Origin of the sequence: Mesorhizobium sp. B2-4-1 (genome assembly GCF_006442185.1) — a bacterium.
Taxonomy (GTDB): domain Bacteria; phylum Pseudomonadota; class Alphaproteobacteria; order Rhizobiales; family Rhizobiaceae; genus Mesorhizobium.
The window spans coordinates 173,015-228,809 of sequence record NZ_VFVN01000010.1 but is presented as its reverse complement, the minus strand read 5'-3'; the positions used below and the strand labels follow the sequence as shown (position 1 = coordinate 228,809).

Sequence of the window (55,795 nt, the reverse complement as noted above, 5' to 3'; positions counted from 1 at the left end):
GCCGCCAGCGTCGATGCACTCGTCAAAAGACATGCGAGCGTCAATGCCCTTGTGGATCGCATCAGTATTCTCCTTTTCGATCTTGGCGCGCAGCTCGTCGGCGCCCCAATGTTTGATGAGTGCGCAGCCGCCGAGTGCCCCGCCTGAGACTGCGACGGCTATGGCGGCCCATGTGATGAGCCCGGCCAGAGGGCGGGGAACGCCGATGAGGCCGGCAACCAGGGAGATCAGCCAGGTCATGCCGGCGCGGTCCCGAGTGCTTCAGCCAGGCGCTTGGCCTTCCGATTGACGTACCAGCGATAGGCAAGGCCGCCGATGACCAGCAGCGCACTCGCGAACGCCAGGGCGACGACGACTTTTCCAATGAGCTCGCTCGAATAAGAGAGCGGCGATATCTGGTTCTGCAGCTCGGTCAACGTGCCAGCGAGCCCGCCGCCGGCGACGCCACCACCGGTTGCCAGGTCGGCCGGCGCGGTCGATGGCGCTGCCTTGGCATCCTCGACCAGGGCCTTTGCCTGACCACCGGTGATGAAGTTGGCGGCCTGCGGCTTCTCGCCGGTCGCCCATGCCTTGCCGATCGCGCGCACTTCGGCGACACGCGCCGTCCAGCCTTTGCCGAAAGTCGGAACGTGCCGAGATGGCGAAGGAAGTTCATGCGTGCATCGCAAATGCAGTCGATCAGCGCGTCGTTATTGTTGACCGCCTTGAGCGCCGCCAGGGTGCCCACGCCCACGACGCCGTCGATCGGCCCGGTGTAGGCCGGGCGAAGCGCCTGTTGGAGCCACATGATCGAGCGGCCGGGCCCGGAGTTCACGCCGCCATCGAACACGACGTAGTCGACGCCATCGGGCAGAAGGTCGCCCTTCACCGCGTCCCAGTACTGCTTGTCGTAGATGTCGTTGAGCTCGGCGGTCGTGATGTTCTTCACCGACCGGGTGGAAAGCCCCTTCCCTCGGCGATAGCCATCATAAACGCGCTGGGTGACGCCCTTCATCGTTGGGCCGCCCGGGTCCGCTTTGTTGTTCGAATAGCCGCCTTCGTGTGCGAGCACTTTGGCAAGCGATTCCTTTTCACGGGAAGCAGCCATGATTTTTCCTTTCGGTGACGTTTGGGATAGTGTCTGCGCCGGAGGAACGAGACGCATGCAGGGGTTCATCGTCGAGTTGATACGCGACGGCAAAGCGGTGGAACGGGCCGAGATTCAGGCCGAGAACGATGTCGAGGCCGCAAAGACCCGTGGACCAATAACGATACCGTATGGTGAGGAACCCCAGACCGGCGAATGGATCAGGGTGACGCATCCTGACGGCATCACCACGACTTGGTTTGAGCCAGATCGTTAGGAGGTCGAAGGATCAAGGTTCCTTGTCAGGGAAAGAGCCATGACAGTTCCTTTCGATGTCGGATGGGACTAGAGATCAGCGCGGGGTGATCGGGCTGATGGGAAGTTTCAAAGTTGAGGCGATGAATGGCACGAAGGCGATCAGCACGACTTCAGTGGAAGCCCACAGCCACGTTCATGCCGTTGTGAAGGCGATCCAGCGACCACTAAAGCCGGGGCGAACACCTGGCAGACCGTGGGTGCGCGTCACCGATCTGGGCACGCGTAAGATCAGCGAGTTCGAATTTGCTAGTTACCGGAACCTCAAGTCGCCAGAATAATTTCCAGCTCTAGAGGCGTACCATTTGGATCCAGCAGCCGCGGGAGGGTACGGCTGAATGCCCTGGGCGGCCTTCAGGAGGCATCCATGGCCGAGTATGTCGTGGAGGAGTTGAACGGCAACGCCGTATTCAGGCGCAACAAGATAGAGGCGCCAAGCGCCATTCAGGCGGCGTCCTCATGGACGGGTCGTGCTGTGACAGCCGGACGCGAGCCCGGAATGATGTGGATACGGGTCACAGACGAACAGGGCCGCGTCAGCGAGTTTCACTGATGACCGAATACGATAAACAGCATGGCAACCGGGGCGGCCAATGGCTGTTCTGGATTGTCTTTGTGTTGCTGGTGATCGCTGGCGCGATCTGGTGGTTGAGATAACGGTAGGATCGACTCTCTCCAGCCGTGGTGCTTTGATGCCGGCCGGTTTCAACGGGGAGTAAGCAATGAAATCTGAGGAAAATCGCGAGCTAACGGAGATTGCCTTCGTCTATCCCGGTGTGCGCCGGATCGCCTTGAGGATGCGGGCTTGGTCGTGCCCGTGATACGACCAAGGTAAGGTTGGTCGTTGGCCTGCTGAGAGCAACATACAGTTTGGCTCTGGCGGCTGAGATCGTGCTGCCTCAAGGCCTCGATTGCGACGAAGCAACGATCCAGATGGTCAGGGAGAGGACGCGGCACGCGGACGGGGTCGTGGCTGTCGGATCCGGCGTCCTCAACGACAGCTGCAAGCATGCAACCTTCCTTGACAACCGGCCTTATGCAGTCTTCGGCACGGCAGCCTCGATGAATGGCTATGGTGCTTCGACAGCGTCTGTGACCTTGGCTTCAGGGCTCAAGATCTCGCTGCCGTCGCACGCCCCGCGCGGCATTTTCCTGGACCTTGGCATTTCGGCCGCAGCGCCGACCTGGCTCAGCGCCGCCGGGCTCGGCGACAGCCTCTGCCGTTCCACTGCCCAGATCGATTGGTGGGCCTCCCATAGGCTGTTCGGCACCTACTACACTGACGTGCCCTATTTGCTGCAGGCGGCCGATGAGGAGCTCATGCTGGCCCATGCCTCTGGCCTTGCCAGGCATGACATCACCGCAGTTGGGCACCTCCAGCGCGTCTTGACGCTATGCTCGATGGGGGTCTGCTTCGCCGGCGTTTCCCATCCGGGCTCCATGGGAGAGCACCAGATCTCCCATTGGATCGACATCTTCGCGCGGGAGCGTCATCCTGGTACCACGCATGGTCAGCAGGTTGGGGTTGCCTCGCTGGTGATGGCGCGTCTGCAAGCCAGGCTGATGGACCTGGAAGAGCCGCCGCGGGCAAGGCCGACCGTTGTCGACGAAGCCGCGATGCTGGCCCGATATGGCGCCCAGCTTGGGCCGCTTTGTCTTACCGAGATGAAGAACACAGCACTCGAGCCCAGTCAGACGGAAGCCTTCAATCGTAAACTTGGCGAAATCTGGCCGGCTCTGCGCCGGGAGCTTCGGCCAATGGCAATGCCGGTTGCGCGCATGGAGGCGGTGCTCAAGGCTGTCGGGGGGCCGGTCACCGGCTCGGAATTGGGCCTGCCGCGAGAGCTTTGGCACGATGCCATTCGCTATTCGCGAGAAATCCGTGGCCGCTGGTCCTTTGTCAATCTGGCCGCCGATGCGGGGCTGCTGGAAGAGTTCCTGGAGAGTGAATGGTGAATCGCATTTGATCGCCGCCGAGGTCTCGCGCGGTGAAGTGGTAGCTAATAGGCAAGGACAATCGAAGGGAAAGCAATTTATGGCGTCTGTAACCGTCGACAACGTGAGGAAGGAGTATGGCGCCGTCGAAGTTATCCATGCACTCGATCTTTCGATCGAAGACGGCCAGTTTGTCGTTTTGTTAGGGCCGTCCGGGTGCGGCAAGTCCACTCTGTTGCGCATGATAGCCGGTCTTGAGCCAATAACGTCGGGTGGAATCTCCATAGGCGATAAGGTCGTCAACACCCTTCACCCCAAGGACCGCAACATCGCGATGGTGTTCCAGAATTACGCGCTTTACGCGCACATGACGGTCTTCGACAATATGGCCTTTTCCATGCAGTTGAAGAAACGCTCGAAGGAAGAAATCAAACAGAAGGTGGGATGGGCGGCGTCGATCCTCAATCTGACCCCCTACCTGGAACGGTACCCTCGCCAGCTTTCGGGCGGCCAGCGGCAGCGCGTTGCCATGGGCCGCGCCATCGTGCGCGATCCAACCGTATTCCTGTTTGACGAGCCGTTGTCCAACCTCGACGCCAAACTGAGAGTGCAGATGCGGACTGAAATTAAGGAACTCCACCAGCGGCTGAAGACCACCACCGTCTATGTCACGCACGACCAGATCGAGGCTATGACCATGGCCGATATCATCGTCATCATGCGTGATGGCCGTATCGAGCAGATTGGGCGCCCGCTCGAGGTCTACGATAACCCGGCAAACCTCTTTGTCGTCGCGTTTATTGGCTCGCCTGCAATGAATATGTTTCATGGCGAGGTGGCACCCGAGAGAGACGCCTGGGTGGTACGGACCGGCGAACTGTCCCTCCCGCTTCCGCCGAAGGCTTCGGTCCGGCCCGGCCAAAAGGCGATCTACGGCATTCGGCCCGAACATCTTCGACCGGTTGCCAACGGAAGCGGCATCCGCGCGACCGTCAAGGTTGTCGAGCCGACTGGCCCCGAAATACATGTTTTTGCAAACATGGGCGAGATGACGATCTGCTCGGTCCTGCATGACCGCATGGAACTCTCTCCCGGAGCTGTGATCAATCTGGAGCCGACGCCTGGCCGAATCCACCTGTTCGATGAAAGCAGCGGCGAACGGCTGGACAAGGAGAGAACTTGAATGGCGCAGATCGTTGTCCTCGGCGCGGGCGTCATGGGCTCTGCCATGACCTTTCCGGCCGCTCACGCAGGTAACCGCATCGCTCTGGTTGGCACCCATCTCGACGAGGAGATCATTGGCTCCGTGGCGAGCACAGGTCATCACCCGCGCCTCAACATCACGCTACCCAGAGCGGTAAATGCCTGTTCCTGGAAAATTCGGGCAAGCGATGAATGACAGACCAGAGTTGCTTATACTCGGGGTCTCGTCGGCCGGCGTTCCTTGGGCGATCGACCGAATTGCGGAAAGCATCAAGTCGCCTGTGCCAATATTGATGATTAAAAAGGGCTCGCCGCGAGCGACCAAGGCATCGAAATCCTGCCACGTCTGCTTGCTCGCGAGATTGAACGGCGCACCGGCTTGATGCTCCCGGTGATGGCTGTCGGCGGGCCGTGCATTGCCGGCGAGCTGGCGGCACAGCGCGATACCTCTGTGATCGTGGCCGGGCACGATCCCATTCAGCTTGCCGCGGCACTCCGCATCCTGCGAGCTCCATTCTATCACGTCCGATCATCATCCGATCTCGCTGGAGTCGAGATCTGCGCCGCGTTCAAGAATTTCTACACGCTGGCCGTAGGCGCCCCCATGGGACTGCTGGAGCGCGCTAACAAGGCGCCAAACGATGCTCTCATGCACAATCTGGCGTCGTCACTTTTCTCGCAGTCGCTGGCGGAAATGGCGATTTTGGTCGAAGCCATGGGCGGAAGAACAGAAACGGTGTGGGGACTGGCCGGCTCCGGGGATCTTTATGTGACCTGCCAAGCGGGCCGCAACGGTCGCATGGGACGCTGGCTCGGCCGTGGCTTGCCCTATTCCGTGGCGAAGCGTGAACATATGAGCTCAGACACGGTCGAAGGGGCGCAACTGGCGCTGGATCTTGGCCAAGCATTGGAGAAGATGATGGCGCAGGACGTACTTCCCGGCCATCGCCTGCCGCTGACGACCGCTATCATCGACGCGATTTGCCATGATGTGCGCTTGGATTTGTCCTTCGACCGCTATCACCGATGCTAAAGGTCGGCGCCCCAGAAATCGATGGATGCCTCGTTCGGTGCGGACACGGCCCCACCGAGCCGCCCGTAGGGCGGAGAGTGGATAGGATAGTTTGATGGACAAACCACCGCGAAAGAAGCGGGACGGCCGCCTCGCCGTAACCAACGCCGTCTCGGCTGATCGCGAGGAAGGGCTCCTCGTGCGTGCTGCTTGGCTTCCTTATGTGGGAGACCTCACGCAGGCGCAAATTGCCAAGTCTCTTGGCCTAACCCGCCTTCGCGTCAACCGAATGCTCGCGCACGCCCGCGAGCGAGGAATAGTTCAGATACGCATCAATTCGAAAGTGGCGAACTGCATCGAGCTGGAGAACCGGTTGCGGGACGCCTACGGCGTCTCGGATCCAGTTGTGGTCCCGACACCGCCCGATCCTGCTCTGGTACCACAAGTCATCGCAGCCGCGGCCGGCGAAGCCCTGTCGCTTAGAATACGTGATGGGTCTCGGTGGGGGTGGGATGGGGGCGGACGCTCCAGCTAAGTCTCCGTTCGGTGACGGTGCGTCCGGTCAAAGCGATGTCCGTCGTTTCCCTGCTAGGCGGGCTCACACGCGGGTCGGCGATCAGTATCTATGAGATAGCTTCCCGGCTCGCGGCGCTTTTCGATGCGGGATGTTTCTACATCGCGGCACCGGTGTTCACGGACACCGAGGCTACGCGCGATCTGCTGATGCGCCAGTCTATCTTGGAGGACGCCTTCACCCATGCCCGCGACGTCGACGCCGCGTTCGTTTCCGTCGGTGCGGTGCACAAGGACGCCACCATCTTTCGGATCGGATTGGTAGGCGATGACGATCTCACATCGCTGCACGAGGCCGGCGCCGTCGGCGACATTTGCGGCCACTGGATCGATGCCGATGGACAACTCGTCGATCACCCTCTCAACCATCGTGTTATAGGCCTCGCTCCAGAAAACCTACGCGATATTGAAACCGTGATCCTGCCTTCGAGTGGCCTCGAGAAGGTCCCGGTGCTGCGCGCCGTGCTGCGTCTCGGTATCGTCGACGTTTTGATCACCGACGAAAAAACTGCCGAGGCGATCCTTGCGGAAAGGCGATAGGGCAGTTCTATCTAAGACTAGGGAAGGCCAGAGATTGTCGATCTCCTCGATCGAACTCTCGCCGGCGATCCCACCATCGTAACGACCTTAGCTGCGCCGTCATCAAGGCCCTCAGTAGTCGGAAAGCTTGTTGTTGTTGACGACCACCAGCAGATCGAAGTCACTGCGGTAGCCCTTCATTGTCAGTGGTTCGTCGACCCAGTTGCCGCGGGCATAGGAGCCGAACAGGATGATTTTCAGGATGCGGCCGCTCTTCTTCCAGTCGGCGCTGCTCTCGGCCAGTGCGTCCTCGAATTCGGCATGCAGGATCTCGACTTCGCGGGCCAACTCTTCCTGCTTGTGCTCAGGCAAGTGATCGATGCTGGTCTTCATTCTGCTTGGTTCAAGTTTGATGCATGGGCGTGTCGAAGCACTGGTTATAGCAGGCTCGGACACATGCGAAAGGCTGCCGCCGCCGGCAGGAGAAATCGGTTCGGATGTGGAATGGTCAACAGATGGCATGCTGCCGTCGCCAGCGCGAGCCGCCGCAAGGTTTCCCTCATTTCCAGCGCAGGAATCGCGATCGACAAAGTTTGTCCCGACAATGTAGGTGGATTTGGAACGAGTCCCCAACATACGGGCGGCGATCGTTACGGCGAACGCGTGAGCCCGCTCGTCGGCTTACGCTCGCAATGCTTTTCCGTGAGGCCCCGGCTCAGGGGTACTATGCCAACGACCTCTCGGCGTTTCGTTCATGACAGCCTTTCCGGCTCTGCTTGCCTAGGTTGGCACGCGTAGGAGTAGTATTTTCGGCATGTTTTGGGAAAACATGTGGCTTGTAGAGAAAAATGAACTATTTGTCTCGCTGGCGGTATGGCAAATCAAAGCCCGATCAATTCGTCCGATACGGTAAGAGGAAACTATATGACCACTGCTCTCGAACAAGACGGCCAACTGGATACTGTGTCGATAGCGGCCGACATCGTCGCCGCGTATGTCTCGAACAATCCGCTGCCGGTCGGCGAGTTGCCGAAGCTGATTGGCGATATTCATGCCGCTCTGAAAGGCATCGGCACGCCGGCGATAGAGCCTGTGGTTAAGCAGGAACCGGCAATATCGATCAGGAAGTCGGTGACGCCAGACTTTATTATCTGCCTTGAGGATGGGAAGAAGTTCAAGTCGCTCAAGCGTCATATTCGAGTTCACTACGATCTGACCCCTAATGAGTATCGCCTGAAGTGGAACCTTCCAGCTGACTATCCGATGGTGGCGCCGAACTATACGGCAACTCGCTCGGCATTGGCGAAATCAGCAGGCCTTGGACGAAAGGCGATGGCGCCCGCACCAGCCGCGAACGAGAAAACAAAAAAACCAGCGCGCTTTGCAGCCGCAAGAACACCTGCGGCGTCAATCAAGTCACCGCTGAAGAAGACGCGCAAGGCATCCGTCAAAGCCTGAGGGACTGCCCTGGCAAGGTGCCAGGCTGTAGCGGCCTGACCTTGATGAAGCCCCGCCGCGTGGCGGGGCTCAGTTGCATGTCGGTTCAGTCTGCGGCACAGCTGAACCGGATGAGGGAAGAACTGCCCCGACCAAGAAGGTAAAGAAGAGAACTAAGGACCTGGGTCTTGGATCACCGAGGTCGCTGGCACAGAGCCGGGGTGTCGTAGGGAGGCGCAGTTATGTTTCGGATTATCGCCGCATTGGCGATCGGCGGCGTTTTCATGCCGGTGGATCCTGCGTCGGTCGTGCGGCGCCCACAGGCGCCGGTGCCCTGGTCGACGGTTCATGTCGAGGGATGTTGCAAGACTTGTTCGGCCGGTCAGGCATGTGGCGATAGCTGCATCTCGCGAGAGAAGCGATGCCACAAAGCGCCCGGCTGCGCGTGCGATGGCTGAGATGCGGCGATTTCCCGCCCTTGGTGTCTGCCGCTTGTCGGCCGCCTTGCTCTGCCTCACCTTGCCTTCCGTGGCCGAACCACTGGTGGGCATTCCATCAGTCGTGGACGGCGACACGATCGAAATTCATGGACAGCGGATTCGCCTCAATGGCATGGACGCGCCGGAGAGTGCTCAGATCTGCGCCATCGCCTCTGGCAAGAAGTACCGTTGCGGCCAGCAGGCGTCTCTGGTGTTGGCGGATTTCCTCGATGCGCATCGCCCAACATCGTGCATTGGAGTCGACCGCGATCGCTACAGGCGCATGGTCGCTGTCTGCACCGCCGCAGGCGTCGATATCGGCGAATGGATGGTCAGGCAGGGCTATGCGCTTGATTGGCCGAAATACAGTGCCGGCTTCTACGTTGGAGCCGAGCAGGAAGCCAGGACCGCAAAGCGCGGCCTGTGGGCCGGCTCATTCGACAAGCCCTGGAATTGGCGCAGGCAACACTAGGACCTTCGCCGTTCCCTCAGGAGCCGGTTCAATTCCGCGGCAGCTTGTGAATCTCCAGTCTCACCGGACCGCCTCGATCGCAGCTCGTGCAGACAAGCGCCCTCTCAACGGAGCTGAACAGCGCGTCCTTGCCGTATCGCCGAATAAGTGCGGCTGGCTTCACCTCGGCATAGTGCGAGCAGCGTTTGCACCAAGCTCGCAACGTGTGCCATTCGCGCAGATCGCCAAGTGAAACGTCCAACCCGGCATGAATGCTGCCGTTGATGACAGTCTGCGGTGGAACCTTCACCTCGCCCGGAGTGATAATCTTCTCCATGACATGGCGGCTGTTGTAGTGAATCAGCAGCATTCCGGGCCGACGCCGAATGGCCGCCTGCCAAGCTGCCTGGCTGACCACCGCGTCCGGAGATCGGCATATGGTTTCGAGATGGGTTTTCTCCTCTCGATCCCAGACTTCGATCCGGAAATTGTCTTCCGCCGTCTCGGTCATTGAACCCGCGCCTTATGCCAGCCGCGAGAATAGCCGTTCGAGACTGCGGCCCGCGACAAGCCCAGTTCCCGTTCAAGGTCGTTGTTCCTGGCAAGGACATTCAGCAACGCGACCAAGACATCGCCGCCGGCTGCGGCTATGGCCTGCTCAGCCACCTCTTCCAGTTCGGACATAGCTTCGCCGGCCGGCGCGTTCTGGCGCGTTCCCATGCCTCTTTCCTGCTCAGATGTCATTCAGGAATAAGGAACATATTCCTTCCTCGTCAAGAGCAGTCTTGACTCAATGTTCTCTTTTCGTTCACTGTAGCTAAAATAGTTACCGGAGACAGACATGGACCTGGTTTTGACCGTCCCAGGCGCATCGCCTGAGGAGATTTCGCGCGGCATCGCGGCCGCCGAGACGGCTTTGGAGCGCGCCGGTTTCACAGCCGAGGAAGCGGCACAAGGCGCCTTTGCACTCGAAGGCTGGGATATAAACGGCTTTCCGGAAGATGGATTGGACGGTCGAGCCGGCGCCTGCGCACAAGCCTGGGGCCAAGCCCATACCGCCGCCCTGGAGGCGTGCTGTGCCGGCTGGCCTGAAGAACGCAAGCCTCTAAGCGTGGATCTGGAGCTACTGATCGATCCGGAAACCCAACTCGTCGACCGCGTCACCGCGTTGGCGATGCTTCGTGCAGATGTTGAGCGAGGCGGCAAAGACACGCTTAGCGGAAGGGATTCCATCTTGGCCTGGCGCATTGCGGCCGATGTCGAAGATCGGTTCAAAATGCGAGACCTCATCGGCGACCTAACCGTCGTCTTCACCACTCTTTCGCTTTCTCATTTCCACCCTGACGAGCCGGTCGAACCCAAGCGCCAAGCCGTCTGTGATGCAATAAACGCGCTTGAAGCGGCGACGGAAAAGCAGGCCTCGCGCTGATGCGAAGGAGAGATGATGTCCGACCATGTCCTGCCTGGCCAGAAGAAGCCAAAGCTGATCGTCGTCATTGCCTTTGATCGCGGCAACGAGGGCGATCTGTTTGCCGCCTACGGCCCGGCGGATCAGCAAAGCGAGGAAAGGGCAGTTCGCATAACCAAGGCGCTGGCTACCAGCATGTCGGCGTCATCGCATGGAGCCGCGATGCCGATCCAGCGCTTGGGGACTACGGCCCGCCTACAACGCTTTTCGTCAGCGGTGACGTACCCGACATGGAATGATCGTCAGGATCGGCCTCGTGTTACGCGCTTTGCGGGCGCACCGTTTCCACTCTAAGCGACCCCGCCGGAAGCGGCCGCAAGAGTTCAGATTCGGGCTTCGTCAGGTTGATCCAGGCAGCCCAATTCTGCGGCTGAAGAACAACGACCTGCCGGTTATGAAATGGTGCGACATCGGGCCCGGGATCAGTCGTCAGCATGGTGAAGGTAGGCGGCTTGTTGCCGGCGGCCTCACGCCAAAGCCCTGCGATGGCCATAAATGGAGAGCCGTTGAGCGTAAAGCGATGTTTCGCCTTCGGATATTTCGCACCAGTGAACTCGAAGAACCCGGAGGCCGGAATGAGGCATCGATTGCTGTTTGCGAATTGCCTCCCTTCGGAGCGAAAGTTGAACACCGGTCCCCCCTTTGGGCCCGCCGGCGGAAATCCGAACGTCATCGATGCCAATTCAATCGCATCGCCGGCGCCGCGCATTATTGGCGCCGGGTCATTAATGCGGATGTCATCCGCCTGCGGCAAATCGAGTTCGGTTTGGTGCGCCGGGATTTTGAGCGCCAGCGACGCCATCATCCGACAGTATTCAGCCCACAGGACATGCTGTTCATAATCGTTGCACATGGAAGGCTCCGGGCGACCTTCTTAGAGTAAGCCTATCTGGCTCTCGATGAAAAGGCGGCTGCCGCTCAACTCAGCGGGCCCCATTTAGCCAGAATATCCCCTTCGTCGCGGCCTCAATGAATAGCCTGCGGGCGTGATGGGCCTCTTTCAGCCCTTCGAGAACACGCGGTAAGGCTTTCCGGGCCGCAACATCTTTCGAACTGGTCATCGCCGGCCATCGGGCTCCCCCTGGGAGTAGATTAATGATCAGGCGATAGGTTCCGGTTCGCCGGCGAGATCCGTTGCGGCGGGATGCCGATGACAGATACCACGGCCTACCTCGACCATCGTGCAGTGTGCGGACCGCCTTGGCGGGGACAGTCAGTCCCGCGTCCAGGCTTTCAGCCGTCGCTATGCTGACGCTCCTTAGGCTGTCCCGTTCACCACCGCGGCCGAGGCGGAATTCCTCCATCCCACGCGCGAGGCTTGTCCGCCGTTGCGGACGCGCGCGGGATTTCGGTTTATACGCCCTTTGTCTTTTTTGGCGGCGGCCGCCGCTGGACTCGAATTTGCCGTAGAGGGAAGCACGGACCGGCCGCCGGCATGTTTGCTGCGACGCCAAGCTCGTTTTTGGGCTTTGTTGTTTTGGGTGGCTTGTTCTGGCATGCTGGCCTTTGGGAATGCGGGATTCGAATATAGCCAGCCCGTCTTGATGGCAGCTGAAAGATCCTAACGCTGCGCATATGAAGCCATTGATAGTGATCTGCTCGAAGGACGCGGAATTTTATCTGCTCCTCAGCCACATTCTCGAGGTCGACGGCTTCGCCAGTACGCTGGCCGGTTCCATCGATGAAGTGCTGGAGCTTGCAGCGGACATGCCGGTTCGGGCCGTGGTGCTGGATTGTCGACCGGACAATCAGCTGGGGGCCAAAAGTGCCGGGCTCAAGCAGGATGCTCGCACAGGCGCCCTCCCCTGTGTCGCTCTGGTGTCGCCCGGCGCGGAAGCTCAGCACATTCAGCTGCTGAGGTCTGGCATTGACGAATGCTTTGTCCGGCCGTTTGCCCCGGCCAAGCTGCTCGAATACCTGCGGGCCAGGCTGGCGGTGGGCCAAGCATCGGAACAGGGATCCCGGCGTGGCAGGTCGCTGGCATATAGCGATATCGAGATGCAGCTCGATACCCATCGCGTGCGCTGCGCCGGCAAGGAGATATCGCTCGGGCCAATCGAGTTCAAGTTGCTGCGCCACATGCTGGAAAATCCGGAAAAGGTGCTCAGCCGCGATGAGCTGATCGCCGTGGCCTGGACAAATAGCGCCAGTGTAAGCACGCGCGTGGTCGATGTTCACATAAGCCAGTTGCGAAAGTTACTCAGGCGGTCATCACGAAGCGTTGCCATTCGCACTGTAAGGCTCGCCGGATACGCGCTCGAAGACCAGTCGGCCTGATCATTCCCGCAGCACATATCGAGGAACGCCGGCAGCCGCCCCTGCCCGCCTGGTCGGGCTCTACATTTGTGACCAATATGTAAGAGGAAATAAATGCGCGTCATGTACTCGCAACGTTTTGGAATACAAAAGATTATCAACTTGGTTGTTGCTGTAGACGATCCGGCCTGCGAAAATATTCACCGAGTAACTTAAGTGGTTGCTAAAGTATAGGGAGGAATGCCCATGTCTGAGGGCTCGGGATACGCTGAAGCCATTGGCCATCACGGGGAACTGGTTCAAGGCGTTTTCGAGGATGAGGGCGCACGGTTGCGACGCGCGCTGGTCTCGCTGCCCTGTCGTCATCTGAGGTCCAAAGCCAGGTTCAGCGCAAACGATAGCGATCACGTGACTGTCTGGCCAGCCTCGCGGGAGAAGGCTCGACGCGCGGCCGAGTTGACCATCAATGCATTCGGCCGGCCCGGCAGCGGCGGCCATCTCTCGATGGATAGCAACATCCCCATTGGCCGTGGCATGGGCTCCTCCACCGCCGACGTTCTGGCAAGCATCCTGGCGGTATTGAATTGGTTGGAGATCGATGCGGCGTCGGATGAGGTCATGCAGCTCGCGGTCAGCGCGGAAACGGCCTGTGACTCCACTTTGTTCAGGCAGCAAGCGGTGCTGTTTGCGCACCGGGACGGCATCGTGATGGAGGCATTCCGCAAGCCGCTGCCGCCGATCGACTTCATCAGCATCGATACCACCCCCCTGCTCACGGTCGATACGCTTGAATTCGAGCCGGCGCGTTACGATCACCTGGAGATCGAGACCTTTCGGCCGCTTCGAAGCCTGTTGCGAACAGCCATCAAGAATGCGGACGCCCGCATGCTGGGCAGGGTTGCGACGGCGAGCGCGCGGATCAACGAGCGGTTTCTTGCCAAACCACGGCTGAGAGAGATCGAAACCGTCGGTGACCGCTTCGGCGCCATTGGCGTTCAGGTCGCTCACAGCGGCACGGTCGTCGGACTGATGTTCGACGCTAGAGACCAGAATGCATCCGTAAACATCGATCGCGCGGCAGGCGCTCTGCGTCAGTCCAATTTCGAGCCGACGATCTTTCGCCATTGAACGCCTGGCACGCAGGAGTAACCCATGTCGACCCGTGCGCTGATGCGAAAGCTGGAAGATTTCGAGGGCCCGCGCCTTGTGGCGCTCGGCGGAGCTCTTTTCGGCGCCAGCTTCTTCCTGATGAAGCTGCTGCCAGCCCGGTTCATGCTCGAGCGGGCTGTGGAACGCGATCAATTGAAGCCTGAAGCCACGATCTGCGAATCCTCGTCGGGAACGTTTGGCCTCGCGCTTGCCATGCTGGCGGTTCAGCAGGGATACCGGCTGATCCTCGTCAGCGACTGGGCGCTCGATCGCCATCTTCATCGACGTCTGATCGAGCTCGGCGCCGATGTTACGATTGTCGATAGTCCGGCTGCCTCGGGCGGCCTTCAGCAGGCCCGGCTCGACCGACTGCACATTCATTTGCGCGACATTGCCGGTAGCTACTGGCCCTCGCAGTACGACAATCCCGACAATCCGATCTCTTACGCCAAGGTCGCCGAACAGTTCATAGATAGGCTCGGAAAGGTCGACTGCCTGGTTGGTCCTGTCGGATCGGGTGGCTCCGTGAGCGGCATATCCTGCTACCTGCGGACGTTGTTCGCCGACCTCTACGCGATCGGTGTCGACACACCGAACAGCGTCTTGTTCGGCCAGCCGAGCGGCAAACTCAACCTGAGCGGCCTTGGAGGCAACATTCTCCCGCGAAATGTCGATCACCGCCAGTTCGACGAGGTGCACTGGGTTACGCCGGCGGAGGCCTTTCATGCCACCCACGATCTTCATCGAAAGCATGGTCTTTTCATGGGGCCGACCAGTGGAGCTGCCTATCGGGTTGCTCGATGGTGGGCTGAGGCCAATCCCGGAAAGACGGTCGTGGCGCTGTTCCCCGACGAGGGACACAGATACGTCGAAACCGTCTACGACCACGAGTGGCTAAAGGCGGTCGCCGGATGGAGCAAACGACCGGCCGAAGGCCCAACAACAGTCAGCTCGCCCAGGTCGAGAATGGCTAGGTGGTCGCGGCTGCCCTGGGAGCGCAGAACGCTCCATGAGGTGTTGGCGCATGCTGGCGATGGGGATGATGCCGGACTGGCAGCTAAGTCGTAATCGGGCCGAGAGGCTTCCGCTCACGGCGGCCGGTCGGTCGGACAAACGAAAGCGCGAGGCCACGGCGTTGGTGCGCCGAGGATCGAGACCCAAGACGGGCAAATGCAGCGAGAAAACCCGGTGCTCGGCCCCAGCTTCCGCAACCAGCCCGCATAGCGGGCGAAGCAACGGTCATACTGTTTTGAAGGTTGGTGGCCAATGTTTCGGTATCCAGCGTTGGTGCACCAGCCGGTTAGCCCGATCTACGCGATGCTGTTCACGATGCAATGCGCGCGCAGCATGTACATCGTCCTGGTTTCCTGGTTTGCGCTGCAGATCAGTGGTGACATCGCTTCGGTCGGCAAGGTCCTGATCTGCTGGCAACTGCTGGCCTTCACCGTTGGTCCCTTCATCGGGCCACTGATAGATCGCTCCCGCCGGCGGACGATGTTTGCTACGGGAGAGATGATCCATGGCGCCGGTATCGGGCTTTTGGCGTTGATCGTCTGGTCGTGTTCTCCCGAACGCACGCCGATCTGTATCCTTTACGCCACGGCATGTTTTGTCTCGATCGGATCGCTATTTTCCTATCCGAGCAGCCAAGCGTTGCTGCAGCTGGCGGGCGCGCATTTTGTGACGCGGACCGTCTCGCTGGGCATTTTCTTCAGCCAGGTCGGAAATATCGTCGGCGCCGCGGCAGGCGGCCTCTGCCTGTCCTTATCGGGCTTGGCCAGCAGTCTCGTCGTCTGCGCGGCCTTTTCCTTCATGGCCGCTGCGCTCGCTGGTCTTCTCATAGAGGAAGATCACGCCTCCCCGGTGCAGCATAGTCCGCACATGCAGGACCTGATGGGGGGTCTTTTCGAGACTGTGAGAAACCCCCACCTCAGGGTTGCGGGGTGTGCGCTGTTGCTGGCCTATGCATCGGCGCATGCATCCAATGCTCTGCTGGCCGGCTTCGCACGTTACGAGCTCAAGCTGTCGCCCGGCCCCTACGGCTGGCTCGCTGCGACGTATTCGGGTGGGGGCTTGGTCGGAAGCATTACCTTGATGTGGCTCTCCGGTCTTGCGCAGGAAAGGATCCTTGTTGCCGTGGGAACTATCCTTCTCGCCGCGGCCACTGCTGCTTTGTCCACCTCTCAAACCACGGCGCAGGCCGTGTTCTGGCAAGGCCTGATAGGCCTGTCTTTCATGATGGTTCGGGCCGGGAGCGATGTGACGATTCTGAAGACCGTTTCAACTCGAATGGTCGGCCGTGTCAGAAGCAACATCGAGGCCGCCATCGGAGTGGTCGCTATCGGCGTCTACCTTCTTCCAACGCTCGCCTCGGGTGTTCCTGCCCGGCACATCTTCCTCGGTCTTGCCTGCGTGTTTGCTTGCGGCAGCGGTGCGATCTTATGGATGCAGCGGAGCGCGGCAATGCGAAGGATCGATCGATGAGGTCGCGATCGGGATCCGGCAAGGCGTCATGTCGGCAGCCGTTAGCGTTTCCAGACGCGGTCCGTCCAGATCCGATCAAGCTGCGACCAGTAACGGTCTTGGAGCGTGCCGCTATCAAGAAACTAATGCTCGATCCAGGACAGGAGCAGTTCGCCGGCTCGGTGGATGCGGTTTTCGACGGTCTGGAAGCCAGCCGGTATCCTGACCAGGAACATGCCTTCGCGATTATCATCTCCAAAAAGACGGTAGGGTTCTTCATCTTGCGAGAGAAACAGGCTCTGCCAGAGTGGGCGCCGCGCGGCGCTGTGACACTGCACAGCTTCCGGATTTCTTCCGCGTGCCAAGGAAAAGGATTTGGTAGGGCGGGAGTGGTTCTGGCCATCTCCTGGGTACGGCGGAACCGGCCCGAGGTCAAGGAACTGATGCTTGCAGTCAACGCACGCAACCTGCCCGCCAAGTCGCTCTATCTCAAGGCGGGGTTCGTCGACACCGGATCGATCTTTCGCGGTGCCATCGGTGACCAGCACATCTTGACGTTCCACCGTCTGCAAAGCGACGGCTGAAAAGAAATTTCACGGCCAGCCTTTCCATGCCAGAAAGCAAGGTATACTAGGTATATTTTTCTTTGGAGAGATCGATGCAGTTAATTGCCGAACAGCTGGCCGGCTTCGTCAGCAATGTGCGCTACGAGCACCTTTCAGACGAGGTCGTCGAAAAGAGCCAACGGGCCATCCTCGACACCCTCGCCGCGCTGATTGGCGGGGTGCCGACCGACAATGCCAGGCTCTCACGCATCGCCGCGAAGGCTTGTTTCGGGTCCGGCGGCGCACACGCTTGGTTCGCCGAAGGAGGGTTACATTATCTTGGCGCCCTGTTTGCCAATTGCGCTGCAGCGAGCTCGCTTGATGTCGATGACGGCCATTGTCTTGCGGCAGGTCATCCGGGGGCTGGCATCATTCCAGCCGTCCTGATGGAAGCGGCAAAGCTTGGCAGTGACGGTCATGAGGTGCTTGCAGCGACGGCCATTGGATATGACGTCGCCTTGCGCATTGCGGCTGCGCGACGCTTTTCCGACACAATGAGCTTTGCCAGTGGTCAGTGGACCGGGTTTGGAGTGGCGGCCGCCATTGGATGGCTGCGCAAGATGCACACGGATCAGCTTGCCCATGCACTCGCGATAGCGGGTGCCGAGGCACCGCAAAATCTGCCGCAAGGCGATTGCCAGGCAAGCTCCGTCAAGGGCAGCAGTCCCTGGTCGACGGTTGCCGCGCTGTTCGCGGTCGAGCGCGCCAGCTGTGGGATGAGCGGCTCGATCGACATGCTAGACCGCGCTCATGCCTACAATGTCGGTGCAATCACCGCTGATTTGGGTAGCCGCTGGCTGATCAGCGAGACCTATCTCAAGCCCTATGCGTCTTGCCGCTATACACACCCCGTAATCGATGCCGTGCTCGCGCTGGTCGCAGGCCGCGGCACAGATGAACCGATAGGCCGCATTGCGGTCGACATCTTTCCCGAAGCACGCAAACTCCCTAACGAATACGCGCCAAAATCGCTCGAGGGGGGACAGTTCTCGGTTCCCTTTGCTGCTGCACTCGCAGCGTTGCGCGGCGCGGAGGCGTTTCGGCCGCTTCGCCCCCACTCCCTTTCAGATCCGCAGGTGGTGGAACTCGCTCAAAGAGTGGAGGTTCGCTACCCTGACGAATTTGCCGGCATATTCCCGCAAGGCACGCCGGCGCGAGTTACAATGGTTGTCGGTGGATACGAGCGAACCGCGGATGTGCCGCGTCCACTCGGCGACGCCAACAATCCGATGGACCAATCCGCCGTCGAGGAGAAGCTCCACGACCTCGGATGGGACATCCTTTCGCAAGCCGAACTCGACAAACTCATCCAATCGGTGGCCTTGCTCAAGATGGGGGAAATCGCACCGTTGCTCGCATGTCTTACGGCCAAGCCAGTTGCAATCAGTGCCGCTTCTTGACCCGACGACGTGGATAGCGGCCAAGCCGGGTAAGGATGCCGGGGATGGGATTCACTTGACCGCCGGGAATGCAAACCGCAGGAAAAAGATGGGAAGTTGGCTAAGTCATCTTCCGACGAGCAGGTCGCGCGACATCGCCAACCCGCTACTCGGATGCTGCATTTTGGCCAGAAGCCGACTTTAGGCTGTTGAAGGCAATCTGCACAAACTAGCCATGCCGTGTCCGGCCTCAAGTCGGCCGCCAGGTCGCGCAAATCAATGTCGCCGAATAGGCGGCGGTGAACGCCAACGGGTGTCACATAGCTCAATCGGTGTTGTGGGTTTACATCGGCAGGCAAGCCCCTAGTTTTAGAGTTTCGCGCCGTGCATCTTAGTGCGCGGATGATCGAAAACGGGACCGTGAACGCTAGCCGGTCCGTTAAAAACCCCAAAGGATGACTGTCATGACGCAGGCCAAGAATGGCGACACCGTGCGCATCAACTATACTGGACGTCTAGCCGACGGCACTCAATTCGATGCTTCCGGTGGTGAGCCGCTGCAATTCACGCTAGGTGAAGGGCAAGTGATCCCCGGCCTTGAAACCCATGTCGAGGGTATGGAGGTGGGCGAGAAAAATACCGTCACCGTCCCCGCCGACGCCGCCTATGGTCCCCACCGTCCCGAAGCGGTCTTGAGCATCGAGCGCGTCCGTGTGCCGGATAACATCAACATCAATATCGGTACTCAGTTACAGGCCAGAACCCGCGAGGGGCGCCCTATGCAGGTAACGGTCGTTGGCGTGGACGACGCAAGAGTCAAACTCGACGGCAATCACCCGTTGGCCGGAAAGGATCTGATCTTCGACGTCGAACTGGTCGAGATTGTTCAGGCCGCCTAGGTACCCGTGCCTGCGAAGGCCACGACGCTATGATTTCTGGTGACGGATCTCCGCCGAACCTTCTGCGGCGCGTGGCCTGCCGCTTTGAGCCGCGAAGAGTCGTGCCCCCGATCCTTCGCTCAGAAATTCTATCAAATAATGCGGTCTTCTGCGCGCTTTAAGGCAGCGCGCCGTCGGCAGGCAGGTAGTGGGTTGCACAAGAAACGTCTCGTCTGCGGCCGGATCACGGCTCCGCTGCTGGGAGCGGTCACTACCCTCCAGAATACGATTCTTCAGCGCAAACCCGATCAAAGAGCTGCTTTAGAGCGTCAGGTCGCCTGGGTAGGCAATACTGTGTTCGGTCTTGGTGTTGGCCATGAGTCCTGCCGGTGGGGCGGAAGCGCGATGATCGCTCACAGCCGGCGATTCCCAAATGCAGTGTCGCCGATGCTGCACCATACGGCTGTCCGACGTCGGAGTCGATTTGATCTAACTTATATTAGATTTAGCTAATGGTTTCATTTCTCCCCCGCTGTCCCCATAGTGCCCGAGAGGGAGCTTGGGAGGTACCCAGTGGATCGCCTGTCGAAGTCCACCGAAGCGATCATTCAGAAAGCCATCGAGGAATCCCTTGAAGGCGACATTGTCTCCCTAAAAAAGACCGTCGGGCTGATCCGAGCAAAGCGTCCTGACCTTAAGGAGGAGCTAGACGAGATGGAGACGGATAACGAGCTATGTGAACAGGTAGTTCAGTTGGCCTCAGCGATTGGAAAGGTCGTCCTCTTCGACCTTCACGAGTAAGGAACCACATGAGCGTCCGGAAAGTTCGGCAGTTTCGTGCAAGCCGACCAAGGGACCTCTCGCATGGCACCGCAAAGATACGACCTCAAGATGGACCTGGACAAAACCTGGACCGTGTTTGACGTGTTCACCGGGTTGCCGGCCGACGCCTGGGGCGTACCGGCTGTCGGTCTCGACAAGGATTACGCCGACGATCTGGTAGCCCTCCTGAACAGCCTCGACGGGAAGCGTAGGGTCGCCCAAGGGGACGTCTGATGGCAACCCCAATGGTTCACCCCTTCGCTCGCCGTCAGTGCTGAGCAGTTCTGGATGGCGCCGGTATCACGATCATGGCGGGTGTGCGCGAGGCGCTGAAGGTGCTCGCCAATCAGAGCCTGGTAATCTTTGCGCCTAACCACGGCGACTGGGTCGCCCAGATTGGCACTTGCCGGCGAGCTCACCTGTGTCCGGGCCACCCGCACGAATCCAGGTACCCAGGCGATGCACGACGAGATCGTTGAATAGTACCGCTCCGGCGGCACCCTCGGCTATCTACGGCTCATCCATGAAGCTTTTTCGAGATCGCTGGCGACCGCCCTGAGCCACGCTCGACCAATTGTCCCGGACGACGGTGACCAAGGTCGGCGCCCCAACTGCACAACGGCGCGTAGATGGCAGCGTCCGGAACAAAGCCTCCGCCTGGACATTAGGGAGCATCGTCCTCTCTAATCAAGGAACCCATTCATGAAGAACAGTCTCCGCTGGGCATCGTTATCGGTCGCCACAGCAATGGTGTTTGCGCTGCCTGCGCTGGCCGCAGAAACGGCCCAAGATTTCGTAACCAAGGCAGCGATCGGCGGCATGTTCGAGGTGCAGTCGAGCAAGGTCGCCCAGGACAAGCTCCAGGATCAGAGCCTCAAGGATTTCGCTCAAAAAATGATCTCCGATCATGGGGCCGCCAATGCCAAACTCGAGAGTATTGCCGGTGAGCAAAAGTTGCAGGTCCCATCGGACCTGGATTCCCCGCACAAGGCCGATGTCGACAAGCTTCAGTCGGCTGCGGCGCCCGTCGATGCATCCTATGCGAAGATGCAGAAGGCGGCCCATGCCGACGCTGTGAGCCTGTTCGAAGGATATGCAAAGGACGGCGACAACGCCGCTCTGAAATCGTTCGCAGCCGACACGTTGCCGACGCTCAAGATGCATCAGGAAATGATCGAAAAGGTCGCAGCTTCGGCGTCAGCTTCCGACAGCACCACCCCAGCCGTCACCAACACGGATGCCACTGATCCAGCGGCGCCGGTGCCGGGCGCCAACAGCTTCACCGAGGACCAGGCCAAGAGCGCCATTGAGAAGGCGGGTTACGCCGACGTCTCCGCACTGACGAAGGACGACAAGGGCATCTGGCGTGGTACCGCGAGCAAGGACGGCAAATCGACGCCTATCGCGCTTGACTACCAAGGCAACGTTGTTGCCGGCGCCAACTGATCAGAAACCAAGGACCATTCAAATGAAAACGATAACAGGACTCTTCGACAATTATGACGACGCCAGCGATGCCGTGGGGGAACTTGAGGCCACGGGTGTGCCCCGCTCGGACATCAGCATCGTAGCCAACAACGCGACAGGCTGGCACGAGGCTGAAGCTTCCGAAGCTGGGGAAGATGCCGCGACAGGAGCAGGCGTGGGCGCCGTAGTTGGCGGTGCCGGCGGACTGCTCACCGGGTTGGGCTTGATGGCTATCCCCGGGGTCGGGCCCGTGGTTGCCGCCGGATGGTTGGCTGCCACCGCTGTCGGCGCCGTGGGTGGTGCCGTCGTCGGGGGTGCTGCGGGCGGTATCATCGGCGCAATGACGGAAGCCGGCGTGCCGGAAAACGATGCTCACGTCTACGCGGAAGGCATTCGCCGCGGTGGAACGCTGGTCACTGCCAAGGTCGAGGACAATCTCGTTCCGAACGCGGAACAGATCCTCAGCCAATACAATGCGGTCGATATCGCCGGTCGGCGCAAGGAATACGAAGCCGGCGGCTGGACCGGATTCAATCCGGCGGCTGATGCCTATACGGGGGCTGATCTGGAGCGCGCCAGTGGAAGACGCGACCGCTGAGCTTAGCCGGGGGCGGCGAACAGCCGCCCTCGATTTCAGCCTGAGCGACGATCACGCAGCGCAGCGGAAGCCAGCTATCCGTCCCATCAAAATCAGATCGAGATGCTCTCCGCGGGGAAGGCAACGTTCGTCTCTACTGCCGACATCGGGCGGTCGCCGCTAGACAGCTTAGGCCGCAATACGACTCTGGCCGGTTGCGGGTGGGACCCGCAGGGACCGGTTCGGGAACAGTTGTGGCGCCGCGGGCGCTTCAGGCGGCAAATGCCTGGGACGCTAGTCCTCGTCCGCGAGCGTGGCGAGAAATGACCGCCGCCATTTTGCTGCGTCATTGCGTCTGATGCGCTTGAGCAATGCACCGTGCCTTGCAATCCTCTCGTCAAGTGGCATGGCGAGCGCGCTTGCGATCGCGTCAGCAACCTCGTCGATCACATACGGGTTCACGATCAAGGATTCCGCAAGCTCCTCAGCCGCGCCCGCGAAACGCGACAATACAAGCACTCCGGGATTGGCTTGGTCCTGAGCAGCAATGTATTCTTTTGCCCCAGGTTCATTCCATCACGCAAAGGCGTGACCAACCCGACCTGACTAGCGCGCAATAGGCCAGCTAGCCGTGAGCGTGGGACGGCTCGATGGATGTAGCGGATCGGTGTCCAAGCCAAATCCGCGTATCTTCCGTTCACCGAGCCAGAGGTTGCTTCGAGCTGTGCCCGTATGTCAGCATACGCGCTCACCTCCTCGCGTGTAGGCGAAGCAATCTGCAAATAGGTTACCGCCCGTTCGTGTTCGGGGTGCCTTTCCAGAAGCCGGGCGAAGGCCTGCATGCGGCCGGGCAGACCTTTGGAGTAGTCCAGCCTGTCCACACCGATGATTTGCTTAAGGCCCAAAATCTGGCGGCGCATGGAATCAATCTGGACATCCTCCGCCGCCTCGTTAGCCATGCGTGCGAAGGAATCAACGTCGATGCCAATCGGAAAGCACCGTGACAAGACTGTCCGGCCATTGGCCTCAGCCGCGCCATTGATATCAAAGGTGGTGGGACTGGTCGCCTGCACCGATCGCCGAAAATTCATCACGTCCGTCTCGGTCTGGAAACCCAGCACGTCATACTCAAGCAGATCATCGATGAGTTCTTCGTGATCGGGTGCGGCGGCAAAAAGGTCAGGCGGCGGGAAGGGTATGTGAAGGAAAAAGCCGATCCGATTCCGGAATCCCAGCCGCCGCAACTCGGCCGCCAAGGGGATAAGATGGTAGTCGTGGACCCAAACCAGGTCGTCGTTCCCCAAGTGCAGTGCTGCGAGCGCCTTCGCGAAGCGTGCATTGATCTGCCTATAGGCGTGTAGATACTCTCCCCGGTGATTCACCAGGTCGAGCCGGTAGTGGAAAAGTGGCCATAGCGTACTGTTGGCATAGCCGTTGTAGTACAGCGAATACTCCTCGCGCGGCAGGGTGAGCGCAGCCGTCTCGATCCTCCCCACGCGTTCGAGTTGGATCAGAGGTTCGTCACTCGCGGCAGAGTCCTGATACTGGGCGCTTGCTCCTAGCCATAGACCTCCACGATCAGCCAACGCGTCCGCGACACCTACTGCCAGCCCGCCGGCTTGCGACAGGTCGCGAATGTTCCCGAGCCGGTTCGAAACGACAACCAGGTGCCGCGGGACGGCATCAATGGCAGATTGCTTGGCCTCACCCAATATGGCGTCGCCCTCAATTGAATCGCCAACCATTTGAGTGGCCTCGTTGGGGGGCTTATGTGATCGCTGCAACGAGCAAATCCTAGGTCGAAGATCGCTTTGGGCAACGGTCTGCGCATGCGATTGTTCCGCGCAATTCCAAGACTTTCGTGGCGCGCCAGACCGTTCAGGTCAGGTCTGCCATCACAGTTGCGCCGACTTAGGAACCATTTCCGGACAGGCAGCTTTGGAGTCCCGGGTATTGGGATAGCTGCCTCGCGCGGTGATCAACACGACCGGCGCCGATCCTCCTGGTCTGAGTGCGCTAGCCTACTGCGCCGACCTCGTGAGACTCCTCTGGACACAACGCGCGAGTTGGGAGAAGGCTTTCGCATGGATCGGCTTATCACCGTCGAGTACACGCGCCTCGCGGCGCCAGACCTTGGCCGTGGAGATGGCCAATCGCGGAAGCCGTTCGGCCTGGAGGGATTTCCTCGTCGCACTGGAGGCGCGGTCGCAGGGGCGTCGAGTCGGCTCTCCAACCACCATGCCAGCCTGATTCGCCGCAATCGGTGATCCCGGACGCCGCCGGGCAGCGCTGCTATGTGCGGTTCCTCAGGAATCGCTCGATCACCTGCCGCGCAAGCCTGACGACCATTGCCTGCCGGAACTCAGATGGCCCCACGACCGGCGCGATGTCGCTGAGGCTGGGCCGATCTTGCCGCATGGCTTTGGCAAATGGTCGGCCCCCTATCCGCGACTGACGAGCTGGGTCGAAGAGACCATCGAATGCACGCTGATCTTTCTTTTGCCTCCCGCTCCAGCACCAGATGCACCTTTGAGTCCACCAAAATGCTGGAACGCCAATGAGGAAATCCGGCCGCGCATCCATGCCGTGCGCATCTTTCTCAAACGCCGAACGCTCCCTGCGCCGGTCAGGGCGCTGGCGGTCGAAACCAACAAAACTGGATGGGGGCCAACCGCTGCATTTAGATGATGGGCGAGAGCACAAGAAGCGGCCAGTTGTGGAACATTCCCGCGCTAAAGAGCTTCGGCCTTGCACTGTTCCCATTCAGTGTATGTGTTCCCCAGACTCGCCCGCTTCCGAAAGGTGGCGGGGCCTTTGGTCATGTAAGCGGAACCTGACATTCGGCGATTGGTTTCGATGATGGCAGCGTTCCCTCACGCTGCTGGCCGAGGTTCTCAAACCTTGGTCGGGCCCGCATCGCCCCGCCAGTGGTGCGGGCCCACAAAGCGCCAGCACTGGAACCAAGCCCGCCGGCTCCGGCCAGCGTTTTTTTTGTTCGGGGGCAAAACGAAACCGCCTCGGGCAAGTTAGGACACCTCGCTCGATTGCTCGGGAATGTGGCCGGCATTCCCGAATTGCATGCACTGGATCTGATCATCGGCCCAGGCTGGAATTCGTTGCTGCGCGAAGCCGATTTCTCAAAGACCGGCCTTGACTCCTGTGTCGGCGTTAGTTCGACCCAGATTAGCTTCTTTTCTGTCTTTGGCTCGCGCGCAGAGCGATCGATATTGCTCGACCTCTGCCTCGGTCAGGTGCTCGATGCCTATAAAATCGTTCTTGGCCGCACCCGAGCGGATCAGTTCATCGAGCTTCGCCTGGAGCGCGGCGCCGTCCCGGTTTTGAGTATTCTGGATTAAAAACACCATCAGGAACGTGATGATGGTCGTGCCTGTATTGATTATGAGCTGCCACGTCTCGGAGTAGTCGAATATGGGACCGGTTGCCGCCCAAATGACAACTGATGCGACACAAAGCGCGAAAGCCCAAGGACGGCCTGTCGCATGCGCGACGGCACCTGCCAGATGGTTGAAGATCTTTTCCATGCTAAGTTCCCGAGGTGAGGCGACCCGCCGTAATAACAAGCCGCGCTAAACGATCCATCACTTGGCAGTGATTGGGGCAAGTCGTCAGATTTGCGTTGACAGTCAACCACAAGCATACGCTTCTCATCACGTCGGCACCTCGGGGCCACTACAGCAGCAGGGGCGTGTCACGCCAAACTGAAGAAGCTCTGTGACAAGGAACATGATCCCAATCCGCAGCCTATTGCCACTTTGACCCATCTTCTTCCGATTTTGGAGTTCTTTGGCCGTTGTTTTCGCGAATCCCGGATTTGGCCGCAAGACTATAAAGAAGGCCTGCCACGACAAGCACCAAAAACGTGCCGAGCGCCGCGACCTGCCACAGCCCGAGCCCGCATGCCACGCCAATAGCACCAGCCAGCCACATTCCTGCGCCGGTCGTCAGCCCGTGAACCTCGCCTTTCGAAAACAAAATGGACCCGGCAGCAAGGAAGGCGACGCCAGCGGTAACCGCTTCGACAACTCGGATCGGATCGACCTTGACGGATTCTTGCACAAACAGCGGAGCATGTACGATTTCAATCGTCAGAATGCCGAAAGTAGCCGCTGCCACGCAGATCAGGATGTGGGTGCGAAGCCCAGCAGGCCGATTTCGCCATTCGCGTTCGAAACCAATCACAGCGCCGAAGATCGAGGCCAACAGAAGCCTCGCCGCGATAACCGGAAATGGGACGTATGTCGGATGGCCGAATTCTTCGAAAAGTTCTTGCATGGGTAACCCAGGCTGATGGGCCACAACGTGCTCGGGCGGGCCAGGTTCCGAACGGCGGAGGTGCGGGCAATCATGCGGGCCGGATCGGCAAGGGGACTTCTCCTGTCATCTGCCGAAGATCCTTTCCCGGCCGACCTTCTTCGTCGAAGGCGGCAGCCTTCCCGGGCCGTCAATCAGTCTGTTCGGGCGTTTCAGCAAGCAGCCTCAAGGAAGCGGCTGCTTTCCATGACGTTGCATTCAGTATGCCAAACACGCTCAATGCATTGTCAGCCCACCGATTTGGTAACGGCAAAGAAAGATTGCGATCCCCCGGCATGTTTCCAAGTCCGGCGCCGCTCGCATGATGGATTCGTAGGTGTGTTCTCCAAGAACACCAAAGACCGGGATCAGAAGAAAATCCTGGGAGCGGTCGAGTCCATCGGCCGTGACGACGAATCTGAAGCCGGTGAATTCAGAATTCAGTCCATCCTCGATCTTCGTCAACAACAACGAATCATCAAATCTTGTGCCAATCGGCGGAACGACAATGAAGTCTAGGCAAGGCCCATCTTTGGTCGGCAAGAATTCCATAGATGCCCCCTGTGCCGGTAACGAGGTCCAGCCCGTCAGAATAGGCATAGGCCGGCCGACGGAGCAAATTCTACTCGATCTTTGTCCACAGAGTTGTGGTGTTGGCTAATTAAACACTAACAGAATCACCTCGATGCCAGGCTTCGCGGTTGCGCAGGATCGGGCCACCATGGCGAACCGATCTAGCCCCTATCCGTATTTTGGCTACGCTGACGGTATTGTATTGGCGGCGCTCGCGACCTAAACGAGGCAGTAGAGTCGCGAGTAGTTGCTGACCGCTGAGCTTGGTTATTGTTGACTTTCGGCCGGTATCGCAGGGCCGGCATGAACAGATCCGGGTTAGAATTATATAACTTTGATTTAAGAATCGAGCACACCTGTCCCATCCGGCTGGGGCGTCCTCAGATTTTCTAAAATGTAAACTGCCGCTCGAATGAACTGGTTCCCGACTATTCGTTTTGATCCAACAAACCCATGTTGGACACAGAGGACGGCGACCCTTCGTTTCAATTGTAGGAATGTGCGTCAACATTCTTGCGATCACCTTACCCGCGGTGTGCGCCTGCTCTAGCCGATCAGATGAAAGTACACGAACTGCTTGGGGGCGGAGCAACCGGCACTGCCTCAAATGGAGCGAGTTCCTCGGGTGCGGCGATAGGGGACGAGAAGGTCTGGAAATCGGAAAAGCCGCTCGACGTGCCGACAAGCACGACTGCGGCGTCCGATGAAATCACACCTTGGGGAACGAGTTTCTTCAGGCCAGTCAAAGCCGCGGCGCTCGAGAGTTCAAGATAAAACCCGCAACGCGCCAACCGCTTCTGATCGTCGCGCGCGGCCATATCGTCAACTGCCACTGCCGATCCCTTGCAAGAGGCGATCGCATCCAATGCCTGGTAGGTCACGGTCGAACCACCGATGGAAGTCAAGGCCGAGCTGCCTGCAAAATTGCCGCGATAGTCCTCCCCGGCAAGCACTCTCGAAATCCGGCCGAACGGCTCAACGGCATGGATTCGGGGCCGTTCTTCGACAAGCCCGGCGGCCTGCAGGTCGCAATATCCGCGTGCAACACCCCACAGCAGGTCCGCTCTCGATGTCGGAACGAGGATATCGCTGCATGCGCTGGCGCCCAGCTCGAGAAAGATCTCAAAGGCGAGCGACCTGTAGCCATCCACTCCGAAAGGATTGCTGCCGACGGGCGGAACAGCAAAATTGGTGGCCGGGTACCACTCCCCGGCTCTGACCCGATCTGCGACCACCTGCCAGCGACCCTGCGCGGTTTCGCTGGCGAGCAACGTCGCCCCGTGCATCTCGATCGCGTGGCGCCAGTTCGGGCTGATGTCGGGCGTCGTCACGACCACGCAATCGAGCCCGACATGAGCCGCGTAAGCAGCCAGCGACACACCGGCATTGCCGCTTGAGGCCGCGGCTACCGTCGACGCACCGATCTCCAGCGCACGTTGGACGACGAACCTGCTCATGCGGTCCTTGTGTGATCCAGTCGGGTTGGCGCCCTCATTCTTGAGGAAAAGCGCGCGAACGCCGATCTCTTTCGCGAGTCCCTCCAGTCGCACAAGCGGTGTGTTGCCCTCCCCGAGCGTTGGGTAGTTGCTGTAGACCTGCCAGTCATCGATGCGCTTCAGGGATTTGGGCAGTCCCTGATATTCGATCGCCAAGCTCGCCGGCAGATTTTGGCTCAGACAAATCGGGCAGCCTTCGAAGTGATCCGCGATCGGAAAGACAATCCGACAACGAATGCAGCGCAGACCAATCACACGCGGATTGAGGCTCGGAATTGGGCTAAGCATGCAAGGAGCCGCCGTCGATATCGGCCATGACCTTGAACAGGCAGTCACCGCGGTTCGTGAGCGATGGCACCCTACGGCACGCCACGAGACCGGACGATTCAAAGAACAGCGTTTCAGGTTCGCGGGTCGGTAGATCCGGAAAGTGGATGCGACCTGCGATCTGGCCCGTCACAACTTCATCGCCTATGTTCGCGGCCGGCTCGAAAACGCCTCGATCGCGCGCATAGACAAATGCGCTGTGACCGCTGACCGTCATGAGGCGCGTGGGGGAAGCGGGCTCGACGGCGACATCGCGCAGAATCCCCTGGTCTTTCAACACGCGCCTTAGTCCCGCCTCGGCAAGCGACAGCCCCCACCTGGACAAGGTTGCGCCCCCGCCAAGTTCGGTGGTCAGCGCCAGCGCGCCACGTTCCTGCGCGGCCGCTGCAAGTGTTGTAAGGCCGCCGCCGCCGGTTCCATCGCTTACGAAGCTGATTGGTGCTCCAAATAGCCGCAAAAGCCTGAGCAGTGATGTATGCTCGTCGGAGGTCCGTCCTGGACGCACCAGGGCGCTCGCCACATAGTTGAGCGAACGGCCGCCCGAGTGGAGATCGACGACGACATCGGCCATCGGGATCAAGACCTTGCAGACATAGTGGGCGATCATCTCGGTCGGGGTTCCGTTCGCATCGCCTGGAAACAGGCGATTGAGATTGCCTTGGTCAAGTGGCGATACGCGGCGTCCCGCCGTGACCGCCGGAAAGTTGAGCGCCGGAAGGATGAGGAGCCGGCCCGAAACCTGGTCGACGTCGATCTCTCGAGCCAGATTGGAAAGGGCGATCTGGCCCTCGTATTCGTCGCCATGGTTGCCGGCGACCAACAACGCCGTCGGCCCGGACCCATTTTTGATGCACACCAGCGGGATCGGTATCCAGCCATAGGCGGACAGGTCGGACGAATGGGGCAATCTCAGACAGTCCGACTGCTTTCCCTCAGCCTCATAGTCGATCGGTGTCCAGATCCGTGTTTCGCCAGTCATGGTCGATCCTCTTTGTTCAACGAAGCACCTTCTCCAGGAAGAGCCGCGTCCGCTCCTGGCTCGGCGCGGCGAAGAAGTTGGCGGGCGACGCCATCTCGACGATGGTTCCCTGATCCATGAACACCACCTGGTCGGCGATCTTGCGGGCGAAGCCCATTTCATGGGTGACGCAAAGCATCGTCATGCCGTCCGCGGCGAGGCCGACCATGACATCGAGCACTTCCTTGACCATCTCCGGATCAAGCGACGATGTCGGCTCGTCGAAGAGCATGATCTTCGGATTCATGCAGAGCGCGCGCGCTATCGCTACGCGCTGCTGCTGACCACCGGAAAGCTCGCCCGGATATTTGTGCGCCTGCTCCGGTATCCTGACCCGCTCGAGATAGTGAAGCGCGATGGCGGCAGCCTCGGCCTTGGACTTGCCGAGGGCACGTCTTAAGGCAATCGTGCAGTTAGACATGACTGTCAGATGTGGAAACAGATTGAATTGCTGGAAAACCATCCCGATTTCGCGCCGAATTTTCTGCAGCTGTTTCTGATCCCGGGTGATATCGGCGCCGCCAATGCGAATGGCGCCGCTGCGGAAGCGCTCCAGCCCGTTTACACACCTGATCAGGGTTGATTTTCCCGATCCTGACGGACCGCAAATCACCAACCGGGCGCCTTGCGGAACGGCAAGATCGATGTTCTTCAGAGCATGGAAGCTGCCAAACCACTTGTTGAGTGCGATGATCTCGACGGCCGGTTGATCCGGGCGGGCCGGGTTACTGCCTTGCCCGATTTCAGTCGGCCCAAGGATCGGGTGTTGCATTGCATGGACAGCGTCGTTCATCGGCTCTCTGGGCCCAGCAACTTGCGTTCGAGAAGCTTGACCATCTGAGCGATCGTCAGGGCCAGAACGAGAAATACAATGCCGACGACCGTTAGCGGCTCGGCATAGCGATAGGAGTCGGAGGCGATGTCTAGTGCCCTGCCCAGCATTTCCGGCACGGCGATGACGGCCAGATAAGGAGTCGCTTTCAGGATCGAGACAAAGTGGTTCCCGACAGGGGCCGCGACGTTGCGCAGCATCTGGGGAGCCAGGATGAAGAACACGGTATCGATCCGGTTCAATCCCACTGCCTTGGCGGCTTCGGCTTGGCCTTTAGGAATGGCGTCGATGCCAGCCTTGAATACCTCAGCCAGATATCCGCTGAAATAGATGCTCAGGCCCAGTATGCCGACCACGGACGCCGGCAGCGTGAAACCCCAATGAGGAAGGACGAAATAAAGGAAATAGAGCCAGACCAGCACGGGTGTCGAGCGGATGAAGTCGATTGCGAAACGCATCAGATATCCGGACACGGATCCTGCTCGCCGAGTGATCTCAAAGCTGAACCCGAGGATAGAGGCGCCGGCGCAACTCAGCAGCGCAACGCCGATGGTGGTCCCGATGACGCTAAGGATCGTCGGAAGGGTCGAGGCGGCGAAGGCAAGATCAAAATTCATTTGTCAGGCCCCTCCCCGCGCCAATGCGCTGCTCCACCCATCGGCCAAACACCGTGACAGGATAACAGATCACGAAATAGGCAAGCAGAAGTGACGTGTAGACGCCGACAGGGTTGTATTGGAGTTCCGCGATTTCCTTTGCCCGGAACGTCATGTCGGTTAGAGTTACAAGAGAGACCAATGCAGTGCCTTTGATCAACTGGATGAACTGGTTGATGAAGGTCGGCGCCATCCTGGTCAGTGCTTGCGGCAATTCGATCAGGCTGAGGATATGCCGGCGCGGCAGCCCGAGCGCAGAACCGGCTTCGATCTGACCTCGATCGAGTGACTGGAGACCGGCTCGGACGGCCTGGCTTCCATACCCACCGGCGTTCAACCCCAGCACCATAGCGCTCACGGCGATCGCTGGAAGTTGGATGCCGACGACCGGCAGGACGTAGTAGAAGACAAAGAGCAGAATGATCACCGCGGAGCTACGCCAGAATTCTATGACGGCAGTGATGGCGAAGCGTGCGACGCCGCTGGTCAGATATTGGGCTACGCCAAAAATCAAGGCGAAGGGCACGGCAAACAGCACGCCCAACGCGGTAACCACGGCCGTTATGCGGAACCCTTGGAAAATGCCGACGAAAATCTCGATAATGGTCACGCTTGAACGTCCCTGGATCCTGAACGCCTCGATGAAGCGGGGCGTTCGCTCGGTCGTATATTGGGCTTCGCTGGCCAAGATGCGGTGGGGCTAGGCCGTAGGAATGCAGGCTGTCCAGCAACGCTTAATCTCGCCTGACGCCCCGATTTTCTCCCGCCGCCTTGCAGCCGGTCAGTCCTGCCCCTTGCACACCTGATCGCTGGTCAGATCCGGCGCCTTCTCCTGATCGGTAAATCCGTTCCTGGCCATTATGCGCGCGACCGTGCCATCGAGCTTGAGCGCCTTGAGCCGGGAATTGTACAGGTCTCGCAGGTCACCATCGTCCTTGCGAAACGCAATCGCCGAATAGCCGAACCGTTCCTTGCCACCTTCCTGCACCCCCTGGAAGGGCAAGGCGCGTTCGACCCCATGGATGTTCTCGTCGGCGAGAATGCGGGCCACTGTCGGCGCCGAAAATGCCGCAACGTCGATCCGGCCGGTGAGCAGCGCGGAAACGTTTGATTGGATATCGGGGAAAAGCTGCGTGCGTTGCTCCACCAGACCTGCGGCCGCCGCATTCTTCGCAGTCGTGCTGCCGCGCCCCACACCAAACTTGATCTCGGGGTTTGCCGCGATTTGGGCGTAGCTGTGAATCTTCTTCGGATTGCCCTCGGCGACCAGGGCGGCATCCGCAAGCTTGAGATCGGGGTCGCTGAAGGCGACGAGCGCGCAACGCTCCGGCGTGATGTAGAGACCGGCGGCGATCGCATCAAAACGCTGTGCTGTAAGTGCGGGGATCAACGCGCCGAATTCGGTGACAACGATTTCCACCTTACCCACCCCAAGACCCTCAAAGGCAGCCTTGATCAGATCGGGATGAAAGCCCGCAGGGTCGCCATTCTTGTCGCGAAATCCCCAAGGAGCGCCATTGGAGATGCCGATGACGATCTTGCCCTCGCCCAAGACCCTTTCGCGCGTCGTCTCGGCTCTCGAAGCGCCAGCCGTCAAAAAGAGAAAAGCGCAGGCTGCCGCTGCGGCCGTGATCTTGCTGAAGAGCCGGTACTTGCTTGCCATGCGGCTTACTCCCTGAGCATCGAATGTCCTTAAAGGTAGACCAGGTATAACAGGTATGTCAAATTTTTATGAAGATGATATTTGAGTTTTGTAAAATTCCGCTGCGCGATGGATCCAGCAATGCGAGCAACGTGACGGGGATAGACATCCCCCACTGCATGCGCTAGGTATCCCTAGTATACCAAGGTGGGAGTTGAAATGAACGGACAAACCGGGACGGTCCTTCACGAGAACGTACGCCATGAAATCATGCGCCGGGTACGTGCTGGAGAATATGCGATCGGCGAATCCCTGCCCTCAACAGCGGCTTTGGCAGAGGAGTTCGCGGTAAGCCCAATCACCATCAAACGGGCATTGCGCGATCTCCAGCCTACCGGGATCTTGCGTTCGGTGCCCGGGCTGGGGACCTTCGTGCGGGAGCAACGAAGGTTCGTTCGTGACCTCGATTTCTCGCTTACCTCTCACGACGACGCTTTGCGGCTTGGCCTGAAGCCCACGATTCGCCTCCTCTCGCTGACGCAAGAAAAGATACAGGATCCGGCCTTTGATGCGCTTGAGCCGCCTGATGGGCTGATGTTGTGTGTTCGCAAGGTGATTTCCACCGACGGCACGCCTATTATGTATGACACCTCATACCTGCCCCGTTCCCTGAGCGACGAGGTGGTTGGTGAGTTCGGGGAAAAGTTCATCAGCGACGCGTTGCGCGCTCATGGAACACAATTCACCAAAACCAAGTTGCTGATCGATGCCGCACCGGCTTCCGAGCAAGCCCAACAGACCTTCACGATCAAGAACGGATATCCAACGCTGCGTCGCCTCTATCGGTTGAGCACGACCGACAAGTCCTTCTCGGTCTTCGGCGTAACGGAATCGCCCTTCGACCGCCTGGCCTGCGTGGTGGAACTGGATGCGAGGAGCAAAGGCTCGAAGTCGAAAAGGTAGGGGGCGAGTGAACAGCTCGGCGAACCGGGCTGCGCGACGATAATCAGAGACAGTCCAGGAGCAGGCGACCATGCTTCCAGCACCACCATCACCCGATGTGCCCCTTGACGAGCTGGCCACGCGGCTCGCCGCCGTCCGGCGCGAAATGGCCCACGACGCGGTCGACTTCCTGGTTCTCACCAATCAGAAAAACATCGAGTATTTCACCGACTACCGAACATTGTCGTGGGGCTATCATTCGCGGCCGTTGTTCGTGGTGATCGACCAGCGCGACATACTCGTCATAGCCAACCGGATTGAGTCCAGAAACCTTGAATCGAGGCCGAGGGCTTTTTCGATCATCTACTATGCTGGCTATCTTGCGGAAGGCGCGCGCGCCATCGTCCAGGAGATTTCCGCTCGCGATCCGGCTGCTACGACAAAAGCCGCGATCGACTATGGACAGGACATGCTTGGTCGCGGTTCTCTGGAGATCGTGGATGGCTTGAGAGCGCGCGGTGGCCGGCTGGAGAGCGCCACGGATCTTTTGTGGCGAACCCGCATCATCAAATCGCCGTTCGAAGCTGGCCTCAAGCGCATCTCCTTCGAGATCGTCAACGCCGCCTTCGATGATGCCGTTTCGCAGGCCAGTCTAGGCATTACCGAAGTCGAGCTTTGTCGGCAGATCCAGTCGCGTATTATCATGAATGGAGCGGAATGCGCCGATCCGATTGCAATGACCTTCTGCCGGGGGGAGTTCAACTACAGCCGCCCACCCCGGATGCAGCCCCTTGCGGTCGGCCAGTACGCCTGGACCGATTTCCGGTCCACCTATGGTGGCTATCCGGCTGATAGAAATCGCATTGCCCGCGGCGGCCTACCCGAACGCTGGGAGATCGATGCATACGAACGAACGCGCGGGCTCACGGTCGCGCTCGCAAATGGCGTCAGGGCGGGGATGACGTCCGGAGACGTTTTTTGGGCCTTTGAGCAGCTTTGGCGCGATGCAGGCTTGCCCCCCGCTTATGGTCTCGTTTCCCGGATCGGCCACGGCGGAGGGCTCGACGTCACCGAGCCGCCATCCATTTCTAAAGATAATCCCGAAATTATAAGGCCGGGCATGATCCTTCACCTTGAGCCCAAGCTGGAAATCAATGGCGCCGTCTTTCAATTCGAGGAAGTGATCTACGTTCGCGAGAAGGAAATCGAGTTCTTAAGTGAACTTTCCCCCGAACGGATGCCGGTCATCAATTAGGGATTTAGTGGGCGCGCAGGTCGTACTCGTTCGAAAGGCTAAGCGACGCCTGAGGGCCGACTGGTGACCCGTATCGCAGGTCCTGCGAGGCACGAAGCCAATCGACTGAAAACCGGAGACGTTTCGGAAATCCGGCAGTTGCCTGGCAGTTGGGGTGTGCCAAGAGACGGGCATTGCGCCACGCCGCCTGAGAGAACTGAACCGCGACTATGAAGCCACTCATCGTGATATGCACGCATGACGCGGAGTTTTATCTCGTGCTCAGCCACATTCTTGCCGTGGACGGATTCACCAGTGCGCTGACCAGCAACGTGGATGAAATCTTTGAATTGGCAGCCGAGACAACGGTGCGGGCCTGTGTGCTCGATTGCCGGCCAGACAATCGTATGGCCGACAACTGTGCCCGACTCAGGCAGGACGCCCGGACAAGCGCCCTCCCCGTCGTTGCGCTGATTGCAGCTGGTGCCGAGAACCAGCATCTGGCGTTGTTGAAGTCCGGAATCAACGAAAGTTTCGTGAGGCCATTGGCGCCGTCTAAGCTGCTTGACTACCTGCACTTCAAACTTGGAACCAGTCCAGAACCCGGCGTACGGACCCCGCCTGCCATGTCGCTGAAATATGGCGACGTCGAAATGCAGGTCGACAGCCATCACGTGCGTTGCAACGGCAGAGAAATTCTACTGGGACCGATAGAGTTCAGGCTGCTGCGTCATATGCTCGAGAACCCGGAAAAAGTGGTCAGCCGCGACGAGTTGATTGCGGTGGCCTGGCCGGGCAATGTTTATGTCGGTCCGCGCACGGTGGATGTTCATATCAGCCGGTTGCGCAAGTCGCTCAAGCATTCCTCACATGGCGATATCATTCGCACCGTACGGCTTGGTGGATACGCGCTGGAATATCACCCGTTTTGATCGGTGCCGTTCACCGGCAGGTAAAGATCACTTTCTCGCTAGAATAGGACTGTGCAGAGCCGGCCCACGCTTGGCGCCCATGTCGCCTCCTCCGATATCGATGTCGCTGCAGTCGAGGAGTTGGAAAAGGTGTGGAACATTGTCGAGTGCTTCGTCGGCAAAGCCAAAGCCTGAAGCCACGGATGTGATGCGACATTGCGTAGAGATCGCAGCCGGCCGCGCGTCGATGTCAGTCGTTGAAGTGTTGGTGAGGATCAGATCTTTAGCGCATGACCACCCGCGAGAAGCGCCTGTTGGAGCGCAATGGCACTTAGAGCGCTGCCCATAGCCGCGTCACACCTGATCCTCCACCGTATGGCTGAATGATCCCGCTGCGGTCACGCCTCACACACGGTGAGGCATTGGTGGGAAGGGTCGCATCCACGCCGGACGTCTGATGCCGAGGTGATGCGCTGCGCGACTTTCGCGACAGAGTGGTGGAAATTCCTGGCTTGAGCGTTGGTTCGCACCGCATTCCGTTCCTTGACGCGATGACAATGTGGAATTGCCTGTGCCATAAGGCCAATCGTTAAATCAACTCAGAAGGGATGGAAACGATGGCTGTAAACACGATCGATATTGCCGAACGCCTTGCAGACGCGCACGGCCTGTCGAAAACCCAAGCGAAATCCGTGGTCGAGGATGTGTTGAAGGGCATTGCGGAAGCCGCTGCCAAGGGCGAGGAAATTAGCCTCAATGGCTTCGGCAAGTTCAAGGTCCAGAACAAACCAGCACGTGATGGCCGCAACCCGTCGACTGGCGCCACGATCAAGATCGCCGCATCGAAGAAGATCGTCTTCCAGCCGGCAAAGGCTCTCAAGGACTCGGTGAACGGCTGATCATTCAATGACGATACATCTCGTCTGATGGTAACGCGCTGTCCTGTTGGGCGATGGTGTCTCATGCCAAGATCATCAGCTTCTCATTGCTGCCGTTCTTAGGTCGAGGTCCCCGGCCGCGCGCCAATGCGCGGCCGGAAAATTCTCCAAAAGCAAGCTGGCCGGAACCGCGCGGCAGCTCCGGCCGTCGCGCTTACTCGGCGGCGATGTTGAAGGGTTCGCCCCCCTCGGCCAAAGCGCTGCTGTCGGAGCGCGCACCGTTCATCCTGTCCGGCTCGGGGACTTCCGGCTCCAGTTCGGCAACGTTCGCCGAACTGACATCTGAACCTTCCTGCCGTTCACCAAACACCACAGGTTCCTGGGTCCGCAAGACAGAAGGCAGGCATCCGGCTCTGGCGAGCAACTGCTCGGCGGCTTCCGCCATTGGCCGCCGGCGAAGAGGCGGCAGAGGGGCTGTCAGACCTGAAAAAGCAGCGTCGCGCGCGGCGTCGAGGACATGTGCCTTGGTGGCGTCGGGACGGTTGACGTCCAAGAGCGATAGCGACACAAACCTGCACCGCGCTGCGTATGTCCAGCAGATGCAGCGCTACCTTCAGGTAGCTTAGGCGCCACGCGGTGCGATCGTGTATATGACCACCGGCGAAATGTTGCCTGGCCTGCCGGTGAATCGAAGTTCAACATCTACGCATCACAATCTTCGTTAGCCGCGAGCTGACGGTCAGCTTCTGGCTTTCGCAACGAAAATTGCCGACATTAAGTCTGCTGGAACCGTAACAACGAATTGACCCGATCCTGACGACCAAGCATTCGCGGCGAATGCCAATTTCGCTGGCAATAGGAGCCTTCAAAGATTCCGCCACCGATCAAAATTTCACGGAAAGATCCGCCCTGAACCCGTGGTCACTGGTGCCGTCGCCGATCTGGCCGGAATAGGAGAGGCCGAGCGAGGTCTTTTCCGAGAGGGCGAGATCAAGCCCGGCTTCGAGAACGAGCGCGTCCTCAGCGATCGGTGTCCCGGCGACGGTGAAGGCCTCACCGCCGGTGAAGGCAAAATCGGCGAGCGGCGTGACGTCGCCGAAGGCATGTCGCCAGCCGAGCATGCCGCGCGCCCTGGCCTTCATCCCACCAAGCCCGAACTCGGTCGAAGCACGCAGGCCGAGCGTGGTGAAGGTGGCGTCGGTGGTACCGCTGGCGCCTGTGAGCGCGGCCGCCCCGCCATCCTCGGTAAAGCCGTAGCTATGCACGTTGACGTAAGCGAGATTGCCAAAAGGCTCCAAGGCGAAGGAGCCGCGGTCGATCCGGTAGCCGAGCTCGCCGAAGACCTGAGCCGTGCCGGCGTCGTAGTCGGCGGTGAGACGGTCGGTGAAGCCGGGAAAACTGACGGAGCGCGCCGTCTCGATGGCGTGCCATGTGTAGGCCGCACCGGCCCGCAGGCCAAGCGCGCCCCACTGGCCGCCACCATAAACACCGAGATGGTAATTGTCGCTGTCGCCGGAGGACGCGCGATCATCGACATCGAACGAGCTGCGGCTGTAACCGGCAAGCAGGCCCAGCCGCCAGTTTTCGGCGATCATTCCGTCTGCGCCGACAAGGAAGCCGCCGGTCGAACGGTCAAGCGAAGCGGCGTTGCCATCGCTGTCCCATGTTCCCCATGAACCGAAGGCCTGCCCCCACGCCGCAAAGCGCTCCGTATCGGCCGGAGCGGGCGCTGCCCCTGGAGCACTATAGCGCGCGCTCTTGCCTTCTCGCACCAGCGCCTGTTCCTCAGGCGTCAGGGCGGAACCATCCGGCCCATAAGCCAGCACCGGCGTGGAGGATCCAGAGCCATCCCCGAAGGCGGCCCGCACCCTGTTCGTTGCCGCCTCACGCACGAAGCGGCTGTCGTCCAGCATGGCGCCCTTTATCGAAGCGTGTATCTCACCAGAAAGCTGATCGAAGGCATCCCGGGCCGTTTCCTCGTCGGGCAAGCCGACGATCGCGTCATAGATCGGATTGCCAGGCCCCTGGCCCTCGGCGCCATCGCCGACCGCACACTGGTTCGCAGAGATTGCGACATCGCAGAACGACGCGTCGTTGCGGGCTACGTCGAGATAGACGGCGTTTGGATCGTAGGCGAGCGAAAGGTCGACGAAAGGCGCGTTCTGGTCAAGTGTGCCATAGGTGCCGGTAACGCCGCCAGCGGCGGTCAGGATGGTGTAGCGGGTGCCGGTGTCGTAGCCGCCTGGCGCCTTGAGCGCAAAGACGGTGCCGCCCTCGATCCCGGCAGCACCGGTCACATCGATCAGGTCGGAACTGCCGTCCGGGTCGATTTCGGCTTCATAGGTGGATCCGGCAAGCTGGGTGTAGTCGCCGTCGACCGTAAGCGTCCCAATGGAGTTGCCTGGTGCGATGGTGCCCGCCACCGTTGTGGTTCCAACCGTGCCGTTGCCTTGCAAACGGCCGTTCGCCAGAACATCGATCGTGCCGCCGAGCGTTCCGTTGACCGCAAGCGTACCAGCATCGACGGTCGTGGCGCCGGCGAAGGCAGCGGAATTGCCGGTGACTTCCAGAAGGTCCGCACCTGTCTTCAGGAAGTCGCCGGCGCCCGAGATGCTGCCGGCGTAGGTTGCATTCGCACGTTGCTCAAACGTGAACGACGCGCCGGAGCCGATCGCGACATCGCCGCCGAAACGCTCGCCCGCGCTGACGAGGTCGCCGGCATCGACGGACCAGTCGAGCGTACTCATGCCGGCGAGAACCAGTGTGCCAGTGCCGTCCTTCACCATATTCCCCGAGCCGCCGATACCGCCAGCGAAAGTCGCGTTGCCATTCTGGTCGAACACCACCGTGCCGTCATTGCCGATATTACCGCGGAACGATGCGGCATTGCCGACAAGTGTACCGACCTCGATAAGCGTGTTCCCTTGGTAGCTGTTGGAGCCGGTGAGCGTCAGCGTGCCCGCGCCATCCTTGGTCAGGCTGCCGGAGCCGGAGATCGCACCGGTCACGGTGAGATTCGAATCGGTCTGGAAGATGCCGCCGCCAGCCTCAAGCGTGACGCTGCGTCCCGTTGCAAGCGCCGCCGTATTCTGCAGTGTGCCACCGTCGAAGGCCAGCCCGCCCGAGGCGGCGCCGAGATTTGCGTCGGCTGAAACCTGCAGTGTGCCGTTCAGGATGGACGTGCCACCCGTGTAGCTGTTGGCACCGGACAGCGTCAGCGTGCCGGCGCCGGTCTTGATGAGGGAGCCGCCGCCTGTGACGACACCGGCGGCGGTGAGGTCGGCCCCAGTCAAAAAGGTGCCGCCGCCTGCGTTCAGCGTGACGTTTCGCGCTGTCGTGAGGGCCGCCGTGTTCCGCAGCGTACCCCCGTCGAAGGTAAGCCCGCCCGACGGGGCGCCGAGATTGGCATCGGAGGAGATCGACAGCGTGCCCCGATTGATGGTCCAGGGTGTCACCGTGCCTGTTGCTCCCGTCAGTGTCCAAATGCTGGTGCCTGTCTTCGAGAACACGCCGAAGCCCTGGTACTGAGCGGCCACGCCGATCTGTGAGACGTCGAAGCTGGCATTCGCGCTGCCGCCCAATGCCAGGGTGTCGGCGCTGCTGAAGGCGACGACGTTGCCCGTGATCATCGAGCCGGCTTCAAGCATCAGTGTGTTGGCACCGCCAGCAAAGACAATCGCGTTGGTCCCGGATGCGCCCGAAATCGAGCCCCTGTTGACAATCGTCAGATCGCTTCCGCTCACCCCGAAGCCGGCGGACCCAGCCGTACCGTCATTGGTGCCTCCGGTCCCGGCAACGCCGCCAGTACCTCCCGTGATTGTTCCGCTGTTGCTAATTGTTGCGCCACTTCCGGTGACGCCTATCCCGCCATTGCCGCCATTGCCGCCCGTGGTGGGAGCCGCATTGTCGTTGCCACCGCTGCCGCCATTGCCGCCGGTGATCATCCCGAGGTTAGTGAATGTGGCTCCGGAGACAAGCGAAACGCCGGCGCTTCCATTGCCGCCATGACCGCCGAGCACCGGGATCGTTTGCGTCGAGCAGCAGCCGACGTTGTTGCCGCCGTTGCCGCCGTTGCCGCCGGAAATTGTGGAGCCGTTGGTAATTGTCGAGGCGCCCGCCGTGGCAAGTCCGATACCTCCATCGCCGCCGTTGGCGCCAAACGGATTTTGAGAAATTCCGCCGTTGCCACCGTTGCCACCGGTGATTGAGGCGTCGACTCTGACAGTCGCGCCATTTTCGACCACCACGCCATAGCCGCCGGCGCCGCCGCCTCCGCCTGCGCTACCAAGCCCATTGCCGCCATTTCCGCCATTGCCACCAGCGATTGGGCTGGACACGCTGGAATTCGTCGTCACCATGCGGCCGTGCGCGCCACCGCCACCACCGCCGCCGTTGAAGGTTAGAAAGGCGTCGGCATTCGCGCCGCTCACGCCGTTGCCGTTGTTGATCCCCGAGACGCCGCCGGTGCCGCCAGAAGCGCCATTTTGGCTGGTGCCACCGGTGCCGCCGGTCGTGCCACCACCACCGCCACCGCCGGCGGCCGTGTTCGTTTGGCCGTTCCCGCCATTCACGCCGGCAGTCGTCGCCTTGCTCGCACCGCCAGGTCCACCCACGCTGTCGCCGTCGATGAAGTTTCCACCACCCGTGCCGCCGCTTTGTGCCAGCGCTGGAGCCGAAAACGCCAGCGGGCCGACCAGCGTTGCGGTCAAGGAAACAAGTGCAGTGGAGCTTACAAGCGCGGTGCGCCAGGACAGGTTCCGAGGCATGAGCCCCTCCATTATGTCCGGCTTCGGCATTCCCGACCCGATGAAGGCGGCCCCCCGAAAGCCTGTCGTCCCCAAGACCAGCGGAGGCGCGGAGGCGATCAAAAGTCGCCACCCGCGCCAGCCCGTCACCCGCGTTCGCGCACGTTAACTCAACCCAAGGCTGTCGTCCCCGCAGAGGTGGCGAATGAGCTGTCTATGACGTGATCATGATGCCGCTTTGTCGGGGCCTGTTACCATAATACAACAATCTGCGCGGGTATCGTTGCAGGCCCGGATCTACGGGATAGGAGCCAGGGCGGGATGCGAACGAAATGGAGGCCGATGAACATTTATTGCCGCTGTTCTTCGCGACAGATTACAGACACCCGATGCACAGCTTTCCCGCGGATCGCGACGCTCGCTGCGTCCCGCGCAAATGTCGGCGGTTGGCGCAAACTCGCCCGTGGCGTTGACACCAGCGATATCCGCTTCTGGAGAAGGGCAGGGGTCACCCGAACGACCGATTGGAGGCGCGAAGCTGTCGTTCGCGTCGTGGAAACGTTCGTCGGCTTCGGGTCAGACTTTCCCGTTCCCCACCAGTCTTTGCAGCACCAAGACAGGTCCATCACGCCCAACACCGTACAAAATACTGCAGTCTTCTGAGTGGGGGGAAAGCGGTAGCGCTCTACCGACTCGAACCCCCATAGATGCTTGGATCAAGGTTGCACCACAGCGGATCCAGACACCCCGACCTCCTTCAGAAGCGCGCGCATCTCGACGGGAGCCGCAAGACAGAAAGTTCGAAAAGCTTCTAGGAACCCCAGGCAAATTGGATGCGCTGTGGACAGTTTCGCCCTAGCGGGATCGCTCGACGCCGCTGCAGCAGCCGATTCTGCAAGTAAGTCAAAAAGTTGCCTGAAGTTTACACGAACTTCGCCGCCATCTCATTCGCAGACACTCTGGTTGGCGTGGTTCCAACGAGATACTCACAAATACATAGGCACCCACCTCGAACCGGCGCGTTTCAGTTTCAAAACCGGGCTGAGGCAAATGCCCTATAGCGGGCGCAATTGTTCGTTCATATTCGGTGGCTCAGTACTCAGTACAAGGTAGATTGCGGGGACTAACATCAACCAGCCCCCCATTCCCAGCGCCACCAAAATCGCCACGCGCTCGGTTCGCCTGACAAGGTCGACAATGTTTTCCTCATTCGTCAAAGAAACAGCGTCCAAGAGCCCAGGCGCAGGATCATCGTTGTCATTTGCCGGTTGGTTTGCTTTGCCACTCTCATTGGTTCTCTGGATCGATGTCATTGTCTTTTGCTCACCAAACATACTGAAATAGAGGGCCCGCCAGCCACCGAGGCGGCTTGCGGGTCCTATCAGCACAGGAAGGGACGTAGCTGTGCCGATCCACGACATGTCAGCCAAGGAATATGCCGATCACCAAAAATGTGACGGCTGTCGCGAAAATTGGCGCGAGCAACCAACGCGCTTGGCCAATGCTTTTATCCATCTGCTTTCTCCGAATTTGGAGAAGCAACTACCCTGGCCCCTAAGCCGTTCCGACTAGTCTCAAGAGGTAAGACCATCGCGTTTTGTGATCGGCCTTTGGTCTGGTCAGCGTTCAGACTGAAGTCCGCTAGAGGAACGTTCGGCCTGCCGACGTGTTCAGATGGCTGGCGCGCAGAAAATTTGTCGCCGGAACAACAGGAGAAAAACCATGAGGATACACCTTACCAGCACTGCTGCGGCGCTATTGCTTTTGGCCGGCGTCGGCGCAGTTGCGGCACAGGATGTGGTCATCACACCGGAACAGGACACCGTCGTGCGCCAATACGTGAAGAAGCAACCGCTGGCTTCCGTGAACCTTCTCGGACTTGAGCTGAATGTCGGCACGGCTCTGCCGGACACGGTCGAGCTCCATGAGGTTCCCAATGTCAAATACCGATATGTGGTGGTCGACAACCGCACGGTTTTGGTGGACCCGAGCACCCGCAAGATCGTCAAAGTCTACGACTGAGACCTCGAACGAACCCCACAACCCGCCGCCACGTTGGCGGCGGGTTGTGCATGTCAATCGCCATTCAACCGGACAAATGAAAATGATGAACCCTAAAGTCGAGACGTCGCTAGCCCTCGTCGCGCGCCTGGTTGATCTCCAGGCGAGAGAGTACGGTACGGCGCGTACCACTAAGGCCTCCCGAAAGGTCGCGGCATCGGGGATGACGGTCGCGGCCAGATTGCTGGCGACGATCTGATCGCCGCATGGTTCCTGTCGGACCGGACGCCTCGAATGGGTAAACGCTAGGGGTCGGTCTTGTCGCGGCTCCGGATGGCCGGCGCCGCAGAGCTGGTTTGGGTCTATTTCTGCGAGTCGTCGTATGATGTACGAAGCCATCGGTCTGTCACCGATACTGCCCCAAAGTTGCTGCGCCGATACGCACAGTCAGCGGATGTCAAAAAGCCCGCCACTGCGGAAACAGTGACGGGCTTCATGGGAGCCGGCCAGCGGAGGATGATGCTGGCGAAGGGTAGCAACGCTCCCCCAAACCATCAGTTGCACCTAAGCGAACAAGGCCGCCCATCTTTCGAATAGCCGCCTTCGTGCACCAGCACCTTAGCAAGCAATTCCTGTTCACCAGCAACAGCCACGACAGTTCCGTTCGAATTCGGACTTGGCTAGGATCGCCTCGGAGAGATCGGGCCGATGGCAAGTTTCAAAGTTGAGGCGATGAACGGCACGAAGGTGATCAGCACCACCTCAGTGGAAGCCCACAGCCATGTTCATGCCGTTGTGAAGGTCGTCCAGCGACCACTGAAGCCCGGGCGAACATCCGGCAAACCCTGGGTGCGCGTCACCGATCTCGGCACGCGCAAGATCAGTGAGTTCGAATTCGCAAGTTACCGGAACCTCAAGTCTCCAGAATAATTTGCAGCACTAGAGGCCGAGCACTGGATCCAGAAAACCGCGGGATACGGCTGACGCGCTGGGCGGGCTTTCAGGAGCCATCGATGGCCGAATTTGTCGTGGAGGAGTTGACAAGATTGGGGCGCCAAGCGCCATTCAGGCGGCGTCCTCATCGAAGGGTCGACGGTGACGACCGGACGCCAACCCGGTATGATGTCGATACGCGTCACACACGACCAAGGTCAGGTCAGCGACTTTCGCTGATGACCGAATATGATGAAACAGCACGGCAACCGGGCTGCGCCGCTCCTGCCGCGAAATGCGGACCGGCGGTTCGCCGCCGTCAGCATCGTGGAGCGCGCGACGGACATCCGCGTCGCCAGCGTTCGAGATGCGGCCCCTGAACGTCGATTGAAGTGCAGGACTGCCCGCACCGCGACGTGAAGCCGAATTAGGCCGCAATTTCGAGGCTTTGGCGCGATCTTCTGGTCGCCTGGCTTTGCATCATCTTGAGAGTATGACACACCGGGACACCCGCCAGCGCGGTCGTATACGATCGCGCCAATCTACAACCGCAGAACGTTTTGCTCTTTCGCGAATTGCGAAGAGGCAAATCCCAAGTAGAAGGTGCCGAAGCAATAGGAGTTCCAATAATTGCCGGAGCGGACCAATAGTGTCACTGAGATTGTCGAGCTAACCGCGGGTGTTGTCGCCGCATATGTCAGCAACAACCCCGTGCCGGCCGGCGAACTGCCAAACCTCATTGCGTCTCTACACGCTTCCCTGCCTGGTCTGAGCAAGCCTGCCGCGCCGGCAGTTGAGATGCAGGTCCCCGCGGTCAATCCAAAGAAGTCGGTTACTGCGGACTTCATCATCTGTCTTGACGACGGCAAGAAGTTCAAATCGCTGAAACGCCACCTTCGTTACCTTGGCATGACGGCCGATGAATACCGTGCCAAGTGAAAATTGCCAGCCGACTACCCGATGGTGGCGCCGAACTATGCGGAACAGCGGTCCGCTTTGGCAAAGGCGTCGGGTCTGGGGCGGAAGCCGGTCCCTCGGAAGAAACCTCCTGCCAAACCCACGGCCAAAGTCGCCTGACGCGAACTAAATCCTGCCCTTGTACTGGGCAGGCCACCGCCGGTGTGGCAAAAATGGAGCCATGACCCGCGCATCCATTGCCGAAGAGCTTGAGCGTGCCGCCGACCGCATCGCGGACATGCCGCGGCCGGATCTTCAAGTTATCCTTCGCCGCGCCGCCTTGATGCTGCGAAACGTCGCTGGCGTTCCCCTGGAGCCGGCAACAGAAGACGCGCTGAACTCGATCGCCGGAGAGATGAAGATCGGCCGGTCAGATCTCATTCAGATTGTGTTGCGCGAGTGGCTGGAAACCAACGCCTACCTGCCGGTGCGCCAAATCGATGAGGATAGCGAAACGGATGGGAGCGCTTAGAAACTTCCGCAATGATCATCGCGCCGATCAAACCAACGTGCGCCACCATCTTCCCAGCCCGCCTCTCCCGATTATAGCGGAACTCGAGGGCGATATGTCCGTTCTTCCGATGTGTGATTCGAAGGAGAAGCCACGATGGATTGGAACCGCGTCGAAGGAAATTGGAAGCAGGTCAAAGGTAAAGTCAAGGAACAGTGGGGCAAGCTCACTGATGATGATATCGACCGCATTGGCGGCAAACGCGATCAGCTCGAGGGCCTGATCCAGGAACGCTACGGCATCGAGAAGGATCGCGTACGCCGAGATGTCGATGACTGGTATGGTCGGCAGGGCTGGTAGATACCAGGTTATGGAATTAGGTTCCGCTTGTCTCAATCGATCTAGATGGACTTCCGGGATCGAACCAGGGAGACTGGCCTGCGCTTCGCCGCATGCCGCTGCTGGCCCTGTACGGTGCGTCGAGCCGCGCACCACGTCGACCCTTTGCCTCCGCCGAAGCTGAAGCTCTGGAGATCCCAATGGGTTGGTTCTTCCTGCGCCCCTGCCAAGCTTGCGGCGCGCCTTGCGGCGGTAAAGGCCAACCAAATTTCAGCCAGCCAGCGGAAGCCCGCATCCAGTCACGCATCGAGCGACGTGCAATGGCCCGACGCTTATGTTAACGCTCGACACGCCGTCCTCCATCTCCTCGCGCCCAGCCGCCTTCCAGCATGCAGCCTAAGCTTCGCGTATAACCTTGCCCACCCGCGCCTGCGCCGGCGTTAGATGCCGGCATTTCTTCATGACGGTCGTAAAGTGGCTTTGGCTAGAGAACCCCGCTCACATGGGCGATCTCCGCAATGGCCATGCGCTTGTCGGCAAGCAGTCTCTCCGCCAAGTCGAGCCGCAGATTGAGAACGTAGTGATGCGGCGGCGCCCCGACTGTCCTGGAGAAAGCCCGCACAAAATGAGAGGATGAAAGCCCGCAAACCGCGGCCATATCGGCAAGCGCTAATTTGCGCGAGAAGTTCGCGCTCAGGAATTCCTGCACCCCGGGCATTGCGGGCAGAAAGCCCACCTTTTTCGTTCATCTGTGGATGCGGCGCTGCATCAGTTACGGAAATCCATTCCGGAAAATCATCATTGCGCCGCATCTTCGACCTTGTTACCTCCCGGTGGGAACACCCTGTGGCGCCTCTCAGCTCCCTCACGAAAAACAATTCGTTATTGTTCGATAGTCCACGCATAGCATACGCACATTGGCGATCCAGAGAACCCCGCGCGGTAGCCTTCTCGAAATCAGGTCGAAGAGATATCGACCGCCTCACATCCAAGATCCAGATGCTTGCAACGGTACCTCGGCCGTTACGATAGGCGATCTTTCCCTCTGCGTTGTTGTCGCTATGGCCCTCCGACGTTTCTTTGCAGGAAAAGTCTCGTGGCCGGGCTGCTTCTGATTACAGAACCGTTCAAGGACCGCACCGGAGAACGAACCCGCAGCTTCGAAATACAGATCAGTCCGGGGAGAACGTTGAGGTGCCCGGTTGCATAGTCGGGACCGATCCGATGCAGACCGTTGGCTGCGTCGCTCGAGCGTCATTTTTAATGTGCAGGTCAGACGCAGGCAGATCCCGTCATATCAACTGGACCTGCCTGTGATGTTTTCATCGCTATTGATTCGACCTAGGCGGCACGTTGGAGAAGAGAGCTCCTAGTCCCTCTGCGATCGTCAGGTGCGTGATGACGGCATCGCGAAGCTTCGGGTACGGCAGCTTCGCCAGCATGGCAGTCTGGATGGCAGCCAAGACCTCGCCGGCTTCGGAACCGATCATCGTGAACCCTAGGATACGGTCATCATCCCCGCCCACGACAGCCTTCATGAACCCTTGGGTTTCCTCAGTTGCTTCGGTGCGCAAGACGCTGCTCATCGGCAACTTTGCGACGCGCACGCTGACACCCTGGCGTTGTGCTTCGCCTTCGCTTAGCCCGACACGGGCAAGCGGCGGGTCGGTGAACATCGTGTAGGGCACCAGCCGATCGCGCGCGCTGCGGTTGCCGCCTGCCAGATTGTCCCTGACGATGCGGAAGTCGTCGACGGAGACATGCGTGAACTGCGGGCTGCCGGCGCATTCGCCTAGCGCCAGAACATCAGGCGCGCACGTCTCCAGCCGCTCGTTGACCCGAATGTAGCCGCGTCCGTCGATTTCGACGCCAAGTTTTTCGAGACCAATTCCGGCAGTGTTCGGCACGCGCCCCGCCGCAACAAGGAGATGGCTGCCCTCCAACGTCGGCTCGCCTGATGAGGTGCGCACGGCCACGCTGATGCCTTCGCCAGAGCGGCCATGCACATTGAGAGGCTCCGCCCCTATAAGGAACTCGATACCTTCGCCAGCAAGAAGCCGACGCATCTCATCGGCGACGTCAGGATCTTCGCGGCCGACGAGTTGAGGACCGGCTTCTATTACGGTCACGCGGCTGCCGAAACGGCGGTAGGCCTGCGCCAGCTCAAGGCCGACATAGCCGCCGCCGAGCACGATCAGATGCGGTGGCAAGACATCGAGCTCCAGGGCTTCGATGTGTGTAAGCGGTCGTGCCGCCTCAAGGCCGGGAATGCTCGGAATGGCCGCATGCGTGCCGACATTGATTGCGACTTTATCACCAACGAGCAGTCGCGTGCCGCCGCCGTTCAAAGCCACTTCGAGCGTCTTTGGCGCCACAAAACGGCCGCTCCCCATGATTAGCTCCGCGCCGCTGGTTTCGTAGGCGTTGAGATGGAAGGCGACCTCCCGGTCGATCATGTCCTGCTTGCGGCGGCGGACCTGCGCCATGTCGGTCACAGCGGGTCCGATGACCGTTCCGAACTCCGCGGCGTGACGGGTGAGATGTGCGACCCGCGCGCTCCAGAGTTCATTCTTACTCGGCAGGCAAGCGACGGCTGGACAGGAGCCGCCGATCCATCGGCGTTCCACGACCGCAACCTTCTTTCCCGCGCGGGCCAGGTGCCATGCGAGCAGCTTGCCGCCTTGGCCGCTGCCGAGGATCACCACGTCATATTGTTCGGGCTCAGACATGAGTTCTCTCCGTCAGTTCTGGATGAAGGATATGAGGGAGGCCGACTCCAAGACGCTCCCGCAGTGCCGTCGAAGAAAGGCCGGCCGCCTAACGCTGGCCGCCGGAGGCCGTGATGCGTTCGCCTGTCAGCCAGGCGGATTGGTCCGAAGCGAGGAAGATTGCGACGCGCGCAATGTCATCGGGCCGTCCCAGTCGGCCCATCGGCAAGGTTGCTCCGATATTTCTGGCAGTCTCACCTTCGATGCCTGCCACCGCCAGACCCTCGGTCTCGGTCATGCCGGGTGCAATCGCGTTGACGCGGATATTGCGGCCCACGAGCTCGTTGGCGAGCGCCTTGGTGATTGTATCCACCGCGCTCTTCGAGGCGGAATAGATGACCGAATTCGGCACAGGATTGGTGCTCGAAATCGTACTAAGATTGATTACGCTGCCGCCGGCAGGGCCAAAGGCGTTTACGGCTTCCTGCGTCGTTAGGAGGATGCTCAGCACGTTGGTGTCGAACTGGCGATGGAATTCTGCTTCCGTCACCTCCTCCAAAGGGGCGAAGCGGTACACGCCCGCATTGTTGACGAGGATACTGGGCCTTCCGAACGCGGTCTTCGTTTCGGCGAACAGCCGCTTAACGTCGGCGCTCTTGCTTACGTCCGCCTGGATCGCAACGGCCTTGCCGTGGCCGCCCAGGATCTCGCCCACCACCTTGTCGGCATCGCTCTTGTTCGACGCGTAGTTGACGACAACGGCCGCGCCCGCCTCGGCGAACTGCCGGGCGATTTCCGCGCCTATGCCCTTCGATGCGCCGGTCACTATTGCTACTTTGCCCCTGAGATTGTCCATGGTCTTACTCCTTTCAGCTTTGTGAACCGCCGTTGAGTGGCGTGTTGCTCAGGAGTTAAATCATGCGCAAATCGGCGAGTAGCGCTGCCGATCTCATATAATGTATACGTATTCCGTATGAATGATCGGCTCCAGCAACTCGCGATGTTCGTTCGCACGGTGGAAACCGGCAGCTTCTCGAAAGTGGCCCGAGAGTTCGGATTGTCGCAACCCTCCGTCTCGCGGACGGTCGCGGCGCTGGAAGAACGGCTGGGCGTCAAGCTACTCACGCGTACGACCCGCGAACTTTCGCTAACTGATGCCGGCGAGGCGCTGCTTTCCCGGGCGCGCGAGGCACTTGCTGGGATCGAAGAGGCGGAGAGCGCAGCGCGTGGGGCGGATCAGTTGTCGGGGATATTGCGGGTGGCTCTGCCGGCGACTTATGGGGTGCGGCAGATCGTACCGCTGCTGCATGGTTTCTTGGAGCGGCATCCTTTGCTCAAGGTCGATCTCATGATGTCCGACCGCTACGAGAATCTCGTCGCAGAAGGCGCAGACATGGCGCTCCGCCTGGGCAACCAGCCGGACTCCAGTTTCGTGGCGCGTAAACTTGCCGCTAGCCGCCGTTTGTTCGTGGCCGCGTCTACCTATCTCGCACGACGCGGCACACCGACAAAACTCGCCGAGCTTAGTCAGCACCATCTCATTGGCGGTCCCAGTGATACGGGCGATCAGAATTGGACCGCCCATCGCGAAGGCGTTACCGAGGTTCAGCCCGTCAGCCCGCGCGTGCGAACCCGCTCTGCCGCAGGTGCTATCGCTTGTGCGAGCGCCGGCCTCGGTATTGCGATCGCATCGAGGTGGATGTGCGCGGACGAGCTTGTCTCGGGAGCTCTGGTTGAAATCCTTCCTGACTACAGCCTCGAGCCGGTGACCGCCTTTGTCGTGTTCCCCGCCGGGCGACGCCCTTCGCAGAAAGCCCGCGCCTTCAGCGACTATCTGGAGCAGGCACTGCGCTAAAAGGCAGAGTGCAGCCGCTACGCTGAGATCGACTGTTCGCCTGGCACTTTGCCGCCATTGAGAGCCGCTTCTGGCGCGCGTTCAGCACGCGCTGGAGCCTAGGAGCAGATCCGGCGCCTTCATGATAAATCGAGGTCAACCGGCCGAAACGCTGAACTCCTCTTGGCGGCACTTCACGGCCGCTACTGACCCAGCGAGACCTCCTCGCCGGCCTGCATAGGAACCGGTGAACAGGCCGGCCTTCAAGAAGGCCAGAAGCTCGCCCTGCGGTGTCTCGACGAAGATCGGCAAGCTCCGCACGGTCCTTCAGTTTTTTGGACATTCAGCGCTTTCTGAGGACGTCGCGCTCCATCGCGCTGACGCAATGTGGGCGAGCCACTCCTCCGGCAAGAGCGACACGATGAACGGTGGCAAGTTGCCTGGGATCGTCTCGCGAATGAGCAGCGTGCCGCCTGTTCGGTGAGCAGGCTTCCACCGCCTCTCGAAACCGTCATGGATCAGCTGTCCAAGCGAGATCCCGTGCCAGGCAACGAGAAACTCCAATGCGGACTTGTTGCCGGCGATTTGCCGGCGTCGGCCCGCGCCGAAAGATAGCGTTCTGCCCCCTGCCCTTCCCGACACCAGCTGTTCTCACGGGCGAGCGCCCAAACCGCGTCCGCGGCTGCTTGCGGCGATCCAAACTCACCGATGAGACGCACAGCAAGTTGTGCCCGCATCTGCCCGGGTATCGCACTCGCATGCTCGCCGCGCAGCCGGAACGCTTCCAAAAACCCCTGTCGTGGGGACGAAGCATCGGTGCGCAACTCCCCCATGTCATCTCCAACAACAACGCCCATCGTCGACGGGTGGGCTGGCGCCTCATTTTGAATAATCTCGAGGGTGCGTAGGCGGGTGCGCTGGTTGCGTCGCCCGCTGATAAAAAGCCGCCCGTCCGGCGTAGGTCCGAGCAGAATCGCACTTGCCGATGACAGATACGCCGTTGGATAGAGATAACGTGCGATCCGAACGGCATGGTTCAGGATCGTGGTCTCGATGTCATCGGCAGCATCGACATAGATACCGCGAACGAGCTGAACCAATTCGCCTGCTTGCGAGCGCAGATGGGCACGCTTGGGATTTATTGTCTTTCCGGCCAGATGAAGCAAGGAATTATCTCGCATCTCAGATGCGTGATAGTTCCGTCAGGGGGCAAACGATGTCAACGAATATCTCCGAACATCTCTATCTGAGGTCGGTGATAATTCCGCGGACCCAGCAAGAGCAGCCATTCTTCAGAACGGACCTGCGAACCCATTGTCCTAATCGTGCGACTTCACGAGGCCTTCAGAAACTTGGCTCCTCTGACGTACAGCTGTGGCATGGGCCGTTTCAATTGGTCGTGCGCGCATTCGAAAACGCCGAGGCATGTTTGCAAGGCGGGCGGCGGTGCCCGATCCGTGGTCCAGCCCTGACTTGGCTTCTCGTACCGATCCAGCGCAGTCTCGGCAGGCAGACGCAGAGTGCTCCACCGGCGGGGCAACCCCACCTCGCTATCCTCTGCCAATTCGAGAGCCATTCATATCGGCACGTCTAGAGTGCAGGCTGCTCAACGCAGCCGTTCAACTCCTTCTCTCAACGCAACACCGGTCGCGCCGCGATCGACGATTGCGGCCTCTTGAAGTTGCTTGTCACGGCGCCCTTGCGCCTGCGTCGCCATCCGGGTTTGCGGTCGGCAATGGCAGGCAGACTCGACCGGCATCGCTGAAGTCGCAAGGGCAGCCGCCCTGCCCTACCAGGATCGCTGCAATGTGAGCTGCCCAATGATCTCAGTGGCTCGATTTCCGACAGAGCCCTTTACGACATGTAAAACTGGATTCCCGTGGATCGATCGCAATCGGGCGCGCCAATGAGGATCAAAAATTGCAGCGCCCCTGTGCGGTTTGAGCAGCGCTTGGCGGATGGCGTCCGTCAGCGCTGGGCGGGTTGGAACCGCCCTGCCAGGCACCGGTCCGCTTGTGCCACCCTCGACCTTTGACTGGCGCGATCTTTACTGCGGTAAAAACTTGCCCTTGTCGCAGAGAAAACATGCATTTAGCCACGCAGCGGCAGAGTCCTGGGTTCAGACGACAAGCAGCCGCTATGGCGACGATCTCGCTATTCGGCAGTAAGACGCCTGCTGGTGGCGTTAACCTTCTGTTAACCCAAAACTTCTTGCCGGGCTGTCCGAATCGGAGCTTAATGGCGCTTGTTGAATAGTTTCTTCGCAAAAAGCGCCAATTCAGGTTTCGACAAGAATGAATATCGCCATGCGGCTACCACGCTTCGAGTTCGATGACAAAATCCTCGAGCAGGGTGCTGAGATATCGCGACGCCTCAATCAGTTGCGCATGGAGAAATTTCCACCCAACGCGACCAAGACGCTGCGTTCATTTTCGATGGCAGAAGTCGCCCACTATCTCGGTGTGTCGCAAAACAATCTGAAGCGGCTACACCTTGAGCGCAAGGGTCCTTTGCCGGAACAGATGCCTTCCGGGCGCCGCTCCTACACGGCCGCGCAGATACTCGAACTTCGCCATTTTCTGGACCAGCATGGCAGGACCGAGGTCAAGAAGTATGTCCCGCACCGCAAACCCGGCGACAAGCTCCAGGTCGTTGCGGTCGTCAATTTCAAAGGCGGCAGCGGCAAGACAACGACTGCCGCCCACCTTGCCCAGCACTTGGCTCTGACAGGTCACCGGGTCCTCGCGATCGATCTCGACCCGCAAGCCTCGCTGTCTGCTCTGCATGGATTTCAACCGGAACTCGACCGCAACCTCTCGCTCTATGAGGCGATCCGTTACGATGACGAGCGCCGGCCGATCTCCGATGTGATCGTGCCGACGAATTTTCCTGGCCTGGATATCATTCCGGCCAATCTCGAGCTGCAAGAGTACGAGTATGACACGCCGCTCGCTATGCAGGACAAATCCTCCGCTGCCGGCCGGCAGTTCTTCGTCAGGATTGCAAACGCCTTGTCCGAGGTGGACGACCGCTATGACGTGGTCGTCGTCGACTGTCCTCCGCAACTTGGCTATCTGACTCTAACGGCCATGTCGGCGGCGACGTCCGTTCTGATCACCGTTCATCCCCAAATGCTCGACCTGATGTCGATGAGCCAGTTCCTTTTGATGCTCGGCGGCATCTTGAAGACCATCAAAGCCGCTGGCGCGGCGATCGAACTCGATTGGTTCCGCTATCTGATCACGCGGTACGAACCGACAGACATTCCGCAAGCCCAGATGGTCGGCTTCATGCAGTCCATGCTTGCTGGCCAGATCCTCGAAAATCCCATGCTCAAATCGACAGCGATCTCGGATGCGGGCCTGACGAAACAGACGCTCTATGAGGTGGAGAAGTCGTCTTTTACCCGCTCAACCTATGACCGGGCGATTGAATCGCTCGACGCGGTGAATTCGGAGATCACGACACTTATTCACCGCGCCTGGGGACGGACATGACGACGCGGTTTACGGCAGTAAATAGTGGCAATTTTTGCCGTGAATTCAGTCCAATAGCCGCGAATCGGAGCGATTGAATGGCACGCAAGGACATTTTCGGAAGTGTCATGGGTCCCGCATCGGCAGTCGCCGATGCCCAGGACGTCTCGAGCTACGCCGTTCGTGGTGCATCACGGTCGATCATACAGTCGTTCCAGGAGCTCTCGAAGGGCTCAGTCGTCGATCTCGATCCGGATTTGGTCGACACCTCATTCGTGTCGGACCGTATCGACGATGACGATGAAGCGTTTCAGGAGCTGCTGGTTGCAATTCGGGAACGTGGCCAGGATTCTCCTGTGCTGGTCAGGCCCCACCCTGACATTTCGGGACGTTTTCAAACTGTCTTTGGCCACAGGCGCGTCAGGGTTGCCCGGCAGCTGGAACGGCCTGTGCGCGCCGTCGTCAAGAAGATGGACGATAGGGACCATGTCATCGCCCAAGGCCAGGAGAACGCCGCCAGAGCTGATCTGTCCTTCATCGAACGGACGCTTTTTGCCGACCGCATCCTCAAGCGGGGCCATTCGCCTGATACGGTGAAGTCGGCCCTCGCGCTCGACGATACGACCTTCTCGAAGATGCGCTCCGTGACCAGCACCATTCCAGAACAGGTCATTTTGGCGGTAGGGGCTGCCAAAGGCGTTGGCCGAGACCGCTGGTGGCAGCTTGCCAAGCTTATGGAACATCCTGGTGCGGCGGCGAAGGCCATGGAGTGCGTGAGCCGCGCCGATTTCGCGCAGCAAGGCAGTGAGGCCCGTTTTGCCCGTCTGTTCGACCTTGTGAGCGCCTTAGAAAAGCGCCCACGCGCAGCAGCGAAGCCCAAGGAGCGGGCGTGGATGCCCCAGGACAAATCCGTTCAGGCCAAGATCACCGACACGGGAAAAGTGTTTACGCTTGCCTTTAAGTCCAAGGAAGCATTGCCCTTCGGTACATTCATTGCCGGCAAACTCGATGAGCTTTTCGAGGCATTTCGGGAGTCGGAAATGGCGAAGAAAACAGGAGACTAAGACCGCAAAAGAAAAAGGCCCCCGAACGTCACCGTCGCGGAAGCCCTTCTCACGTCTGTAGCAAGCTGAGAATCGCATTTCCCCGAATCACTGTCAAGAGTCGTGGCGCCGTTTCGGCGAGCAGATTTCTTTTGCCTGATTGAAAGGTGAGGGAAATGGAGAGTGGGTACGCGACGACGCCCTTTGGGCGGCGGCCGATGACGCTTGCGCTGGTGCAGGCGAATGCGGCATCACGGGAGATCCCGCAAGGATCTGCTGTCGAAAAATGGCAAGTCTACCGTTGGCTATGTGAAGGTAAGTCCATCATCGGCGTGGGTGACCGCGCCCTGGCAGTGCTGAACGGGCTGTTGTCCTTCTACCCGGATGACCAGGTCAGTGAAGAAAACGGCTTGATGGTTTTTCCGTCGAACGCA

The 55,795-nt window shown here is 59.8% G+C and carries 57 protein-coding genes and 4 pseudogenes (2 of these 61 cut by a window edge); 37 read left to right on the top strand and 24 right to left on the bottom strand.

Annotated features, from left to right (window positions below; all coding sequences use genetic code 11):
- The 3 genes from FJ949_RS24095 to FJ949_RS24090 form a co-directional block, all read right to left on the bottom strand.
- Window positions 1-62: the start of a hypothetical protein gene (locus FJ949_RS24095; RefSeq protein WP_140499795.1), read on the bottom strand. 208 nt of this gene lie to the left of the window's left edge; the window shows 62 of its 270 coding nt (coding positions 1-62); it begins with the start codon at window positions 60-62; the stop codon falls past the left edge of the window.
- 174 nt (window positions 63-236) lie between these two features.
- A complete protein-coding gene (locus FJ949_RS30865) occupies window positions 237-416 on the bottom strand; it encodes a hypothetical protein (RefSeq protein WP_224646668.1) in 180 nt (59 codons plus the stop codon).
- Window positions 413-1,087, bottom strand: coding sequence for a glycoside hydrolase family 108 protein (locus FJ949_RS24090; protein ID WP_246680031.1), 675 nt, complete (start codon window positions 1,085-1,087; stop codon window positions 413-415). Before FJ949_RS24090 ends, FJ949_RS30865 begins: the two co-directional genes overlap by 4 nt.
- A gap of 55 nt (window positions 1,088-1,142) precedes the next feature.
- On the opposite strand from FJ949_RS24090, the gene FJ949_RS24085 reads away from it, so the two are divergent.
- From FJ949_RS24085 to FJ949_RS24050, 8 genes are all read left to right on the top strand, one after another.
- Entirely contained in the window at window positions 1,143-1,343 is a 201-nt protein-coding gene (locus FJ949_RS24085; protein ID WP_140499793.1) for a hypothetical protein, read from the top strand.
- A 405-nt stretch (window positions 1,344-1,748) separates the two neighbouring features.
- Window positions 1,749-1,934: a hypothetical protein gene (locus FJ949_RS24080; RefSeq protein WP_140499792.1), complete on the top strand. Its 186-nt coding sequence runs from the start codon at window positions 1,749-1,751 to the stop codon at window positions 1,932-1,934.
- 338 nt (window positions 1,935-2,272) lie between these two features.
- A complete protein-coding gene (locus FJ949_RS24075; protein ID WP_224646721.1) occupies window positions 2,273-3,337 on the top strand; it encodes an iron-containing alcohol dehydrogenase in 1,065 nt (354 codons plus the stop codon).
- A 79-nt stretch (window positions 3,338-3,416) separates the two neighbouring features.
- Window positions 3,417-4,499 (top strand): sn-glycerol-3-phosphate ABC transporter ATP-binding protein UgpC, encoded by a 1,083-nt coding sequence (gene ugpC / locus FJ949_RS24070; protein WP_140499827.1) that lies wholly within the window; start codon window positions 3,417-3,419, stop codon window positions 4,497-4,499.
- Complete coding sequence (locus FJ949_RS24065; protein ID WP_140499788.1) at window positions 4,500-4,715, top strand: hypothetical protein; 216 nt, start codon at window positions 4,500-4,502, stop codon at window positions 4,713-4,715. It abuts the gene before it with no gap.
- 186 nt (window positions 4,716-4,901) lie between these two features.
- Entirely contained in the window at window positions 4,902-5,552 is a 651-nt protein-coding gene (locus FJ949_RS24060; RefSeq protein ID WP_224646713.1) for a hypothetical protein, read from the top strand.
- 94 nt (window positions 5,553-5,646) lie between these two features.
- Entirely contained in the window at window positions 5,647-6,066 is a 420-nt protein-coding gene (locus FJ949_RS24055) for a helix-turn-helix domain-containing protein (RefSeq protein WP_140499785.1), read from the top strand.
- Between the two features lie 11 nt (window positions 6,067-6,077).
- Entirely contained in the window at window positions 6,078-6,644 is a 567-nt protein-coding gene (locus FJ949_RS24050; protein WP_246680029.1) for a sugar-binding domain-containing protein, read from the top strand.
- A 114-nt stretch (window positions 6,645-6,758) separates the two neighbouring features.
- On the opposite strand, the pseudogene FJ949_RS24045 reads toward FJ949_RS24050, so the two are convergent.
- Window positions 6,759-7,016: pseudogene (locus FJ949_RS24045) on the bottom strand (nucleotidyltransferase domain-containing protein); the annotation flags it as partial.
- A gap of 531 nt (window positions 7,017-7,547) precedes the next feature.
- Here FJ949_RS24045 and FJ949_RS24040 point away from each other — a divergent pair.
- Both FJ949_RS24040 and FJ949_RS24035 read left to right on the top strand, forming a co-directional pair.
- Window positions 7,548-8,081 carry a MucR family transcriptional regulator gene (locus FJ949_RS24040; protein WP_140499779.1) on the top strand — a complete coding sequence of 178 codons (534 nt, stop codon included), beginning with the start codon at window positions 7,548-7,550 and terminating at the stop codon, window positions 8,079-8,081.
- 438 nt (window positions 8,082-8,519) lie between these two features.
- Window positions 8,520-9,011 (top strand): thermonuclease family protein, encoded by a 492-nt coding sequence (locus FJ949_RS24035; protein ID WP_140499778.1) that lies wholly within the window; start codon window positions 8,520-8,522, stop codon window positions 9,009-9,011.
- A 28-nt stretch (window positions 9,012-9,039) separates the two neighbouring features.
- Here the strand turns inward: FJ949_RS24035 and FJ949_RS24030 are convergent, their stop codons facing one another.
- Together FJ949_RS24030 and FJ949_RS24025 are read right to left on the bottom strand one after the other, a co-directional pair.
- Window positions 9,040-9,501 carry a hypothetical protein gene (locus FJ949_RS24030; protein WP_140499776.1) on the bottom strand — a complete coding sequence of 154 codons (462 nt, stop codon included), beginning with the start codon at window positions 9,499-9,501 and terminating at the stop codon, window positions 9,040-9,042.
- Complete coding sequence (locus FJ949_RS24025; RefSeq protein WP_140499774.1) at window positions 9,498-9,710, bottom strand: hypothetical protein; 213 nt, start codon at window positions 9,708-9,710, stop codon at window positions 9,498-9,500. Before FJ949_RS24025 ends, FJ949_RS24030 begins: the two co-directional genes overlap by 4 nt.
- Window positions 9,711-9,831: 121 nt before the next feature.
- Between FJ949_RS24025 and FJ949_RS24020 the strand changes: the two genes are divergently transcribed.
- Window positions 9,832-10,419 (top strand): hypothetical protein, encoded by a 588-nt coding sequence (locus tag FJ949_RS24020; RefSeq protein ID WP_140499772.1) that lies wholly within the window; start codon window positions 9,832-9,834, stop codon window positions 10,417-10,419.
- 15 nt (window positions 10,420-10,434) lie between these two features.
- Window positions 10,435-10,697 (top strand): annotated as a pseudogene (locus FJ949_RS24015) (hypothetical protein).
- 20 nt (window positions 10,698-10,717) lie between these two features.
- Here the strand turns inward: FJ949_RS24015 and FJ949_RS24010 are convergent.
- Complete coding sequence (locus tag FJ949_RS24010) at window positions 10,718-11,311, bottom strand: SOS response-associated peptidase (RefSeq protein ID WP_140499771.1); 594 nt, start codon at window positions 11,309-11,311, stop codon at window positions 10,718-10,720.
- A 70-nt stretch (window positions 11,312-11,381) separates the two neighbouring features.
- The gene (locus tag FJ949_RS24005; RefSeq protein WP_140499769.1) at window positions 11,382-11,519 is read right to left on the bottom strand and encodes a hypothetical protein; all 138 of its coding nucleotides are present in this window, start codon (window positions 11,517-11,519) and stop codon (window positions 11,382-11,384) included.
- 514 nt (window positions 11,520-12,033) lie between these two features.
- Between FJ949_RS24005 and FJ949_RS24000 the strand changes: the two genes are divergently transcribed.
- From FJ949_RS24000 to FJ949_RS23950, 11 genes are all read left to right on the top strand, one after another.
- Window positions 12,034-12,735 (top strand): response regulator transcription factor, encoded by a 702-nt coding sequence (locus tag FJ949_RS24000; RefSeq protein WP_140499768.1) that lies wholly within the window; start codon window positions 12,034-12,036, stop codon window positions 12,733-12,735.
- 225 nt (window positions 12,736-12,960) lie between these two features.
- Window positions 12,961-13,842, top strand: coding sequence for a GHMP kinase (locus FJ949_RS23995; protein ID WP_140499766.1), 882 nt, complete (start codon window positions 12,961-12,963; stop codon window positions 13,840-13,842).
- Between the two features lie 24 nt (window positions 13,843-13,866).
- The gene (locus tag FJ949_RS23990) at window positions 13,867-14,931 is read left to right on the top strand and encodes a pyridoxal-phosphate dependent enzyme (RefSeq protein WP_140499764.1); all 1,065 of its coding nucleotides are present in this window, start codon (window positions 13,867-13,869) and stop codon (window positions 14,929-14,931) included.
- Between the two features lie 249 nt (window positions 14,932-15,180).
- Window positions 15,181-16,347 carry an MFS transporter gene (locus tag FJ949_RS23985; RefSeq protein WP_181171897.1) on the top strand — a complete coding sequence of 389 codons (1,167 nt, stop codon included), beginning with the start codon at window positions 15,181-15,183 and terminating at the stop codon, window positions 16,345-16,347.
- Window positions 16,344-16,910, top strand: coding sequence for a GNAT family N-acetyltransferase (locus tag FJ949_RS23980; protein ID WP_181171896.1), 567 nt, complete (start codon window positions 16,344-16,346; stop codon window positions 16,908-16,910). Before FJ949_RS23985 ends, FJ949_RS23980 begins: the two co-directional genes overlap by 4 nt.
- Window positions 16,911-16,984: 74 nt before the next feature.
- Complete coding sequence (locus FJ949_RS23975) at window positions 16,985-18,331, top strand: MmgE/PrpD family protein (RefSeq protein ID WP_140499760.1); 1,347 nt, start codon at window positions 16,985-16,987, stop codon at window positions 18,329-18,331.
- A gap of 443 nt (window positions 18,332-18,774) precedes the next feature.
- Window positions 18,775-19,209, top strand: coding sequence for a peptidylprolyl isomerase (locus FJ949_RS23970; protein ID WP_140499758.1), 435 nt, complete (start codon window positions 18,775-18,777; stop codon window positions 19,207-19,209).
- Between the two features lie 552 nt (window positions 19,210-19,761).
- On the top strand, window positions 19,762-19,989 hold the full coding sequence (locus FJ949_RS23965) for a hypothetical protein (protein ID WP_140499756.1): 228 nt from the start codon (window positions 19,762-19,764) through the stop codon (window positions 19,987-19,989).
- Between the two features lie 63 nt (window positions 19,990-20,052).
- Window positions 20,053-20,244 carry a hypothetical protein gene (locus tag FJ949_RS23960; RefSeq protein WP_140499755.1) on the top strand — a complete coding sequence of 64 codons (192 nt, stop codon included), beginning with the start codon at window positions 20,053-20,055 and terminating at the stop codon, window positions 20,242-20,244.
- A gap of 468 nt (window positions 20,245-20,712) precedes the next feature.
- Window positions 20,713-21,456 carry a DUF4142 domain-containing protein gene (locus FJ949_RS23955; RefSeq protein WP_140499753.1) on the top strand — a complete coding sequence of 248 codons (744 nt, stop codon included), beginning with the start codon at window positions 20,713-20,715 and terminating at the stop codon, window positions 21,454-21,456.
- A gap of 22 nt (window positions 21,457-21,478) precedes the next feature.
- On the top strand, window positions 21,479-22,075 hold the full coding sequence (locus tag FJ949_RS23950) for a general stress protein (protein ID WP_140499751.1): 597 nt from the start codon (window positions 21,479-21,481) through the stop codon (window positions 22,073-22,075).
- Window positions 22,076-22,348: 273 nt separating this feature from the next.
- On the opposite strand, the pseudogene FJ949_RS23945 reads toward FJ949_RS23950, so the two are convergent.
- From FJ949_RS23945 to ehuB, 10 genes and pseudogenes are all read right to left on the bottom strand, one after another.
- Window positions 22,349-23,799 (bottom strand): annotated as a pseudogene (locus FJ949_RS23945) (trehalose-6-phosphate synthase).
- Between the two features lie 1,392 nt (window positions 23,800-25,191).
- Window positions 25,192-25,596 carry a low affinity iron permease family protein gene (locus FJ949_RS23935; protein WP_140499750.1) on the bottom strand — a complete coding sequence of 135 codons (405 nt, stop codon included), beginning with the start codon at window positions 25,594-25,596 and terminating at the stop codon, window positions 25,192-25,194.
- A gap of 220 nt (window positions 25,597-25,816) precedes the next feature.
- Entirely contained in the window at window positions 25,817-26,347 is a 531-nt protein-coding gene (locus FJ949_RS23930) for an MgtC/SapB family protein (protein ID WP_140499748.1), read from the bottom strand.
- Window positions 26,348-26,602: 255 nt separating this feature from the next.
- Window positions 26,603-26,917: a hypothetical protein gene (locus tag FJ949_RS23925; RefSeq protein ID WP_140499746.1), complete on the bottom strand. Its 315-nt coding sequence runs from the start codon at window positions 26,915-26,917 to the stop codon at window positions 26,603-26,605.
- A gap of 575 nt (window positions 26,918-27,492) precedes the next feature.
- Window positions 27,493-28,722, bottom strand: coding sequence for a pyridoxal-phosphate dependent enzyme (locus FJ949_RS23920; protein ID WP_140499744.1), 1,230 nt, complete (start codon window positions 28,720-28,722; stop codon window positions 27,493-27,495).
- On the bottom strand, window positions 28,715-29,740 hold the full coding sequence (locus tag FJ949_RS23915) for a succinylglutamate desuccinylase/aspartoacylase family protein (RefSeq protein ID WP_140499743.1): 1,026 nt from the start codon (window positions 29,738-29,740) through the stop codon (window positions 28,715-28,717). The genes FJ949_RS23920 and FJ949_RS23915 overlap by 8 nt, the downstream gene beginning before the upstream one ends.
- 16 nt (window positions 29,741-29,756) lie before the next feature.
- Window positions 29,757-30,572 (bottom strand): amino acid ABC transporter ATP-binding protein, encoded by an 816-nt coding sequence (locus FJ949_RS23910; RefSeq protein WP_224646666.1) that lies wholly within the window; start codon window positions 30,570-30,572, stop codon window positions 29,757-29,759.
- The gene (locus FJ949_RS23905; protein ID WP_140499741.1) at window positions 30,569-31,228 is read right to left on the bottom strand and encodes an amino acid ABC transporter permease; all 660 of its coding nucleotides are present in this window, start codon (window positions 31,226-31,228) and stop codon (window positions 30,569-30,571) included. Before FJ949_RS23905 ends, FJ949_RS23910 begins: the two co-directional genes overlap by 4 nt.
- A complete protein-coding gene (locus FJ949_RS23900; RefSeq protein WP_140499739.1) occupies window positions 31,218-31,877 on the bottom strand; it encodes an amino acid ABC transporter permease in 660 nt (219 codons plus the stop codon). Before FJ949_RS23900 ends, FJ949_RS23905 begins: the two co-directional genes overlap by 11 nt.
- Before the next feature lie 171 nt (window positions 31,878-32,048).
- Window positions 32,049-32,930 (bottom strand): ectoine/hydroxyectoine ABC transporter substrate-binding protein EhuB, encoded by an 882-nt coding sequence (ehuB, locus tag FJ949_RS23895; RefSeq protein WP_140499737.1) that lies wholly within the window; start codon window positions 32,928-32,930, stop codon window positions 32,049-32,051.
- Window positions 32,931-33,128: 198 nt separating this feature from the next.
- Between ehuB and FJ949_RS23890 the strand changes: the two genes are divergently transcribed.
- The 5 genes from FJ949_RS23890 (at window position 33,129) to FJ949_RS23875 (ending at window position 36,895) form a co-directional block, all read left to right on the top strand.
- A complete protein-coding gene (locus FJ949_RS23890; RefSeq protein ID WP_140499735.1) occupies window positions 33,129-33,872 on the top strand; it encodes a GntR family transcriptional regulator in 744 nt (247 codons plus the stop codon).
- A gap of 70 nt (window positions 33,873-33,942) precedes the next feature.
- Complete coding sequence (locus FJ949_RS23885; RefSeq protein WP_140499733.1) at window positions 33,943-35,106, top strand: M24 family peptidase; 1,164 nt, start codon at window positions 33,943-33,945, stop codon at window positions 35,104-35,106.
- A gap of 209 nt (window positions 35,107-35,315) precedes the next feature.
- Entirely contained in the window at window positions 35,316-36,017 is a 702-nt protein-coding gene (locus tag FJ949_RS23880; RefSeq protein ID WP_140499732.1) for a response regulator transcription factor, read from the top strand.
- 51 nt (window positions 36,018-36,068) lie between these two features.
- Window positions 36,069-36,191, top strand: a complete 123-nt coding sequence (locus tag FJ949_RS31020) for a hypothetical protein (RefSeq protein ID WP_263496526.1) — start codon at window positions 36,069-36,071, stop codon at window positions 36,189-36,191.
- Between the two features lie 422 nt (window positions 36,192-36,613).
- Entirely contained in the window at window positions 36,614-36,895 is a 282-nt protein-coding gene (locus FJ949_RS23875) for an HU family DNA-binding protein (protein ID WP_095089546.1), read from the top strand.
- Between the two features lie 193 nt (window positions 36,896-37,088).
- On the opposite strand, the gene FJ949_RS23870 is transcribed toward FJ949_RS23875, so the two are convergent.
- Both FJ949_RS23870 and FJ949_RS23865 read right to left on the bottom strand, forming a co-directional pair.
- Window positions 37,089-37,427: a hypothetical protein gene (locus FJ949_RS23870; RefSeq protein WP_140499730.1), complete on the bottom strand. Its 339-nt coding sequence runs from the start codon at window positions 37,425-37,427 to the stop codon at window positions 37,089-37,091.
- A gap of 331 nt (window positions 37,428-37,758) precedes the next feature.
- Complete coding sequence (locus FJ949_RS23865) at window positions 37,759-41,640, bottom strand: autotransporter domain-containing protein (protein WP_140499728.1); 3,882 nt, start codon at window positions 41,638-41,640, stop codon at window positions 37,759-37,761.
- Window positions 41,641-43,341: 1,701 nt separating this feature from the next.
- Here FJ949_RS23865 and FJ949_RS23855 point away from each other — a divergent pair.
- The 5 genes and pseudogenes from FJ949_RS23855 to FJ949_RS23835 all read left to right on the top strand — a co-directional run bounded on the left by FJ949_RS23855 (window position 43,342) and on the right by FJ949_RS23835 (window position 46,321).
- Complete coding sequence (locus tag FJ949_RS23855) at window positions 43,342-43,641, top strand: DUF1236 domain-containing protein (protein WP_140499724.1); 300 nt, start codon at window positions 43,342-43,344, stop codon at window positions 43,639-43,641.
- Window positions 43,642-44,328: 687 nt separating this feature from the next.
- A complete protein-coding gene (locus FJ949_RS23850; RefSeq protein WP_140499723.1) occupies window positions 44,329-44,550 on the top strand; it encodes a hypothetical protein in 222 nt (73 codons plus the stop codon).
- A gap of 633 nt (window positions 44,551-45,183) precedes the next feature.
- A pseudogene (locus FJ949_RS23845) lies at window positions 45,184-45,630 on the top strand (MucR family transcriptional regulator).
- 61 nt (window positions 45,631-45,691) lie between these two features.
- Entirely contained in the window at window positions 45,692-45,982 is a 291-nt protein-coding gene (locus tag FJ949_RS23840; RefSeq protein WP_140499721.1) for a hypothetical protein, read from the top strand.
- A gap of 135 nt (window positions 45,983-46,117) precedes the next feature.
- Window positions 46,118-46,321, top strand: a complete 204-nt coding sequence (locus FJ949_RS23835) for a CsbD family protein (protein ID WP_140499719.1) — start codon at window positions 46,118-46,120, stop codon at window positions 46,319-46,321.
- A 463-nt stretch (window positions 46,322-46,784) separates the two neighbouring features.
- Here FJ949_RS23835 and FJ949_RS30860 read toward each other — a convergent pair whose 3' ends face one another.
- The 3 genes from FJ949_RS30860 to FJ949_RS23820 all read right to left on the bottom strand — a co-directional run bounded on the left by FJ949_RS30860 (window position 46,785) and on the right by FJ949_RS23820 (window position 49,864).
- A complete protein-coding gene (locus tag FJ949_RS30860) occupies window positions 46,785-47,036 on the bottom strand; it encodes an AraC family transcriptional regulator (RefSeq protein WP_224646664.1) in 252 nt (83 codons plus the stop codon).
- Between the two features lie 592 nt (window positions 47,037-47,628).
- The gene (locus FJ949_RS23825) at window positions 47,629-49,029 is read right to left on the bottom strand and encodes a mercuric reductase (protein WP_140499717.1); all 1,401 of its coding nucleotides are present in this window, start codon (window positions 49,027-49,029) and stop codon (window positions 47,629-47,631) included.
- An 88-nt stretch (window positions 49,030-49,117) separates the two neighbouring features.
- Window positions 49,118-49,864 carry a glucose 1-dehydrogenase gene (locus tag FJ949_RS23820; RefSeq protein ID WP_140499716.1) on the bottom strand — a complete coding sequence of 249 codons (747 nt, stop codon included), beginning with the start codon at window positions 49,862-49,864 and terminating at the stop codon, window positions 49,118-49,120.
- Window positions 49,865-49,981: 117 nt separating this feature from the next.
- Between FJ949_RS23820 and FJ949_RS23815 the strand changes: the two genes are divergently transcribed.
- Window positions 49,982-50,863: a LysR family transcriptional regulator gene (locus tag FJ949_RS23815; protein WP_140499714.1), complete on the top strand. Its 882-nt coding sequence runs from the start codon at window positions 49,982-49,984 to the stop codon at window positions 50,861-50,863.
- A 497-nt stretch (window positions 50,864-51,360) separates the two neighbouring features.
- Here the strand turns inward: FJ949_RS23815 and FJ949_RS23810 are convergent, their stop codons facing one another.
- Complete coding sequence (locus FJ949_RS23810) at window positions 51,361-52,008, bottom strand: HipA domain-containing protein (protein WP_210239514.1); 648 nt, start codon at window positions 52,006-52,008, stop codon at window positions 51,361-51,363.
- A gap of 1,128 nt (window positions 52,009-53,136) precedes the next feature.
- On the opposite strand from FJ949_RS23810, the gene repA reads away from it, so the two are divergent.
- The 3 genes from repA to repC all read left to right on the top strand — a co-directional run.
- Window positions 53,137-54,339, top strand: a complete 1,203-nt coding sequence (gene repA, locus FJ949_RS23805) for a plasmid partitioning protein RepA (RefSeq protein WP_140499712.1) — start codon at window positions 53,137-53,139, stop codon at window positions 54,337-54,339.
- Window positions 54,340-54,416: 77 nt separating this feature from the next.
- Entirely contained in the window at window positions 54,417-55,382 is a 966-nt protein-coding gene (gene repB, locus FJ949_RS23800; RefSeq protein ID WP_140499711.1) for a plasmid partitioning protein RepB, read from the top strand.
- 155 nt (window positions 55,383-55,537) lie between these two features.
- Window positions 55,538-55,795, top strand: partial view of a plasmid replication protein RepC gene (gene repC, locus FJ949_RS23795; protein ID WP_140499709.1) — the 5' end (the start) only. Its footprint extends 948 nt past the window's final position; only the first 258 of its 1,206 coding nucleotides appear in the window; it begins with the start codon at window positions 55,538-55,540; the stop codon falls past the right edge of the window.

Bases quoted from the DNA above. Each gene is read 5' to 3' on its own strand.
- FJ949_RS24090 (WP_246680031.1), bottom strand. From the start codon at position 1,087: ATGGCTGCTTCCCGTGAAAAGGAATCGCTTGCCAAAGTGCTCGCACAC.
- FJ949_RS24085 (WP_140499793.1), top strand. From the start codon at position 1,143: ATGCAGGGGTTCATCGTCGAGTTGATACGCGACGGCAAAGCGGTGGAA.
- FJ949_RS24080 (WP_140499792.1), top strand. From the start codon at position 1,749: ATGGCCGAGTATGTCGTGGAGGAGTTGAACGGCAACGCCGTATTCAGG.
- ugpC (WP_140499827.1), top strand. From the start codon at position 3,417: ATGGCGTCTGTAACCGTCGACAACGTGAGGAAGGAGTATGGCGCCGTC.
- FJ949_RS24065 (WP_140499788.1), top strand. From the start codon at position 4,500: ATGGCGCAGATCGTTGTCCTCGGCGCGGGCGTCATGGGCTCTGCCATG.
- FJ949_RS24060 (WP_224646713.1), top strand. From the start codon at position 4,902: ATGCTCCCGGTGATGGCTGTCGGCGGGCCGTGCATTGCCGGCGAGCTG.
- FJ949_RS24055 (WP_140499785.1), top strand. From the start codon at position 5,647: ATGGACAAACCACCGCGAAAGAAGCGGGACGGCCGCCTCGCCGTAACC.
- FJ949_RS24040 (WP_140499779.1), top strand. From the start codon at position 7,548: ATGACCACTGCTCTCGAACAAGACGGCCAACTGGATACTGTGTCGATA.
- FJ949_RS24035 (WP_140499778.1), top strand. From the start codon at position 8,520: ATGCGGCGATTTCCCGCCCTTGGTGTCTGCCGCTTGTCGGCCGCCTTG.
- FJ949_RS24030 (WP_140499776.1), bottom strand. From the start codon at position 9,501: ATGACCGAGACGGCGGAAGACAATTTCCGGATCGAAGTCTGGGATCGA.
- FJ949_RS24025 (WP_140499774.1), bottom strand. From the start codon at position 9,710: ATGGGAACGCGCCAGAACGCGCCGGCCGGCGAAGCTATGTCCGAACTG.
- FJ949_RS24020 (WP_140499772.1), top strand. From the start codon at position 9,832: ATGGACCTGGTTTTGACCGTCCCAGGCGCATCGCCTGAGGAGATTTCG.
- FJ949_RS24010 (WP_140499771.1), bottom strand. From the start codon at position 11,311: ATGTGCAACGATTATGAACAGCATGTCCTGTGGGCTGAATACTGTCGG.
- FJ949_RS24005 (WP_140499769.1), bottom strand. From the start codon at position 11,519: ATGACCAGTTCGAAAGATGTTGCGGCCCGGAAAGCCTTACCGCGTGTT.
- FJ949_RS24000 (WP_140499768.1), top strand. From the start codon at position 12,034: ATGAAGCCATTGATAGTGATCTGCTCGAAGGACGCGGAATTTTATCTG.
- FJ949_RS23995 (WP_140499766.1), top strand. From the start codon at position 12,961: ATGTCTGAGGGCTCGGGATACGCTGAAGCCATTGGCCATCACGGGGAA.
- FJ949_RS23990 (WP_140499764.1), top strand. From the start codon at position 13,867: ATGTCGACCCGTGCGCTGATGCGAAAGCTGGAAGATTTCGAGGGCCCG.
- FJ949_RS23985 (WP_181171897.1), top strand. From the start codon at position 15,181: ATGCTGTTCACGATGCAATGCGCGCGCAGCATGTACATCGTCCTGGTT.
- FJ949_RS23980 (WP_181171896.1), top strand. From the start codon at position 16,344: ATGAGGTCGCGATCGGGATCCGGCAAGGCGTCATGTCGGCAGCCGTTA.
- FJ949_RS23975 (WP_140499760.1), top strand. From the start codon at position 16,985: ATGCAGTTAATTGCCGAACAGCTGGCCGGCTTCGTCAGCAATGTGCGC.
- FJ949_RS23970 (WP_140499758.1), top strand. From the start codon at position 18,775: ATGACGCAGGCCAAGAATGGCGACACCGTGCGCATCAACTATACTGGA.
- FJ949_RS23960 (WP_140499755.1), top strand. From the start codon at position 20,053: ATGGCACCGCAAAGATACGACCTCAAGATGGACCTGGACAAAACCTGG.
- FJ949_RS23955 (WP_140499753.1), top strand. From the start codon at position 20,713: ATGAAGAACAGTCTCCGCTGGGCATCGTTATCGGTCGCCACAGCAATG.
- FJ949_RS23950 (WP_140499751.1), top strand. From the start codon at position 21,479: ATGAAAACGATAACAGGACTCTTCGACAATTATGACGACGCCAGCGAT.
- FJ949_RS23935 (WP_140499750.1), bottom strand. From the start codon at position 25,596: ATGGAAAAGATCTTCAACCATCTGGCAGGTGCCGTCGCGCATGCGACA.
- FJ949_RS23930 (WP_140499748.1), bottom strand. From the start codon at position 26,347: ATGCAAGAACTTTTCGAAGAATTCGGCCATCCGACATACGTCCCATTT.
- FJ949_RS23925 (WP_140499746.1), bottom strand. From the start codon at position 26,917: ATGGAATTCTTGCCGACCAAAGATGGGCCTTGCCTAGACTTCATTGTC.
- FJ949_RS23920 (WP_140499744.1), bottom strand. From the start codon at position 28,722: ATGCTTAGCCCAATTCCGAGCCTCAATCCGCGTGTGATTGGTCTGCGC.
- FJ949_RS23915 (WP_140499743.1), bottom strand. From the start codon at position 29,740: ATGACTGGCGAAACACGGATCTGGACACCGATCGACTATGAGGCTGAG.
- FJ949_RS23910 (WP_224646666.1), bottom strand. From the start codon at position 30,572: ATGAACGACGCTGTCCATGCAATGCAACACCCGATCCTTGGGCCGACT.
- FJ949_RS23905 (WP_140499741.1), bottom strand. From the start codon at position 31,228: ATGAATTTTGATCTTGCCTTCGCCGCCTCGACCCTTCCGACGATCCTT.
- ehuB (WP_140499737.1), bottom strand. From the start codon at position 32,930: ATGGCAAGCAAGTACCGGCTCTTCAGCAAGATCACGGCCGCAGCGGCA.
- FJ949_RS23890 (WP_140499735.1), top strand. From the start codon at position 33,129: ATGAACGGACAAACCGGGACGGTCCTTCACGAGAACGTACGCCATGAA.
- FJ949_RS23885 (WP_140499733.1), top strand. From the start codon at position 33,943: ATGCTTCCAGCACCACCATCACCCGATGTGCCCCTTGACGAGCTGGCC.
- FJ949_RS23880 (WP_140499732.1), top strand. From the start codon at position 35,316: ATGAAGCCACTCATCGTGATATGCACGCATGACGCGGAGTTTTATCTC.
- FJ949_RS23875 (WP_095089546.1), top strand. From the start codon at position 36,614: ATGGCTGTAAACACGATCGATATTGCCGAACGCCTTGCAGACGCGCAC.
- FJ949_RS23865 (WP_140499728.1), bottom strand. From the start codon at position 41,640: ATGCCTCGGAACCTGTCCTGGCGCACCGCGCTTGTAAGCTCCACTGCA.
- FJ949_RS23855 (WP_140499724.1), top strand. From the start codon at position 43,342: ATGAGGATACACCTTACCAGCACTGCTGCGGCGCTATTGCTTTTGGCC.
- FJ949_RS23850 (WP_140499723.1), top strand. From the start codon at position 44,329: ATGGCAAGTTTCAAAGTTGAGGCGATGAACGGCACGAAGGTGATCAGC.
- FJ949_RS23840 (WP_140499721.1), top strand. From the start codon at position 45,692: ATGACCCGCGCATCCATTGCCGAAGAGCTTGAGCGTGCCGCCGACCGC.
- FJ949_RS23835 (WP_140499719.1), top strand. From the start codon at position 46,118: ATGGATTGGAACCGCGTCGAAGGAAATTGGAAGCAGGTCAAAGGTAAA.
- FJ949_RS23825 (WP_140499717.1), bottom strand. From the start codon at position 49,029: ATGTCTGAGCCCGAACAATATGACGTGGTGATCCTCGGCAGCGGCCAA.
- FJ949_RS23820 (WP_140499716.1), bottom strand. From the start codon at position 49,864: ATGGACAATCTCAGGGGCAAAGTAGCAATAGTGACCGGCGCATCGAAG.
- FJ949_RS23815 (WP_140499714.1), top strand. From the start codon at position 49,982: ATGAATGATCGGCTCCAGCAACTCGCGATGTTCGTTCGCACGGTGGAA.
- repA (WP_140499712.1), top strand. From the start codon at position 53,137: ATGAATATCGCCATGCGGCTACCACGCTTCGAGTTCGATGACAAAATC.
- repB (WP_140499711.1), top strand. From the start codon at position 54,417: ATGGCACGCAAGGACATTTTCGGAAGTGTCATGGGTCCCGCATCGGCA.